The sequence below is a fragment of the Serratia sp. B501 genome, from assembly GCF_051172315.1.
Classification (GTDB): domain Bacteria; phylum Pseudomonadota; class Gammaproteobacteria; order Enterobacterales; family Enterobacteriaceae; genus Serratia; species Serratia ureilytica.
Genome location: NZ_JBPIZB010000001.1, coordinates 1 through 55224, shown reverse-complemented (window position 1 = coordinate 55224; position 55224 = coordinate 1). Strand labels below are relative to the sequence as shown.

General features: G+C 57.7%; 57 protein-coding genes and 2 tRNA genes (1 of these 59 only partly in view). 35 read left to right on the top strand and 24 right to left on the bottom strand.

The genetic code is table 11. From position 1 onward, the window contains the following. From ACSBQV_RS00295 to ACSBQV_RS00275, 5 genes are all read left to right on the top strand, one after another. Positions 1 to 442: the 3' portion of an AraC family transcriptional regulator gene (locus tag ACSBQV_RS00295; RefSeq protein ID WP_099782736.1), read on the top strand. The gene continues 413 nt to the left of window position 1, outside the view; only the last 442 of its 855 coding nucleotides appear in the window; its start codon lies beyond the left edge, outside the window; its stop codon occupies positions 440 to 442. Between the two features lie 207 nt (positions 443 to 649). Then, positions 650 to 1570: a dihydrodipicolinate synthase family protein gene (locus ACSBQV_RS00290; RefSeq protein ID WP_099782738.1), complete on the top strand. Its 921-nt coding sequence runs from the start codon at positions 650 to 652 to the stop codon at positions 1568 to 1570. 54 nt (positions 1571 to 1624) lie between these two features. Beyond that, the gene (locus tag ACSBQV_RS00285) at positions 1625 to 3241 is read left to right on the top strand and encodes an aldehyde dehydrogenase (NADP(+)) (protein ID WP_099782740.1); all 1617 of its coding nucleotides are present in this window, start codon (positions 1625 to 1627) and stop codon (positions 3239 to 3241) included. A 44-nt stretch (positions 3242 to 3285) separates the two neighbouring features. Then, a complete protein-coding gene (locus tag ACSBQV_RS00280) occupies positions 3286 to 4851 on the top strand; it encodes an APC family permease (RefSeq protein ID WP_033642626.1) in 1566 nt (521 codons plus the stop codon). Between the two features lie 18 nt (positions 4852 to 4869). After that, positions 4870 to 5883, top strand: a complete 1014-nt coding sequence (locus tag ACSBQV_RS00275; protein ID WP_099782742.1) for an Ldh family oxidoreductase — start codon at positions 4870 to 4872, stop codon at positions 5881 to 5883. 46 nt (positions 5884 to 5929) lie between these two features. Here ACSBQV_RS00275 and ACSBQV_RS00270 read toward each other — a convergent pair whose 3' ends face one another. The 3 genes from ACSBQV_RS00270 to ACSBQV_RS00260 form a co-directional block, all read right to left on the bottom strand. Then, positions 5930 to 6610 carry a hypothetical protein gene (locus ACSBQV_RS00270; protein ID WP_094141838.1) on the bottom strand — a complete coding sequence of 227 codons (681 nt, stop codon included), beginning with the start codon at positions 6608 to 6610 and terminating at the stop codon, positions 5930 to 5932. 176 nt (positions 6611 to 6786) lie between these two features. Continuing rightward, a complete protein-coding gene (locus ACSBQV_RS00265; protein ID WP_033642623.1) occupies positions 6787 to 7215 on the bottom strand; it encodes a universal stress protein in 429 nt (142 codons plus the stop codon). A gap of 179 nt (positions 7216 to 7394) precedes the next feature. Continuing rightward, the gene (locus ACSBQV_RS00260; protein WP_033642622.1) at positions 7395 to 8111 is read right to left on the bottom strand and encodes an autoinducer binding domain-containing protein; all 717 of its coding nucleotides are present in this window, start codon (positions 8109 to 8111) and stop codon (positions 7395 to 7397) included. A gap of 347 nt (positions 8112 to 8458) precedes the next feature. On the opposite strand from ACSBQV_RS00260, the gene ACSBQV_RS00255 reads away from it, so the two are divergent. The 7 genes from ACSBQV_RS00255 to ACSBQV_RS00225 all read left to right on the top strand — a co-directional run bounded on the left by ACSBQV_RS00255 (position 8459) and on the right by ACSBQV_RS00225 (position 15563). Next, positions 8459 to 9988, top strand: coding sequence for a 3-hydroxyacyl-CoA dehydrogenase NAD-binding domain-containing protein (locus ACSBQV_RS00255; protein ID WP_099782744.1), 1530 nt, complete (start codon positions 8459 to 8461; stop codon positions 9986 to 9988). A gap of 9 nt (positions 9989 to 9997) precedes the next feature. Then, positions 9998 to 11209 (top strand): acetyl-CoA C-acyltransferase, encoded by a 1212-nt coding sequence (locus ACSBQV_RS00250; protein ID WP_099782746.1) that lies wholly within the window; start codon positions 9998 to 10000, stop codon positions 11207 to 11209. Positions 11210 to 11224: 15 nt separating this feature from the next. Then, entirely contained in the window at positions 11225 to 12436 is a 1212-nt protein-coding gene (gene hemA / locus ACSBQV_RS00245; protein WP_094141843.1) for a 5-aminolevulinate synthase, read from the top strand. Beyond that, on the top strand, positions 12433 to 13605 hold the full coding sequence (locus ACSBQV_RS00240; RefSeq protein ID WP_434991384.1) for an MFS transporter: 1173 nt from the start codon (positions 12433 to 12435) through the stop codon (positions 13603 to 13605). Before hemA ends, ACSBQV_RS00240 begins: the two co-directional genes overlap by 4 nt. Beyond that, on the top strand, positions 13598 to 14317 hold the full coding sequence (locus ACSBQV_RS00235) for an enoyl-CoA hydratase-related protein (protein WP_099782750.1): 720 nt from the start codon (positions 13598 to 13600) through the stop codon (positions 14315 to 14317). The genes ACSBQV_RS00240 and ACSBQV_RS00235 overlap by 8 nt, the downstream gene beginning before the upstream one ends. Before the next feature lie 135 nt (positions 14318 to 14452). Beyond that, the gene (locus ACSBQV_RS00230) at positions 14453 to 15019 is read left to right on the top strand and encodes a GNAT family N-acetyltransferase (RefSeq protein WP_089196866.1); all 567 of its coding nucleotides are present in this window, start codon (positions 14453 to 14455) and stop codon (positions 15017 to 15019) included. Beyond that, complete coding sequence (locus tag ACSBQV_RS00225; protein WP_033644247.1) at positions 15003 to 15563, top strand: hypothetical protein; 561 nt, start codon at positions 15003 to 15005, stop codon at positions 15561 to 15563. Before ACSBQV_RS00230 ends, ACSBQV_RS00225 begins: the two co-directional genes overlap by 17 nt. A 111-nt stretch (positions 15564 to 15674) precedes the next feature. Here the strand turns inward: ACSBQV_RS00225 and ACSBQV_RS00220 are convergent, their stop codons facing one another. Beyond that, the gene (locus ACSBQV_RS00220) at positions 15675 to 15977 is read right to left on the bottom strand and encodes a putative quinol monooxygenase (protein ID WP_033633403.1); all 303 of its coding nucleotides are present in this window, start codon (positions 15975 to 15977) and stop codon (positions 15675 to 15677) included. 459 nt (positions 15978 to 16436) lie between these two features. Between ACSBQV_RS00220 and ACSBQV_RS00215 the strand changes: the two genes are divergently transcribed. Next, positions 16437 to 17675: an MFS transporter gene (locus tag ACSBQV_RS00215; protein ID WP_434991428.1), complete on the top strand. Its 1239-nt coding sequence runs from the start codon at positions 16437 to 16439 to the stop codon at positions 17673 to 17675. Between the two features lie 74 nt (positions 17676 to 17749). Then, the gene (locus ACSBQV_RS00210) at positions 17750 to 18253 is read left to right on the top strand and encodes a DedA family protein (protein WP_099782754.1); all 504 of its coding nucleotides are present in this window, start codon (positions 17750 to 17752) and stop codon (positions 18251 to 18253) included. Between the two features lie 220 nt (positions 18254 to 18473). Here the strand turns inward: ACSBQV_RS00210 and ACSBQV_RS00205 are convergent. Then, positions 18474 to 18549 (bottom strand) — tRNA-Arg (locus ACSBQV_RS00205). 350 nt (positions 18550 to 18899) lie between these two features. Here ACSBQV_RS00205 and cycA point away from each other — a divergent pair. Then, positions 18900 to 20300 (top strand): D-serine/D-alanine/glycine transporter, encoded by a 1401-nt coding sequence (cycA, locus tag ACSBQV_RS00200; RefSeq protein ID WP_033642613.1) that lies wholly within the window; start codon positions 18900 to 18902, stop codon positions 20298 to 20300. Between the two features lie 50 nt (positions 20301 to 20350). Here the strand turns inward: cycA and ACSBQV_RS00195 are convergent, their stop codons facing one another. Next, positions 20351 to 21274, bottom strand: coding sequence for a DMT family transporter (locus tag ACSBQV_RS00195; protein ID WP_434991383.1), 924 nt, complete (start codon positions 21272 to 21274; stop codon positions 20351 to 20353). Positions 21275 to 21341: 67 nt separating this feature from the next. On the opposite strand from ACSBQV_RS00195, the gene ACSBQV_RS00190 reads away from it, so the two are divergent. Together ACSBQV_RS00190 and ACSBQV_RS00185 are read left to right on the top strand one after the other, a co-directional pair. Then, positions 21342 to 21917, top strand: coding sequence for a helix-turn-helix domain-containing protein (locus tag ACSBQV_RS00190; protein WP_099782756.1), 576 nt, complete (start codon positions 21342 to 21344; stop codon positions 21915 to 21917). A 117-nt stretch (positions 21918 to 22034) separates the two neighbouring features. Further along, positions 22035 to 22502: a helix-turn-helix domain-containing protein gene (locus tag ACSBQV_RS00185; protein WP_033650701.1), complete on the top strand. Its 468-nt coding sequence runs from the start codon at positions 22035 to 22037 to the stop codon at positions 22500 to 22502. Here ACSBQV_RS00185 and ACSBQV_RS00180 read toward each other — a convergent pair. Next, entirely contained in the window at positions 22486 to 23409 is a 924-nt protein-coding gene (locus ACSBQV_RS00180; RefSeq protein WP_099782758.1) for a LysR family transcriptional regulator, read from the bottom strand. The two genes, ACSBQV_RS00185 and ACSBQV_RS00180, sit on opposite strands and share 17 nt — an antisense overlap. 68 nt (positions 23410 to 23477) lie before the next feature. On the opposite strand from ACSBQV_RS00180, the gene ACSBQV_RS00175 reads away from it, so the two are divergent. The 4 genes from ACSBQV_RS00175 to ACSBQV_RS00160 all read left to right on the top strand — a co-directional run bounded on the left by ACSBQV_RS00175 (position 23478) and on the right by ACSBQV_RS00160 (position 26313). Continuing rightward, entirely contained in the window at positions 23478 to 24095 is a 618-nt protein-coding gene (locus ACSBQV_RS00175) for a LysE family translocator (protein ID WP_099782761.1), read from the top strand. Positions 24096 to 24173: 78 nt separating this feature from the next. Beyond that, positions 24174 to 24773, top strand: a complete 600-nt coding sequence (wrbA, locus tag ACSBQV_RS00170) for an NAD(P)H:quinone oxidoreductase (protein WP_099782763.1) — start codon at positions 24174 to 24176, stop codon at positions 24771 to 24773. Between the two features lie 236 nt (positions 24774 to 25009). Then, positions 25010 to 25324, top strand: coding sequence for a hypothetical protein (locus tag ACSBQV_RS00165; RefSeq protein WP_094141854.1), 315 nt, complete (start codon positions 25010 to 25012; stop codon positions 25322 to 25324). A 188-nt stretch (positions 25325 to 25512) separates the two neighbouring features. Next, positions 25513 to 26313, top strand: a complete 801-nt coding sequence (locus ACSBQV_RS00160) for a DNA/RNA non-specific endonuclease (protein ID WP_099782794.1) — start codon at positions 25513 to 25515, stop codon at positions 26311 to 26313. A 74-nt stretch (positions 26314 to 26387) separates the two neighbouring features. Here ACSBQV_RS00160 and ACSBQV_RS00155 read toward each other — a convergent pair whose 3' ends face one another. From ACSBQV_RS00155 to ACSBQV_RS00120, 8 genes are all read right to left on the bottom strand, one after another. Beyond that, a complete protein-coding gene (locus tag ACSBQV_RS00155; RefSeq protein ID WP_197751833.1) occupies positions 26388 to 26825 on the bottom strand; it encodes a helix-turn-helix transcriptional regulator in 438 nt (145 codons plus the stop codon). Positions 26826 to 26994: 169 nt separating this feature from the next. Further along, positions 26995 to 27519: a hypothetical protein gene (locus ACSBQV_RS00150; protein ID WP_099782765.1), complete on the bottom strand. Its 525-nt coding sequence runs from the start codon at positions 27517 to 27519 to the stop codon at positions 26995 to 26997. A 136-nt stretch (positions 27520 to 27655) separates the two neighbouring features. Further along, positions 27656 to 28720: a fimbrial protein gene (locus tag ACSBQV_RS00145; RefSeq protein ID WP_004928073.1), complete on the bottom strand. Its 1065-nt coding sequence runs from the start codon at positions 28718 to 28720 to the stop codon at positions 27656 to 27658. A gap of 15 nt (positions 28721 to 28735) precedes the next feature. Further along, positions 28736 to 31231: a fimbria/pilus outer membrane usher protein gene (locus tag ACSBQV_RS00140; RefSeq protein WP_099782767.1), complete on the bottom strand. Its 2496-nt coding sequence runs from the start codon at positions 31229 to 31231 to the stop codon at positions 28736 to 28738. Between the two features lie 14 nt (positions 31232 to 31245). Then, positions 31246 to 31941 (bottom strand): fimbrial biogenesis chaperone, encoded by a 696-nt coding sequence (locus ACSBQV_RS00135; RefSeq protein ID WP_099782769.1) that lies wholly within the window; start codon positions 31939 to 31941, stop codon positions 31246 to 31248. A 54-nt stretch (positions 31942 to 31995) separates the two neighbouring features. Beyond that, positions 31996 to 32592 (bottom strand): fimbrial protein, encoded by a 597-nt coding sequence (locus ACSBQV_RS00130; protein ID WP_369795919.1) that lies wholly within the window; start codon positions 32590 to 32592, stop codon positions 31996 to 31998. 819 nt (positions 32593 to 33411) lie between these two features. Continuing rightward, positions 33412 to 33624, bottom strand: a complete 213-nt coding sequence (locus ACSBQV_RS00125) for a hypothetical protein (RefSeq protein WP_004928089.1) — start codon at positions 33622 to 33624, stop codon at positions 33412 to 33414. Positions 33625 to 33851: 227 nt separating this feature from the next. Further along, positions 33852 to 33939, bottom strand: a tRNA-Ser gene (locus ACSBQV_RS00120). Between the two features lie 229 nt (positions 33940 to 34168). On the opposite strand from ACSBQV_RS00120, the gene yccA reads away from it, so the two are divergent. Both yccA and tusE read left to right on the top strand, forming a co-directional pair. Further along, positions 34169 to 34828: an FtsH protease modulator YccA gene (gene yccA / locus ACSBQV_RS00115; protein WP_033642602.1), complete on the top strand. Its 660-nt coding sequence runs from the start codon at positions 34169 to 34171 to the stop codon at positions 34826 to 34828. A 110-nt stretch (positions 34829 to 34938) separates the two neighbouring features. Then, positions 34939 to 35268 (top strand): sulfurtransferase TusE, encoded by a 330-nt coding sequence (gene tusE, locus ACSBQV_RS00110; protein ID WP_033642601.1) that lies wholly within the window; start codon positions 34939 to 34941, stop codon positions 35266 to 35268. A gap of 34 nt (positions 35269 to 35302) precedes the next feature. Here the strand turns inward: tusE and yccX are convergent, their stop codons facing one another. Then, positions 35303 to 35581: an acylphosphatase gene (yccX, locus tag ACSBQV_RS00105; protein ID WP_042784138.1), complete on the bottom strand. Its 279-nt coding sequence runs from the start codon at positions 35579 to 35581 to the stop codon at positions 35303 to 35305. A 93-nt stretch (positions 35582 to 35674) separates the two neighbouring features. Here yccX and rlmI point away from each other — a divergent pair, with 93 nt between their 5' ends. Both rlmI and hspQ read left to right on the top strand, forming a co-directional pair. After that, entirely contained in the window at positions 35675 to 36865 is a 1191-nt protein-coding gene (gene rlmI / locus ACSBQV_RS00100; RefSeq protein ID WP_072627929.1) for a 23S rRNA (cytosine(1962)-C(5))-methyltransferase RlmI, read from the top strand. Positions 36866 to 36925: 60 nt separating this feature from the next. Continuing rightward, on the top strand, positions 36926 to 37243 hold the full coding sequence (gene hspQ, locus ACSBQV_RS00095; protein ID WP_004928104.1) for a heat shock protein HspQ: 318 nt from the start codon (positions 36926 to 36928) through the stop codon (positions 37241 to 37243). A gap of 58 nt (positions 37244 to 37301) precedes the next feature. Here hspQ and ACSBQV_RS00090 read toward each other — a convergent pair whose 3' ends face one another. Then, entirely contained in the window at positions 37302 to 37715 is a 414-nt protein-coding gene (locus tag ACSBQV_RS00090) for a CoA-binding protein (protein ID WP_099782771.1), read from the bottom strand. A 256-nt stretch (positions 37716 to 37971) separates the two neighbouring features. On the opposite strand from ACSBQV_RS00090, the gene ACSBQV_RS00085 reads away from it, so the two are divergent. Together ACSBQV_RS00085 and ACSBQV_RS00080 are read left to right on the top strand one after the other, a co-directional pair. After that, positions 37972 to 38637, top strand: coding sequence for a DUF2057 family protein (locus ACSBQV_RS00085; protein ID WP_099782773.1), 666 nt, complete (start codon positions 37972 to 37974; stop codon positions 38635 to 38637). Between the two features lie 120 nt (positions 38638 to 38757). Beyond that, positions 38758 to 39216, top strand: a complete 459-nt coding sequence (locus ACSBQV_RS00080; RefSeq protein WP_033642596.1) for a methylglyoxal synthase — start codon at positions 38758 to 38760, stop codon at positions 39214 to 39216. A 33-nt stretch (positions 39217 to 39249) separates the two neighbouring features. Here the strand turns inward: ACSBQV_RS00080 and helD are convergent, their stop codons facing one another. After that, a complete protein-coding gene (gene helD / locus ACSBQV_RS00075; RefSeq protein ID WP_033642595.1) occupies positions 39250 to 41304 on the bottom strand; it encodes a DNA helicase IV in 2055 nt (684 codons plus the stop codon). A 166-nt stretch (positions 41305 to 41470) separates the two neighbouring features. On the opposite strand from helD, the gene ACSBQV_RS00070 reads away from it, so the two are divergent. Then, complete coding sequence (locus ACSBQV_RS00070) at positions 41471 to 41923, top strand: YccF domain-containing protein (protein ID WP_025302313.1); 453 nt, start codon at positions 41471 to 41473, stop codon at positions 41921 to 41923. Positions 41924 to 41949: 26 nt separating this feature from the next. Further along, positions 41950 to 44085, top strand: coding sequence for a YccS family putative transporter (gene yccS, locus ACSBQV_RS00065; protein WP_042784133.1), 2136 nt, complete (start codon positions 41950 to 41952; stop codon positions 44083 to 44085). 4 nt (positions 44086 to 44089) lie between these two features. On the opposite strand, the gene ACSBQV_RS00060 is transcribed toward yccS, so the two are convergent. Next, complete coding sequence (locus ACSBQV_RS00060; RefSeq protein WP_033650692.1) at positions 44090 to 44746, bottom strand: TfoX/Sxy family DNA transformation protein; 657 nt, start codon at positions 44744 to 44746, stop codon at positions 44090 to 44092. A gap of 229 nt (positions 44747 to 44975) precedes the next feature. On the opposite strand from ACSBQV_RS00060, the gene sulA reads away from it, so the two are divergent. Both sulA and ompA read left to right on the top strand, forming a co-directional pair. Beyond that, on the top strand, positions 44976 to 45482 hold the full coding sequence (sulA, locus tag ACSBQV_RS00055) for an SOS-induced cell division inhibitor SulA (RefSeq protein ID WP_033642592.1): 507 nt from the start codon (positions 44976 to 44978) through the stop codon (positions 45480 to 45482). 357 nt (positions 45483 to 45839) lie between these two features. Next, complete coding sequence (ompA, locus tag ACSBQV_RS00050; RefSeq protein ID WP_033650775.1) at positions 45840 to 46919, top strand: porin OmpA; 1080 nt, start codon at positions 45840 to 45842, stop codon at positions 46917 to 46919. Positions 46920 to 47020: 101 nt separating this feature from the next. Here the strand turns inward: ompA and matP are convergent, their stop codons facing one another. Next, positions 47021 to 47479 carry a macrodomain Ter protein MatP gene (gene matP / locus ACSBQV_RS00045; RefSeq protein ID WP_033642591.1) on the bottom strand — a complete coding sequence of 153 codons (459 nt, stop codon included), beginning with the start codon at positions 47477 to 47479 and terminating at the stop codon, positions 47021 to 47023. Positions 47480 to 47689: 210 nt separating this feature from the next. Between matP and ACSBQV_RS00040 the strand changes: the two genes are divergently transcribed. From ACSBQV_RS00040 to fabF, 4 genes are all read left to right on the top strand, one after another. Then, positions 47690 to 49438: an AAA family ATPase gene (locus tag ACSBQV_RS00040; RefSeq protein ID WP_071997787.1), complete on the top strand. Its 1749-nt coding sequence runs from the start codon at positions 47690 to 47692 to the stop codon at positions 49436 to 49438. 68 nt (positions 49439 to 49506) lie between these two features. After that, complete coding sequence (fabA, locus tag ACSBQV_RS00035) at positions 49507 to 50025, top strand: bifunctional 3-hydroxydecanoyl-ACP dehydratase/trans-2-decenoyl-ACP isomerase (protein WP_004928144.1); 519 nt, start codon at positions 49507 to 49509, stop codon at positions 50023 to 50025. Positions 50026 to 50491: 466 nt separating this feature from the next. Then, positions 50492 to 51019, top strand: coding sequence for a winged helix-turn-helix transcriptional regulator (locus ACSBQV_RS00030; protein WP_033642590.1), 528 nt, complete (start codon positions 50492 to 50494; stop codon positions 51017 to 51019). After that, positions 51016 to 52293 (top strand): beta-ketoacyl-ACP synthase II, encoded by a 1278-nt coding sequence (gene fabF, locus ACSBQV_RS00025; protein WP_099782779.1) that lies wholly within the window; start codon positions 51016 to 51018, stop codon positions 52291 to 52293. Before ACSBQV_RS00030 ends, fabF begins: the two co-directional genes overlap by 4 nt. A gap of 64 nt (positions 52294 to 52357) precedes the next feature. Here the strand turns inward: fabF and rmf are convergent, their stop codons facing one another. From rmf to ACSBQV_RS00005, 4 genes are all read right to left on the bottom strand, one after another. Then, the gene (rmf, locus tag ACSBQV_RS00020; protein ID WP_004928150.1) at positions 52358 to 52528 is read right to left on the bottom strand and encodes a ribosome modulation factor; all 171 of its coding nucleotides are present in this window, start codon (positions 52526 to 52528) and stop codon (positions 52358 to 52360) included. Between the two features lie 270 nt (positions 52529 to 52798). Beyond that, entirely contained in the window at positions 52799 to 53359 is a 561-nt protein-coding gene (gene pqiC / locus ACSBQV_RS00015) for a membrane integrity-associated transporter subunit PqiC (RefSeq protein WP_099789714.1), read from the bottom strand. Next, complete coding sequence (pqiB, locus tag ACSBQV_RS00010; RefSeq protein WP_434991382.1) at positions 53356 to 55002, bottom strand: intermembrane transport protein PqiB; 1647 nt, start codon at positions 55000 to 55002, stop codon at positions 53356 to 53358. Before pqiB ends, pqiC begins: the two co-directional genes overlap by 4 nt. Beyond that, positions 54989 to 55224, bottom strand: a 236-nt coding sequence (locus ACSBQV_RS00005) for a paraquat-inducible protein A (protein WP_195904478.1), incomplete at its 5' end; no start/stop codon positions are given. The genes ACSBQV_RS00005 and pqiB, both read right to left, overlap by 14 nt.

Here is a 55224-nt window from a genome sequence, read left to right as displayed (position 1 = left end):
CAACGGCCGTGAAACCGGCTGGTGCCTGACGCAAAAGCTGGCGCTGTACGACGCGCAGGGAAAAATCATCGGAATGGCCGGCATTTCACACGATCTGCAAGAGGCCAAAGCCAATCATCCGGCTTACCAACGGCTGGCCGCGATCGACGTATACATCCGCCGCCACTACGCCCGGCCGATCGCGCTCGAGGAGCTGACGGCGTTGACCGGGTTATCGGTGGCGCAGATAGAACGCTACTGCAAACGTATCTTCCACCTCACTCCGCGCCAGATGATCCACAAAGTGCGGCTGGAAAAGGCCACGGAACTGCTGGCGGGCGAGCTGCCGATCACCGACATCGCGCTGCAGTGCGGTTATACCGATCACAGCGCCTTCAGCCGTCAGTTCAAAGCGATGACTGGTTCCACGCCACGCGATTTCCGCCTGACGCTTTCCGCTTAATTTGCTGATTTACCGCATAAAAATCATTCTTTATGGCGCACCGGCGCCCGATTTCTGCATGCCCGCTTTCCGGCGCCATTGTGCCAATTTCGTCGCAGCAATCGGCGAAAAGCGTCAAGCCTCCCTGTGCAATACCGGTCAATCTGTCGGTGAGCCTCACTAAAGATTCACTTTTTATTAACACTTTCGGACGACAGGACAAACACGATGAGCCATAAAACCCTAAGCTGGAGCGGCGTATTCCCGGCGGTGACGACCCAGTTCCGCAACGATTTTTCTCTGGATCTCGACGCCACGCATACGGTGATCAAAAACCTGGTGCGCGACGGCGTCTCCGGCCTGGTCGTCTGCGGCACCGTCGGTGAAAACACCTCGATGACGGTACAGGAAAAGCTGGCGGTGATCGAAGTGGCGAGGGACGCCGCCGACGGCCAAGTGCCGGTGATCGCCGGCATCGCCGAATTCACCACCGCCTTCGCGCAAAACATGGCGCGTGAAGCGCAAAAGGCCGGCGTCGACGGCATTATGGTGATGCCGGCGCTGGTCTACTCCGCCAAGCCGCACGAAACCGCCGCGCACTTTCGCAGCGTCGCCAGTGCTACCGATCTGCCGATCATGGTCTACAACAACCCTCCCATTTACAAAAATGACGTCACGCCCGACATCCTGACCTCACTGGTCGATTGCGAGAACATCGTGTGTTTCAAAGACTCGTCGGGCGACACCCGCCGCTTTATCGATCTGCGCAACGAAGTCGGCGATCGCTTCGTACTGTTCGCCGGGTTGGATGATGTGGTGCTGGAGAGCATTGCCGTCGGCGCGCAAGGCTGGATCTCCGGCATGTCCAACGCTTTCCCGCGCGAAGGGGAAACCCTGTTCCGTCTGGCGAAGGAAAAACGCTATGAGGAAGCGCTGGCGCTGTACAGCTGGTTCATGCCGCTGCTGCATCTCGATGCCCGCCCCGATCTGGTGCAATGCATCAAGCTGTGCGAACAGCGAGTCGGCCGCGGTAGCTCCATCACTCGCCCGCCGCGTCTGGCGCTGCAGGGTGAAACGCTCTCCGAAATCAACGCCGTGATCGATAAAGCGCTGGCCACTCGTCCCGCGCTGCCGAACGTCGGCCTGTAACGCCTTCACCGCCCGGCCACGCCGGGCGTCGCACTTTCTCTACCGGGGGGACCCATGCCCAACGCTCGCGATGCCGCCATCAGCGGCCAACAATTTATCGGCGGCCAGCGCCGTGCTACGGGAGAAGCGGCGCTGCTCAGCCTGCGCGCCGACGACGGTCAGCCGACCGGCTACCGCTTCCACCAGGCTACGGCGGCAGAAACCGCCGCCGCCGCCGAAGCCGCCGCGGCGGCCTTTGATCCCTATTCGCAATGCAGCTCCGAACAACGCGCGAGTTTTCTCGACGCCATCGCCGAGGAGCTGGACGCGTTGGATGAGACCTTCTTCGCCTTCGTCATGCAGGAAACCGCCCTGCCGCCGGCGCGGTTAAGCGGCGAACGCGCCAGAACCAGCGGCCAGATGCGGCTGTTCGCCACGCTGCTGCGACGCGGCGACGTCGAGGGCGTGCGCATCGACTGCGCGTTGCCGCTGCGTTCTCCTCTGCCGCGTCCCGATCTGCGTCAATATCGCACGGCGCTCGGTCCGGTGGCGGTGTTCGGCGCCAGCAACTTTCCGCTGGCGTTTTCCACCGCGGGCGGTGATACCGCCGCCGCGCTCGCCGCCGGCTGCCCGGTCGTGTTCAAGGCACACAGCGGCCATATGATCACCGCCGAGCTGACCGCTCAGGCGATCGAGCGCGCAAGGGAACGTATGGGCATGCCCGCCGGCGTCTTCAACATGATCTTCGGCAACCGTGTGGGAGCCGAGCTGGTGCAGCATCCGGCGATTCAGGCCGTGGGGTTTACCGGCTCACTGCAAGGCGGCCGGGCGCTGTTCGATCTGGCCGCGCAGCGTCCCCAGCCGATCCCGGTCTTCGCCGAGATGTCGAGCATTAACCCGGTCGTGATCCTGCCGCAGGCGTTGGCTCGGCGCGGGCAGCACATCGCGCAGGAACTGGTCTCCTCCTTCACGCTCGGCTGTGGCCAGTTTTGCACCAAGCCCGGCGTGATCGTCGCGCTGCGCGGCGTCGCCTTCGAACGGTTGGCCGCGACGATGAGCGCATTGGTCGACGCCGCCCCCCCACAGCCGATGCTGAATGCCGGCACGCTGGAGCACTACCGGCGCGGGCTGGCCGCGCTCGATGCCCATCCGCACATACGGCATCTGGCGGGGGGGCGCGAGATTCTGCCCCACCGGGCAGCGGCGCAGCTTTATCAGGCGGAGGAAACATTGCTGCTGCAGGCCGATCCGCTGCTGCAAACAGAGGTCTTCGGCCCGGCCAGCGTGCTGGTGGCGGTAGATAACGAAGCGCAGCTGCATGCGGCGCTGGCGGCGTTGCAAGGCCAGCTGACCGTCACGCTGCTGGCGGAAGACGGCGATCTCGATATGGCCGCCGGGCTGACGGCATTGCTGACGCGCAAAGCCGGCCGGGTGCTGTTCAACGGGTATCCAACCGGGGTAGAGGTGTGCGACGCCATGGTGCACGGGGGCCCTTATCCGGCGACCAGCGACGCACGCGGCACCTCGGTAGGCACGCTGGCCATCGAGCGTTTCCTGCGGCCGGTCTGCCTGCAAAACACCCCAGCGGCGCTGCTGCCGCCGCCGCTGCAGGACGCCAACCCGCTCAACCTGCTGCGGCTGGTGAACGGCGTTTACACCCGAGATCCCATAGTTTCACCTGCCCAACATTAGCCCGGCCGCATCTGCCTGCCACTCAATAACAAAAGGGTAATACCATGACAACCCAAGGCAAATTCAAGAAGCAGCTTACGCTCACCGATCTGACGTTCATCGGTCTGGGCGCCATATTCGGCTCAGGCTGGCTGTTCGCCGCCAGCCATGTCTCCTCCATCGCCGGCCCCGCCGGCATCTATTCCTGGCTGATCGGCGGCCTGGCGGTGCTGCTGCTGGGCATCGTCTACTGCGAGCTGGGCGCCGCCCTGCCGCGCGCCGGCGGCATCATTCGCTATCCGGTGTTCTCGCACGGCGAATTGATGGGCTATCTGCTGGGGTTTATCACGCTGATCGCCTTCTCCAGTCTGATCGCTATCGAGGTCGTCGCCGCCCGTCAGTACGCCGCCGCCTGGTTCCCGCTCCTCAGCCAGCCGGGTTCCGGCGATCCGACAGCGCTCGGCTGGCTGGTGCAGTTGGCGCTGCTGTGCTTTTTCTTCGCGCTCAACTACTACAGCGTCAAAACCTTCGCCAAATCCAATAATCTCATCAGCGTGCTGAAGTTTCTGGTGCCGCTGTTGGTGATCGTGGTGCTGTTCAGCTTTTTCAAACCGGAAAACCTGCACAGCCAGGGCTTTGCCCCCTTCGGCTCCGCCGGGGTTGAAGCCGCCATTTCCGCCGGCGGCATCATCTTCGCCTACCTCGGCCTGACGCCGATCATTTCGGTCGCCAGCGAGGTGCAAAAACCACAGCGCACCATTCCCATCGCGCTGATCCTGTCGGTGGTACTGTCCACCATCATCTATGTGCTGCTGCAGATAGCGTTTCTCGGCAGTATCCCCAGCGAGATGCTGAGCGGCGGCTGGGCCGGCATCAGCCAACAGTTTTCCCTGCCGTTCCGCGATATCGCCATCACGCTCGGCATGGGATGGCTGGCGTTTCTGGTGGTCAGCGACGCGATCGTTTCGCCCAGCGGCACCGGCAACATCTACATGAACGCCACGCCTCGCGTGATCTACGGGTGGGCGCGCGCCGGCACCTTCTTCAAACTGTTCACCCGGGTGGATGGTGAATCCGGTATCCCGCGCCCGGCGTTGTGGCTCACCTTCGCCCTCTCGGTCTTCTGGACGCTGCCGTTCCCATCGTGGGAAAAGCTGATCGGCGTGGTGTCCGCCGCGCTGGTGCTGAGTTACGCCATCGCCCCGGTCACCGCCGCCGGGCTGCGGCGCAATGCGCCCGATATGCCGCGTCCGTTCCGGGTGCGCGGTTTCTGCGTGCTCGGCCCGCTGTCATTTATCATTTCGGCGCTGATCGTCTTCTGGTCCGGCTGGGACACCGTCTCCTGGCTGCTCGGCTTACAGATACTGATGTTCTTCATCTACATCCTGTTCAAGAATCAGGTGCCGACCCACGCCGTTAGCCTCAGGCAGCAAATTTGGTCCTCGCTGTGGCTAATCGTCTTCTATGCGCTGACGATCGCGCTTTCCTACCTCAGCAGTTTCGGCGGCATCGGCGCTATTGCTCATCCGTGGGACACCCTCACCATGGCGGTGATTGCGCTGGCGATTTATTACTGGGGCGCCTATACCTGTTTACCCCAGGCCAATTTTATCGGCGATGAAGAAGAATGACCCAGGGAGGACATCGAAATGACAACCATGCACGTTTTGTCGCTGGAACACGCTTATCAACTGGCGCTACGCGCACTGCGCTGCAACGGCTTCAATCAGGCGCATGCCGAGACAGTGGCGCAAAATGTCATTCAGGGCGAGCGCGACGGCTGTGCTTCGCACGGGTTGTACCGGCTGTTGGGCTGCGTCCGCTCATTACGGGCGGGCAAAGTCTCTGCCGATGCGAAACCCAGGCTCTTCGACCAGGCGCCGGCCATCTTGCGCGCCAATGCCGGCGGCGCCTTTTCCCTGCTCGCCTACCGCACCGCTCTACCGGCCTTTATCGATAAGGTGCGCGCCAACGGCATCGCCGCCCTGGCGATCAACCACTGCGTGCATTTCTCCGCGCTGTGGGCCGACATCGAACCGCTGACCGAACAGGGTTTAGTGGCCTTAGCCTGCACGCCCAGCCACGCCTGGGTGACGCCGGCCGGCGGTTCACGCCCGCTATTCGGCACCAACCCCATCGCCTTCGGCTGGCCGCGCCCGGCTCGGCCGCCGTTTTTGTTCGACATGGCCACCAGCGCGGCGGCGCGCGGCGAAATCGAATTGCATCGCCGCGCCGGCACCCCGCTGCCGGAAGGCTGGGGCATTGATAAGGCAGGCAACCCCTCCACCGACGCCGCCAGCGTGTTGGAGGGCGCGATGCTGACTTTCGGCGGCCATAAAGGCTCGGCGCTGGCGGCCATGGTTGAATTGTTGGCTGGGCCGTTGATCGGCGATATGACCAGCAAAGAGTCGCTGGCCTATGACGACGGCACCGGTTCATCGCCCTACGGCGGTGAACTGATCATCGCGTTGGATCCCGAGCGTTTTCTCGGCGCGGATAAGGAGCGGTATTTCGCCAGCGCGGAGGCGATGTTTGCCGACATGCAAGCGCAAGGCGCACGCATTCCCGGCGAGCGGCGCTATCGGCAACGACGCCACAGCGAACAATACGGCGTGGAAATCCCCAGGACGCTGTATAACGAGATAGCGGCGCTGTGCGATTAGCGCCGAATTGATGCCCCCGCGCCGCCAATCCGGCGCGGGGCGAAGTTTAGCCTGCCTGAGCCAAGTCGCTGTGCAGGCGCTTGCGCCATACGGGTTTGCTGTCCCATTGGGCGAAATGTTTCGCCTCTTTACCAGGTTGCACTTTGTGCCACATATCCTCTTGCCACCGGATCGGTTCCTTTCCGCGCAACGTTGGGCGGGTCTGTTTAATCGTTCGTTGCAAGACGCTCGCTTCTTCCGCAGTAATGTTCGGCGCCTGTCTGGCGGCGTCCAGCGCGCGGCTTCCCAGCGGCGCCATCACCTGATACAACACTTTGACCTGCTGCAGCGTCGCTTGCTGATTCGTGCTCATGCCTTTGCCGGACCAGTCGTCGAAATTTTCACCGGGATCGTCACCCTGCGCGCGATATTCGTTACCCGGACCCTCGACGATATTCCAGCCTTGCCAGGTCACCAGGGTATGTAACCCATCGCGATCCTGCAGATTTTCATTCTTGATCTGTTTGAGCACCTCGGCGCGGTTAGGCACACCGATCAGATTCATAAACTCGTCGAGCGCGTTCCAGTGCTCGCCAGCCACCAGACCATTCCAGACATTGCGTAAACAGTTCCAGGGGATGGTGTGATGCCAGGTCAGCGTGATAAGCGGTTTGGTTGGCGTATGTTGCCAATGGCTCGGTTCACTGCCTCGATCGCCTCTGATGATCCCATCGACTTCTAATGGCATGGCTGCCCCTCTTCTGGCTGAAATAAAGAATATGCGCAAGGCCGCTGGCCCGGTCGGCATAAAAAACGTCAGCTAAAATCGTAGCAGCTCAGGCTGAGATGGCAATAAAGCAGCCTGCGTTCTGCGGCCGACCGGCGACCGCAGACGCGCATGAAAACGGCGGGCTTAAAGGAGGATTATCGAACCACCATCACCGATATATTGGCATGGCGAACGATGGCGGCGGCGTTGGAGCCCAACAGATAAGTTTTCACGCTCGGGCGACGCGAACCGATGATGATCAGATCGGCGTCGATCTCTTCCGCCAGTTCCAGCGCCTGATCGCGCGCAGAGCCAAAGCTGACGGTGTAATTGAGGCGATCTAACGGCAGATCGATTTCCGACATGATTTTCTTCAGCTTCTCCACCGCCTTCACTTCCGCCTGATTCTCAAACTCCTTGAGACCGAACGAATAGGCAGTAACAAAAGCCGAGGCATCCGGCAGCGCATGGAAAAAATGCACTTTAGCGCCGGACATCTTCGCCAAATATTCCACATGCTTCAGCGCATGCTCGGTCAACAGATCCTCTTCAATATCTATCGGCACTAAAATAGTCTTGTACATATCACATCCTTTCTATGTAAACCGGGTGCCTACAGAGTACTGCCGCGCACGGGCGCGGTGAACCGCTTTATCACGCTTTTGTGATCGGAGGTAAATACTGATAAGGACAATGCTTAATTTAACAAAATATAAACATCGCGCCGCTAACTGATAGGCGATTAATTATTTATTTCTCGCAATTAAATCAGCTGTAAATAAACGGCTTTGGCGGTGGCTGCGGTCTTATTGGCGACCGAAAGTTTTTTAATCGAGTTACCGATATGGAAATTGATCGTACGTTCACTCACCCCCATCAGCAGCGCGATCTCTTCCGCGGTTTTGCCTTCGCTGCACCAGCGCAAGATATCTTTCTCGCGCAGCGTCAGCACATCTTTTATCGCTTCGTCGTTCACCGATATCAACGCTTCACGCAGCGTTTTGTGGGCGGTTTGCGCCAGCCAAAGGAAAAAGAGTTCATTCACCGCGCCGGCCTGCGGCGTTTGCTGCGGCAGCGTCTTGCCGGCAAAAGTCAGGATCCCCAGGCGGCCATAGCAATCCTTGACCGATTGCGACCACCCGGTGTGCAGACCAAACTGCGACATGCGCTGCCAAAGCGCCGGCCGCTCGTGATAAAAACTTTCGTCCCACTGGAATTGCAGCGTGGAATGGTGGGCTCGCTCGATGACAGGATCCTGCAAATATGCCCGCTGCCGCCGATAATCCTCGAGATAGCGCGCCGGAAACGTTCCTTCAACCCGCATTTTTGGCCGGCTCGCCGGATAACAGGAAAAAACGATGTAGGAGAAATAATCAAAACCCAGCGCCTCGACGCAGCGCCCCAGTTGGGTCAGAAAACGTTCGCGATCGGTCAAACTGCCAATCACCTCCGCCATGAGCCGTTGAGTGCGGGTATCCATAACGCAGGTTCTCCAAATAGCGATGTCGATTTATCGATAGGTCAGACTCACTATAGGATATCGCCGCCCGGCGCCAATAGCCGTTTCATATAATAAAAAATACGAACGCTATAACGAAAAAAGCTATTCCCCGGTTTATTTCCCTCAGAATAAGCCTTTTTATTGGGCTGAGTCGCAAAACTACGCGAATAGCATAACCCCGTCTGCAGGTAAACCTGTCATTTCTACCGTTAGACAGCCAAGACACCGCCAATTACTTTCCTCACAGGCACCCGGTGCCGCCGTAAATCCAAAGAGATAATAAGCATTTGCGAATTTCGCATGGCATACAGTGACGGGGATTTTCTATGGCAGAAAGTAATGCGGCAATTCAATCGGCTGCGATTATCGGCGCGGGAACGATGGGCAGAGGCATCGCTTATCTTTTGGCGCAAAAAAGCATTCGTACGGTGCTTTATAATCGCAACGGCAATACCCTCAATCAAGCTCGCGACGCTATCGTGCAAGACCTGAACAAAAAGGTGGAACAGGGCAAGCTCGCGCTGCAGGACAAAGACGCGGTGCTGGCTAATCTGACGTTCTCCGCGGAATTTGGGGCCATCGCCGACAGCGATCTGGTGATCGAAACCATCGCAGAGCATGAGCAAGCCAAACTCGAAGTGCTGGCGGCCATCGCCGCGACGGTCAAGCCCGACACGCTGATCGCCACCAATACCTCCTCACTGTCGCTTAATAAGCTGGCGACGGCGGTGACGCACAGCGAACGCTTTATCGGTTTGCACTTTTTCAACCCCGCGCCGCTGATGAAGCTGATTGAAATCATTCCGGCCTATTTTACCGCACAGGTCACCACCGAACGTTGCCGTCAACTGGTGGCGGCGTTGGGGAAACGCGATGTCGTCTGCCAGGCCACGCCGGGATTTATCGTCAACCGTATGGCCCGCCCCTACTATCTGGAAGGGTTCCGCCTGTTGGAAGAACACGTGGCGCGTGCGCCGCAGATCGACCGCGCCCTCAAAGCCGGCGGACACTTTCGCATGGGGCCGCTCGAGCTGACCGATTTTATCGGTCAGGACATCAACTATCAGGTCAGCCGGCAAATTTGGCAGGACATGCAGTACGATCCGCGCTATACCCCGGGCCATCTGCAGCGCTCGCTGGTCGATGCCGGTCTGTTGGGCAAAAAGAACGGCCGCTCCTATTTCTCCGCCGAAGAATCTCCCCCGCCGCTTGCGGCCGCCGTCGATGCGGAGGTCGAGACGCTACGCATTTACGGTGAACATCCTCTCTTTACCCTGCTACAGCAGCGGGCCGCCCTGCAATGGCCGCGGCTGCGCGTGGAACAACGGCCGACATTACCGGGCCTGGGCGCCGCCATTCAGGTTAATGACGCTTTCACCGTCAGCGTTACCGATGGCCGCACGGCAAACCAGCTTGCCGAACAGACTGCGGCGGACGCCTTTGTCGTCGATGTCGCCCTGAACTACGGCGATACGGCGTACCTGGTGGCGGCGCATAGCCGCCACGCCTCTGCGGCCAATAAGGCGCTGTTTTTACGCCTGCTGCACACCGCGATCCCGCAGGTGGAATTTATCAAGGATTCCCCGGCCTTGATCGTCGCCCGCGTGCTCAGCAGCCTGATCAACGAGTCGGTGATCATGGTGGAAAGCGGCGTCTGCAGCCGGGAAGACATTGATGTCGCCGCCGTCGCCGGCGTGAACTACGCCGACGGCATTTTCGGCTGGCTCACTCGCCTCGGGGAGGAAAATGTCAGGACGACGCTGAGCAACCTGGCGCAATTGCTGCACGCGGCGCGCTATGCGCCGCATTACACCCTTCTGCACGCCGCCCAACCGGCGCTGACCACCACGCCTTAAGGATCCATGATGAGCATTAAAGATGACGGTGTTTATCTGATCGACGGCACGCGCACGGCGATCGGTGCCTATGGCGGCAGCCTGGCGCATACCCGCCCCGATGATATGGCGGCGACGATTATTCGCAGCCTGCTTCAGCGCCATCCGGCGGCGCAGCAGGATCTGGATGAAGTGGTGCTGGGCTGCGCCAACCAGTCCGGCGAAGACAACCGCAACATCGCCCGCATGGCGACGCTGCTTTCCGGGTTGGATCAGTCGGTGCCGGCCATCACCCTCAACCGCCTTTGCGCCTCCGGGTTGGATGCGGTGATCTACGCCGCGGCGAAAATCCGCAGCGGCCTCAGCGAACTGATTCTGGCCGGCGGCGTGGAAAGCATGAGCCGCGCGCCCTATGTGCTGAGCAAGGGCGAAGCGCCGTTCGACAAGGGGGTAAAGCTGTACGACACCACGCTGGGATGGCGCTTTGTCAACCCGCGCCTGGCGGAACGCTACGGCAGCGATCCGCTGGGCATCACGGCGGAAAACGTGGCCCAACAGCAGGGTATCTCACGCGAGGAACAAGATCTGTTCGCGTTGGGCTCGCAGCAAAAAGCCCGCCGGGCGATCGACAGTGGTCGATTGGCGCGGGAAATCACGCCCGTGGATGTGCCGGCGGATCGTAAAACCACCCGCATATTCGCACAGGACGAATTCCCCCGGCTCAGCACGCTGCAGCAGTTGCAGGCGCTTAAACCGGCCTTCGCCGCCGGCGGTTCGGTCACCGCCGGCAACGCTTCCGGCATCAATGACGGCGCCGCCGCGCTGCTGCTGGCCTCCGGACGCTACGTGAAACGCCAGGGCTGGCAACCGCTGGCGGAGATCGGCGACAGCGCGGCCGCCGGCGTCGCGCCGGCGCTGATGGGGCTGGGGCCGATCGCTTCCACCGAGCGCTTACTGCAGCGCGGCGGGTTCACCTTGAACGACTTCGACATCATTGAGATTAACGAAGCCTTCGCCGCGCAGGTTCTGGCGGCGCTGAAACACTGGCGCATCGACGCCGGCGACGCGCGCGTCAACCCAAACGGCGGCGCCATCGCGCTCGGCCATCCGCTGGGAATGTCCGGCGCGCGCCTGGTGCTGTCGGCGGCGCTGGAATTACGCGATCGGCAGGCCGGCAACGCATTGGTCACAATGTGCGTCGGCGTCGGTCAGGGCCTGTCATTAAACCTTAAAGCCGTTTAACACAAGGAACATGCTATGAGCGTACTGAACATTCTTGAAGAAAAGTTGGCGGAAACCAAAAAACAGGGGCGTTTTCGCGAGTTCCTCAACCTTGAACGCGGCGTGCAGGACAAACCCTGGGCCACCAGCCACGGGCAGCAAGGCGAGCGCCGTCTCAACGTCTGGTGCTCAAACGACTATCTGGCCATGAGCCACCACCCCAAAGTGCTGCTGGCCACCACCGACGCGGTTAACCGAGTCGGGTTAGGCACCTGCGGCGCCCGCAGCATTTCCGGCACCTCGGTCTATCACACTGAACTGGAAACGCTGCTGGCCAGCGCCTACGGCAAAGAGTCGGCGCTGCTGTTCACCACCGGCTTCGGCGCCAACGACGCCACCTTGTCCACCCTGTGCGACGCCATTCCCGATCTGATCGTGTTCTCTGACGAACTGAATCACGCCTCGATGATTTACGGGATTCGCTACAGCAAGGCGGAGAAAAAAATCTTCCGCCATAACGACGTGGCGCACCTCGCCGAGCTGCTGCAGGCCGCCGATCCGGCGCGGCCAAAGCTGATCGCCTTTGAGTCGCTGTATTCCATGGACGGTGACTTTGCTCCTCTGGCGCAGATTGTGGCGCTGGCGGAACAGTATCAGGCGCTGACCTATCTCGACGAAATTCATTCGGCCGGCGTGTATGGCGAACGGGGGCTGGGCTATGCCGAACAGCTGGGCCTGTTGGATAAAATCACCATTATCCAGGGCGGGTTCGGCAAGTCTTACGGTGCGGCGGGCGGCTATATCGCCGCGCCCCGTTCGGTGGTGGAAGCCGTGCGCAGCTGGGCGCCGGCATTCGTCTTCAGCACCTCGTCGCCGGCGCCGGTGGTGGCCGCCGCGTTGGCCAGCTTTAAATACAACCTCGAGCACGACACCCAACGCAAGCACCTGCTGGCGATCGTCGATCACCTGAAGACCGGTCTGCGCGCCGCCGGCATCCCGCTGGTGTCGGCAGACAGCCATATCCTGCCGCTGCTGGTCGGCGATCCCCATCGCAACAAACACATCAGCAAAGTGCTGCTCGATGAGCACGACATTTACGTGCAACCGGTCAATGCCCCGACGGTGCCTGCGGGCAGCGAACGGCTGCGGGTAACGCCGACCTCGGCGCATTCCCATGCCGACGTGGAGACCTTCCTGGCGGCGTTGAGCCGGGTCTGGGCGGTAAACGATCTGCGGAGGGCGGGATGAAGTTAGCGGATTATAACGGCCATCTGGTCACGCTGTGTCTGATGGCGACCGGGACCTTCGCCATCGGCACCGACGCCTTTATCGTCGCCGGCGTGCTCAGCGACATTTCCGAGACCTTTGCCGTCAGCCCCGCGCAAGCGGGGCAGTTGATATCGGTATTCGCGCTGGCCTACATGCTGTTTGCGCCTCTGACCGCCTGGCTGCTGGGCAACGTCAACCGCAAGCACATCCTGCAGTTGGCGCTGGTGCTGTTCATCGCCGGCAACCTGGCCTGCGCCTGGGCCACCAGCTACCTGCAGATATCGTTCGGCCGAGTGTTGGCGGCATTGGGCGCGGCCTGTTACACCCCGCAGGCCGCCGCCGCCGCGGTGGGGCTGGTGACGGAAAAACGCCGCGGCCTGGCTATTTCCATCGTCTATGGTGGCATGACGCTGGCCATCGCGCTCGGTATTCCGTTCGGCACCTTTCTGGCCAAACTGATCGGCTGGCGCGACATCTTTCTGTTCATCGCCCTGCTGGGGGCGGTGGCGCTGCTCGGCCTGTCGCTGGCGCTGCGCGCTATTGCGGCGCCGGGCAAACATTCGTTGAAAGAACGGCTCGCCCCGCTGCGGCAAAAGGCGGTGCTGACCACGCTGCTGATCACCTTTTTCGCCGTGTGCTCGGAGCACATTGTTTACAGCTACGTCAGCGTGCTGTTGAAAGACACCCAGTTCGGCCCGGAAGCCATTCTGCCTTTGGCGCTGCTGGTGTTCGGCATTGGCGCGGTGATCGGCAATTTTGCCTCCGGCGCGCTGACCGACGCCCTAGGCAGCAAATTCGTGCTGCTGTTTTCGGTGGCGATCCAGACGCTGTCCCTGTTCCTGCTGGCCTTTTACGTCACCTCACCGTGGTGGGTGTTGGCCATCTTTCTTATCTGGGGGATCACCGGCTGGATGTATCTGGTGCCGATCCAACATCACCTGTTGTCGCTATCGAAGCGTTTTGGCGCGCTGACCGTGTCGCTCAACAGCTCGGTGCTGTACGCCGGCATCGCGGCGGGCGGCATACTGGGCGGCCTGACGCTCTACGCGTTGCCGGCCCACTATTTGCCGCTGTTCTCGCTGCCGCTCGGCGCCATCGCCCTGCTGCTGACGCTGATCTTTTTCCGCGGGGAGGCCAGCGATGAGTGAATCACCGCCGGTGCTTTACGAACGTTATGGCGCGCAGGTTGCGGTCATCACCCTCAATCGGCCGGAGAAAAAGAACGCCATCAACCTGCAGATGGCCAAGTTGATCCGCAGTTACCTGCGGCAGGCGGATAATGACGATACGATACGCGCGATCGTCCTGGCCGGTCAGCCGGCGGTATTTTCCGCCGGCATGGATGTCACCGCGTTCCGACAGGGCGAACTGCCCATCGTCACGCCGGAGGGATTCGGGGGACTGATCCATGCGCAGATCGCCAAGGTGATCATCGCCGCCGTTGACGGCATCGCTTACGGGGGCGGCTTTGAGCTCGCCCTGGCTTGTGATCTGATCGTCGCCGACCAGAACGCGCGCTTCAGCTTCCCCGAAACCGGGCTCGGCTTGGTCGCCGCGCAAGGCGGATGCGCGCGCTTGCCGGCGCGAGTTTCTCCCTATGTCGCCCTCGACTGGCTGCTGACCGGCAGAACCGTCGGTGCGCGGGAGGCCCTGTCACACGGCGCCATTTCCCGCATCAGCGAGGGCTCGGCTCGGGAAGAAGCGCTGCGCATCGCCGAGCAGATCGCCGGGAAGGATCTCGCCGCCAGCCTGGCCGTGAAGGCCATCGTGCGCCAGGGGCTGACGCAACGCGAGGCGCCATCGTTCGATTTTCAGCAGGCGCCGGTCGAACGCCTGCGTCAGGCGGCCGCTCGTCGTTAACCCCCTTATTGCTTGCCGGCTTGCCTGAGCCGGCATTTCCCGCTGCGCCTCCCCACCACAGCTCATTTTACGCAGCCCGCCTCTCGGCGCTGGGCTACACTGCCGGTAGCCCTAATGCGCTGATAAGGAAAAATAATGCGCCACTTGCCTCTGCTGACCCCCAGACTGATCTTGCGTCCGTTCACCGCCGACGATCTGCCCCACTTTACCGCCTACCGCAACCATCCTGACGTGGCGCGCTACCAGAGCTGGAGCGACTACAGCGCCGCGCAGGCGCAGGCCTTTTTCGCACAGCAACAGCGGCTCGCGTTCAACCGTGATGACACCTGGTTTCAACTGGCGGTCGAGCGCCGCGAGGACGGCGCGTTGCTGGGCGATGTCGCGGTGCATTTTTTCGATGAAGGGCGTCAGGCTGAACTGGGCGTGACCTTCGATCCGGTTCATCAGCGGCAAGGACAGGCGCGCGAGGCGCTAAGCGCCGTCATCGCCCTGCTGTTCGGGCCGCTGGCGAAACACCGCATTACCGCCGTGGTGGACGCGCGTAATCTTCGCGCCGCCGCGTTGTTCAGTAAGCTGGGCTTTCGCCGTGAGGCCTGTTGGCGGCAAAACGTGTTTTTCAAAGGCGCATGGGGTGATGAATTCGGTTTCGCCCTGCTGCATAGCGAATGGCGGGAGCATGAACAACATGACGCTGTTGAATAAATACCTTGGGCAATACCAGTTCTCTGAGCGGCATACGATCGTCATCACCGCGCCGCAATCGCGGGTGTTGGACGCCGTGGCCGCTTACGATCCCAAGCGCGATCGTTTTTTCCGCAGCATGATAGCGCTGCGCGAATTGCCCGCGCGGCTGATGCCACGCGATAAGCCCCGTCCTCCGCCGTTTGGCCTGCATAACTTTTGCCTGCTTGAGCAGGATGAAACCGCGTTGGTCTATGGCCTGATCGGCCGGTTTTGGCAGGCTGAATACGGTTTGGTGAAGGTCGCTGACGGGGCGGACTTTCAGGCCTTCGCTCAGCCCGGCGTCGCCAAACTGGCGCTGGGGTATGCCGCGAGCCCGCTGGAGGGCGGGCGCTGCCGCCTGGTAACGGAAACGCGCATCTTCTGCCCCGACAGCGCCAGCCGGCGGCGGTTTACCCCCTACTGGTATGCGATTCGCCTGGTGAGTGGGTTGATAAGACGCCGCATGCTGCGCGCCATTAAAACCGCCAGCGAAAAGCAGACGGCGAATCATTCACCAGATTGATTAATTTAAGAGCATTCTTAGAGAATGAAAATCATTATCAGCCTACTTTTTAATCACAACAAGATAGTGTTGAGAAGCCATTGACCCCGCCCCCTGCGGGGATTTTTTCGCCTATTTATCGCCTGTTTCAGGGAACGCCTGCATAAACAGGAAGGTACAAGGCTTGCGCTGATACTGATTGATCTGCGGCACCAGCCGGGTGAAATGCTCGGTCTGGCAATGCACTTCGAGAGCCGCGCGATCCGGCCAGCTTTCGATAAAAATAAAGTGCCCGGGATCCTGCTGGTCGATGCACAGTTCATAACTGATGCACAGCGGCTCCTGCCGGGTTTTCTCCACCAGCTCGCGATACCACGGCATAACGGTGTCAATGTGTTCCGGGTGAATGAAATCTTCAGCAATGACCTTCAGCATGTTGCGCTCCTGCGTTCTGTTGTGCCGTGCTTCACCTTATCGCCCTCCCTCGCGAGATGAAAGCGCCACTCTCCAGTGTCGGTCCTCGGGTTCCCAATTCGGTGATAGCGCACACAGATCTCGATCAAAGCGCTTGAACGCCTCCTGGCCCTGTGTGAACTTTCAATTAACAAAAAGGCAACACACCATTCACCATGGTGATATCTGTACCGATATGCCGACGCAATACGCGGCGTTTTTTTCGCCCCTAAAGGCCTGACCATTAGTCCTTTAGACCTTTAAGGCTCACGCAGAAAAGCCATGTCATCGCCGCATGATGGGCCACGGCGCCAGGACGGTCCTTATGACCGACGTTTATCATTCTCAGAAGAGAGGTTACCGCCAGTGAATCACGCCAACTATGCCGCTCCAGCGCTCAACGCCGCCATCCGCAAAACCTGGCGCAGACTGGTGCCATTGATGTTCGCCATGTACTTCATTGCGTTTATCGACAGGGTCAACGTCGGCTTTGCCAAAGACGCGATGGCCATCGATATCGCGCTGTCGCAATCCGCCTTTGCGCTGGGCGCGGGAATATTCTTTGCCGCCTATGCGCTGTTCGGCATTCCGGCCAACCTGTTGATGAATCGCTGGGGCGCCAAACGCTGGCTCAGCGCCACCACCGCGCTGTGGGGGGCATTGTCGGCCTGTACCGGGCTGGTGGCCAACGAGCAGCAATTTATTGTCCTGCGCTTTCTGCTGGGGATCGCCGAAGCCGGCTTTTACCCCGGCATCCTGCTGCTGGCGTCGATCTATTTTCCCAATAAGGTGCGCGCCTCGGTCATTGGCATTTTCGTGCTTGGCGTACCGGCGGCCCTGACGCTCGGCTCACCGCTGTCGGGGGCATTGCTGGAGATGCACGGCGTGTTGGGCAAGCCCGGCTGGTTCTGGATATTCGTGCTGGAAGGGTTGCCGGCCGTCGTCCTCGGCGTCTTCGCCTTTTTCTATCTCGACGATAGCCCAGGGCAGGCCCGCTTTCTGACCGAGGAAGAACGCAATGCGCTGGTCACACAGCTGGCCGCTGAACAGCAGCGCACCGAAACCAGCAGCGTTAAAGCGGCGATGAGAAGCGGCAAAGTTTGGCATCTGGCGTTGATCTACGGCACCCTGCAAATCGGCGTATACGGCCTGATGTTTTTTCTGCCGTCGCAGATCGCCTCGCTGATGGGCACCCATCTCGGCTTCAAGGCCTCGTTGGTGGCCGCCATTCCCTGGGCATGCTCCGCGCTTGGCGTCTATTTCCTGCCGCGCTATGCCGACAGAAAAACCGCCAGAAGATTGCCGATCGCCGTTGGCTGCATGGTCGCGGCAGCGCTGGGGTTGGTCGTCTCTTCCTATGCCGGCCCGTTGCTCGCTATCGTCGCCCTGAGCTGTTGCGCAGTCAGTTTTCTGGCGGTACAACCCATTTTCTGGACGTTTCCCGCTCAGCTGCTCACCGGTCCGGCGCTAGCGGCCGGCATCGGTTTTTGCACCACGCTCGGCGCCGCATTCAGCTTTTTAGCCCCGCTGATCCGCACTGAGGCGGAACAGCGTTTTCACAGCCCGCATGCCGGGCCGCTGGTGCTGGCCGCCTTTTCGCTGCTGTGCGCCGTGCTGTTAGGGGCGCTCAGACATCGGCATGCTGAGGCACGCAAGCAAGACGCAGAGATAACCGGATAGCGACGCGTTATTTAGCCATTATTGAACCTGCGGATGGGACACTGACAGTCAGCCCTCTCGCCCACAGGTGTTAAATGGATGAATTGACGCACATTATCGCCAAATACAGCCCGGAACCGGAGATGTTGCTGCTGCTGATTTTCCTGTTCGCGCTGGGAAAATCCATGATCGTGGTGTCCTCCGTCCTGCCGCCTGCCTCGGTGACGCTGCTGATGGGCATCCTTGCGGGCAAACATGCGCTGCCGATCGGCGCGGTTTGGGCGGCCATCGCCCTTGGCGCGGCGTTGGGCTCAATCCTGTCTTTCCACTGCGGCGCACTGTTCTGCCGTCGCGATCTTGGCCGCCGGCTGCCGGCACGCTTTCACGCCCCACTGCGCAAAGCGCAACGTTCCTTGCAAAAGCGCGGGCTGCCGCTGCTGTTCGCCTCGCGTTTTCTGGCGGTGATGCGTTACACCGTGCCGCTGATGGCCGGCATGCTGCAACTGCCGGCGAGGCGCGTCTATGCCACCGCCGCACTCTCAGCCGCCGTTTGGGCACTGCTCTTGATGTCGGCCGCGCATGTGTTCCCCGTTTCTTGACCTGAAAGATTCTTGGGCAAATGCCCCATCCCTGCGCCGACGTTGCGCCAGCGCACAGCCTCCCTTGCCGTATAAAGTACGGTGCAACATCGCAGTTTGCGCCAGATCACCTTTCTGAACATCAGTCGAAAAATGCGAATTTTTTTGCAGAATACGCGCTTAAAACGGCGCCATGAGGGCACAATCAAAGAAATGTCTGAGCGTAACACGCTGATTTGGTTGGCGGGCTGTACAGGGGGCGAACCTCTGTCTCGTTGATTAGACATCAACGGCTCTACCGCCTGAGCTAACGGCCCAACGAGATAAATCGCCCTTCTTGTCAGCCTCGCTGTCAAACGCTTACACCCATTACTTTTTCTCATGCGAATTTTACAACCCTTTGTTTAATCAACGAGATAAGCCGCATAAGGTCTGTTAATCCCACCGTTTGAAGAGTAATCTTCCGCTCCCTGAACGTCCGATTTGCCTCCTCTCGTGTAAAGATTGATCGACTTTTATCCCGCGTATAAATGTTGTAAACATGTTGCACAAAGGTGGCGTTATTGCACTACCTTACTAAAGCCGGACCAACCGGATAAATGTATAAAAAAGAGCCACTTCAGAGCTCACGACTTCACTAATGACAGGTAAAACAGGACATCATCAGATGGTAGATCACTCTAAAATAGCGACTGACGCGACGCCCGCTTCAGAAGATCATCTACGGCGAAACCTCACTAACCGACATATTCAACTGATCGCCATCGGCGGCGCCATCGGCACCGGTCTGTTTATGGGCTCCGGTAAAACCATCAGCCTGGCAGGCCCTTCGATCATCTTCGTGTACATGATCATCGGCTTTATGCTGTTCTTCGTGATGCGCGCCATGGGCGAGCTGCTGCTGTCCAACCTGGAATACAAATCGTTCAGCGATTTCGCCGCGGATCTGCTCGGCCCGTGGGCCGGCTTCTTCACCGGCTGGACCTACTGGTTCTGCTGGGTGGTCACCGGCATCGCCGACGTCGTGGCGATCACCGCCTATGCCCAGTTCTGGTTCCCTGAACTGTCGCAGTGGATCGCTTCGCTGCTGTGCGTGCTGTTGCTGCTCGGCCTTAATCTGGCGACGGTGAAGATGTTCGGTGAAATGGAGTTTTGGTTTGCGATGATCAAAATCGTCGCCATCGTCGGGCTGATCGTCGCCGGGTTGGTGATGATCGCCATGCAGTTCCAGTCGCCAACCGGTACCGTAGCCTCGTTCACCCATCTGTGGAATGACGGCGGCATGTTCCCGAAAGGCATCAGCGGTTTCTTCGCCGGCTTCCAGATCGCGGTATTCGCCTTCGTCGGCATTGAACTGGTGGGCACCACCGCGGCGGAAACCAAGGATCCGGAGAAGTCACTGCCACGCGCCATCAACTCGATTCCGATCCGCATCATCATGTTCTACGTGTTCGCCCTGATCGTCATCATGTCGGTGACGCCGTGGAGCTCCGTGGTGCCGGACAAGAGCCCGTTCGTTGAATTGTTCGTGCTGATTGGCCTGCCGGCCGCGGCCAGCGTGATCAACTTCGTGGTGCTGACCTCCGCCGCCTCCTCCGCCAACAGTGGGGTATTCTCCACCAGCCGCATGCTGTTCGGGCTGGCGCAGGAAGGCGACGCGCCGAAATCGTTCGCCAACCTGTCCAAGCGCGCGGTGCCGGCCAACGGCCTCACCTTCTCCTGCATCTGCCTGCTGGGCGGCGTGGTGCTGATTTACCTGATCCCGAACGTGATGACGGTCTTCACCCTGGTGACCACCGTGTCGGCGATTCTGTTCATGTTCGTCTGGACCATCATCCTGTGTTCGTATCTGGTCTACCGCAAACGGCGCCCGGCGCTGCACCAGAAATCGATCTACAAAATGCCGGCCGGCAAACTGATGTGCTGGGTGTGCATGGCGTTCTTCGTGTTCGTGTTGGTGCTGTTGTCGCTGCGCGAAGACACCCGCCAGGCGCTGATCGTTACCCCGCTGTGGTTCATCCTGCTCGGCCTGTCTTACGTGTTCCTGCGCAAGAAGAAAACCGCGTGATGCAAAAAGGGGCGGATATCTCCGCCCCTTTGTTCTTTCTTGCCTCTGCGCTAATCCGCTTCCGTCGCCACCGCCGCTTTCCCCTTGCGCCGTACGCGCAGCTCGCTGACCACCACCCCGATCACAATCAACGCGCCCCCCAACAACGCCACGCCCGGCAAACGCTCACCGGCGAGCCGCCCGACGATGCCCGCCCAGACCGGTTCGCCGGCGTAGATCACCGTAGCGCGCGTGGGTGAAACGCTGCGCTGCGCCCAGTTCATGGTCAGCTGAATCAACGCGCTGGCCAGCCCCAGCCCAATGGCGCTGTACAGCAGGTAATCCGAATACGGCGGCGGCGATTCGCCGGTCGGCGCCATCATCAAAAATGAGGCCAGCGAGGCGGTCGCCAGCTGCACAATGGTCACCCGGCGGATATTCACCTTGCCGGCAAAGGCGCCGATCAGAATGATCTCTGCCGCCATGCCCAGCGTGCCGGCCAGCGTCAGAATTTCGCTGAGGCTCAGCGACATGTCCGTGCTGCTCGGCGCCGCCAGCAGCATCAGACCGGTAAAGGCCAGCAGAATACCGATCCACGACATAATGCCGGGGAACCGCCCCAGCACCAGCCATTGCAACAGCGGCACGATCGGCACGTACATGGCGGTGATGAACGCCGATTGGCTGCTGGTAATCGTCTGCAGACCGACGGTTTGCATGCTGTAGCCGAACATGATCGCCAGCCCGATAAGTACGCCCGCCTTCAGTTCATACAGGGTCAGGCCGCGCAGCACGCGCAGCGAAAACAGCGTCAACGCCAGCGTGGCGGTGGCGAAACGCAGACCGACGAAAAAGAACGGCCCGCTGACTTGCATCGCGTGATGCACGGCCAAAAAGGTGCCGCCCCAGATCATGGTGATGAAAATCAACACCGCTTCCGGCAACCTGATTTGCGGAACCACGGCGGAAATAAAGGATTTTTTTGCTGCTGACACCGGCTTGCCCTTCCTGCTGAGTGCAATATAATGCACAGATCCTGCCAGTATGAGATAAAGTCCGGCGATGAGCAATACGGCGCATAACGCGAAAACCGATCCCCCCAAAGTGCTGCAGTACCTGAGCAGCAATCTGCGCGGCTACCGCCAACAGGCGGGCCTGAGCCAGATGGCGCTGGCCGAACTTTCCGGCGTCAGCCGCCGCATGCTGGCGGGCATCGAGGCCGGCGATCGCAACGTCAGTCTGGCGGTGCTCGACAAGATCGCCGCCGCCCTGGCGATTTCGTTCACCGATCTGATTCAGGCGCCGGAAGCGCGCGGCAACCATCTGGTGGGCGAATTGGCCTGGCAAGGCGCGCTGCCGGGCAGCCAGGCGCTGTTTGCCGCCAGCGTGCCGGCACGCCAACGGGCCGAGCTGTGGGAATGGACGCTGATGCCGGGCGAGCGCTACGACTCTGCGCCGGACGCCGAAGGCTGGAGCGAAATCATCTACGTGATTGCCGGCACCCTGACGCTGGAACTGGAACAAGGCACGCTGACGCTCAGCGCCGGCGCCACGCAAACCTTCAACAGCGATCAGCGCTACGCTTACGCCAACCACGGCGATCTCCCGCTGCGCTTTATCCGCAACGTCGCCTTCTGACTGCCCGCCGGCCCACGCCGGCGGCGGATGTCGTGTCGCCGTCGTGCCGCTGTCGTGGCGCCGCTACCCCGCGCCTCCTACACTGGATGACAGTGACAGCGAACTCGGGAGTGCACCATGCAAAAGTACCGCATCAGACCATTACGCCTGGAAAAAGGCTGGTCGCAGGAGCAGTTGGCGGCCATCGCCGGCCTCAGCACCCGCACCGTACAGCGGATTGAAAACGGCGAACAGGCCAGCCTGGAAACCTTGACCGCAATCGCCGCCGCGCTGGGCGTGCAGGTCAGCGATCTCAACGCGCCGCCGCAGGCACCGCAGGAGGAGACGCCTGAGGCGCAGCGCCTTCGTCGCCAGGTTGCGGCAGAGGGTAAACTGCTGAGCATGGCGGTGCGTTTCGCCGTCATCGGCGCGATATTGCTCGCTGTCAACGTCTTTACCCACCCGCACTATCTCTGGGCGCTATGGGCGATCGGCGGCATGAGCCTCGCGCTGATCATGCGGGCGGTGCGTACCCTGCTGCTGCGCAACGTCTTCAGCCGCTGGCAGGAACAGCGGCTGGCGCAAAAACTCAGGCGCCTGCCGTGAGCGTTAGCCACTCGGCCAGCCGGGCCAACGCGCTGCCCGGCACGATAGACTGCGGCGACAGCAGGTAATAGCCGCTGCCGTCGGGCGTAAAACCGAACGGCGCGCTCAACAAGCCGGCGGCCAGATCGTCTCGCACCTGCAGCCATGGGCCGATTGCGATACCAAGGCCGGCTACCGCGGCCTGCAGGCTGAAATAGAAATGGTCAAAGCGCTGTTCCGGATGCCCCGCCAATGTCACCCCCTGCTGATGCGCCCAGTGCCGCCAGGCATCCGGCCGGGTCGCGGCATGCAGCAGTTTGGCGCCCGGCCGCAAAAGCCGCCGTCCGTCCACAGAGGCCGTCAGCCTCGTCAGCGCCTCGGGTTGGCACACCGGCCCGACCTTTTCATTGAACAGCGCCAGGCTATGCGCCTGATTTCCCCAATCGAAGTCATTGCGCCGGATCGCCGCCGTGATGCCGTCATGGAACGAAAACGGACCGCCGCCCGCCACCAGCTGTAAGTTGATGTCCGGGTGCGCCCGCTGAAAAGCCGGCAAACGCGGGATCAGCCAACGCATCAATAAGGTCGGTTCACAGGACAAGATCAGCGGCGCATTGAGCGCCTGCTGGCGCAGCTCCAGCGCGGTATGGTCCAGAATGCCGAAGGCCTGCTGTGTCGCCTGAAACAGCTTGCGGCCCGCCGCCGTGAGCAGTACCCGCCGATGGCGGCGCTCAAACAACGCCACGCCCAATTCCTCTTCCAGCGCCCTCACCGCCCGGCTGATGGCGCCATGCGTCAAATTCAGCCCCTGCGCCGCCTGCGTGAAACTTTCCAGCCGCGCGGCGGCCTCGAAGCAGCGCAGCCCGCCCAACGGCAATGGCCTGGTCCTATTGCGTGAGTTTTTCTCACCGATATCGTCACTATTCATCGTTTGTCACCGAGAAAAATTACTCTTATAAATCAGTCACTCTATTGATAAACATCGCAAGGATAACTATGACTGAACTCATCGCTGTCGTCACTATTACTTTACTCGCTGTAATCAGCCCCGGGCCGGATTTCGCCATGGTCTCGCGCAACAGCCTGCTGCTCTCCCGCCGCGCCGGCATCTTCACCGCCTGCGGCATTGGCGCCGGCGTACTGATCCATGTCAGCTATACGCTGATTGGCGTCGGCGTGTTGATCCAACAGTCGCCCTGGTTGTTTAACCTGCTCAAAGGCATCGGCGCCGCCTACCTGATCTACCTCGGCTTTACGCTGCTGCGCAACGCAACCCATCACGACGCCGCGCCCACCACGACGCCGGCCGCCATCAGCGATCTCGCCGCCCTGAAAACCGGCTTTCTCACCAACGCGTTAAACCCGAAAACCACCATCTTCATCGTCAGTTTGTTCATGCAGGTGGTCTCTCCCCACACCGCGCTCGGCGTACAGATCGGCTATGGCCTCTTTATCGCCGCCGTCCATGTATTCTGGTTCGCCGCCGTCGCGCTGCTGTTTTCCGCGCCGGGTGTCAATGCGCGCTTTTTGCGTTTGCGCCGCGGCATCGATCGCACCTTTGGCGGGCTGCTGATTGTCTTTGGCACCCTGTTGGCGATCGCCGGCATCAGGTAACGCCGCGACGCCAAGTTCGTCATTCGCTTCTATGCTTATCAGGGGTTTTTGTTAATCATCTGAGCGGGAGTACGAAACATGACGAAACTGTTGGTGCTTTATTACTCAATGTACGGCCACATCGAACGCCTGGCGCAGGCGGTGGCCGAAGGGGCGAATCGGGTCGATAACGTGGACGTAACGGTCAAACGCGTGCCGGAAACCATGACGCCGGAAGCCTTCGCCAAGGCCGGGGGCAAACAACACCAGCAGGCGCCGGTCGCCACCCCGCAAGAGCTGGCGGACTATGATGGCATTATCTTCGGTACGCCGACCCGCTTCGGCAACATGGCCGGACAGATGCGCACCTTCCTCGATCAGACCGGCGGCCTGTGGGCTTCCGGCGCGCTGTACGGCAAGGTGGGCAGCGTCTTCTCCTCCACCGGCACCGGCGGCGGCCAGGAGCAAACCATCAGTTCGACCTGGACCACGCTGGCGCACCACGGCTTCATCATCGTGCCGATCGGCTATGCGACGCCGGAGCTGTTTGACGTTTCGCAGGGGCGCGGGGGCACACCGTATGGCGCGACCACCATCGCCGGCGCCGACGGTTCGCGACAGCCGAGCAACGAAGAGCTGACCATTGCCCGCTATCAGGGCGAGCACGTGGCGAAAATCACCGCCAAGCTGAAAAGTTAATCGCCCTCCTGCACCCGTGATTCAAAGGGCCGCGCATTCGCACGGCCCCATCTTGTTGCCGACCCGCCGCAAGGTTAGAATGCCCCTCCCCCGGCCATTCAGCGTCTGAAGGCCAGGCCCGAATTCGTTCTGCCCGTCGCTCATCGGCTTTCAGCCCGAGGACGGGCGTTCTGTTTTTTGCGCACAGCGAAGGGAATAAGTCAGTGTCTAAAGATTTTGATGAACTAATAAGAGACATGGATCTTATTATTGAAAATGTAGACAGCTTCAAAGCTCTGGCTCCGCGCGCGCCCGAGCCGGCTCCGGCCCCGCCGCCGCCGGTTCATCACTACGACTCGTTCTGCGAAAACATCGCGTTGAAAGTGGTATTGAAGGTGCTGCTGTCTTCGGTGGACAAGATAGTTAAAGTGCAGATCGCCAATAAGGTCGAGCAAGAGATCGCCCAAATTGAGCAGCAGGTGGTGCGCGCCGGCGGCGGGCCGGTGTCAGCGGACGATCTGGCGCAGATGACGCACTACGTTCGCCGCACGGTCAACGACCTGCTGGAATAACCCCCTTTTGAAACGGCGTCTGTTGGACGCCGTTTTTATTTCTGCCGACTTTAACGTGCGGTATCGCTGTACCATGACTGACACATTCACAACATGAATGTGTTGCATTGTTGTATTCGTTTCACTGCGATAAGTTTAATTTACTGTAAATACATACAGTATTTTTTTGACTTATTGAGGATATGAATATGCGCTTTAACAACAAGATGTTGGCCCTGGCCGCCCTGCTGTTCGCCGCACAGGCGTCGGCCGAGACGCTCGAATCTATCGACAACTGCGCGGTTGGCTGCCCGACCGGCGGCGGCAGCAATGTGTCGATCGTGCGTCATGCTTATACGTTGAACAATAACAGCACCACCAAATTCGCCAACTGGGTGGCCTATCACATCACCAAAGACACGCCGGCCAGTGGCAAGACGCGCAACTGGAAAACCGACCCGGCGCTCAATCCGGCAGATACCCTGGCCCCTGCCGATTACACCGGCGCCAACGCGGCGCTGAAGGTCGATCGCGGCCATCAGGCGCCGCTGGCCTCGTTGGCCGGCGTTTCCGACTGGGAATCGCTGAACTACCTGTCCAACATCACGCCGCAAAAGTCCGACCTGAACCAGGGCGCCTGGGCGCGGCTGGAAGATCAGGAGCGCAAGCTTATCGATCGCGCGGACATCTCTTCGGTCTATACCGTGACCGGGCCGCTGTATGAACGCGATATGGGCAAACTGCCGGGCACCCAGAAAGCGCACACCATCCCCAGCGCCTACTGGAAGGTGATTTTCATCAACAACAGCCCGGCCGTGAACCACTATGCCGCTTTCCTGTTCGATCAAAACACGCCGAAGGGCGCCGATTTTTGCCAATTCCGCGTGACGGTGGACGAGATCGAGAAACGCACCGGCCTGATCATCTGGGCTGGTCTGCCTGACGACGTACAGGCTTCGCTGAAGAACAAGCCCGGCGTTCTGCCGGAGTTGATGGGCTGCAAAAACTGACGGAAAAACCCGCTTCGGCGGGTTTACTTTTACTCTGGCATCAGACGGCGCTCACTCCGCCAACGGCATCACGCTTACACTCGCTCATCTGCCGCAACAATAAATTGGTGAAAACGTTCGATTTCCAATTTACGCATGGCGTTCATTTTATGCTGGCTGACGGTTTTCTCGGAAATGCCCAACGCCTTAGCGACGCCGGTATTCGGTTTTCCCGCCAGCAGCATGGCCAACACCGAAAGCTCGCGCGGCGACAGGCTCTGCCCTTTGCAGCTCGCGGTGAACATTTTTATTGCCTCAACGAACGTCGTAAGACCGATGTTTTTTTTCAGGCAGTTAAAATTCGCCAGTCGCGGCGTTTCCACGCCGGTTAAGACGATCGTATTGTCAGGCCTGTCGATAATATGCGATAAGAAATTCATAACCCGACAGATAGACGAGAAAGAGACGATGACCACTTCTGCATGACAATACATGGCATGTAATCCACGGCGTGCAGATGAATGCAGACCCATAACTTCAACGCCCTCCAACGACATTAAGATCTGCGATATGCCATAGAATAAATAGTAATCATCAGAAAATATAGCCACTCGCACAGGATCACCCCATTGCTATTTGTCATGGGCGCGTTTTTAACAACGCCCCCATGGCAGTCATGTCAATTAACTTTATTGGCCCGACTTACTTAAGTGAAGAACATAATGAGATCAGCAATGCGGACAGCGATGAAAGATATTTTTCATCCAAACTCATAATGCCATCTTCACTGTATTTCACGTTATTATCTAGAATTTCATGAATACTCTCGACGGCGCATACGGCATCCTTCCAAACTACGCGCCGACCGAAAGGCGAAGCGCCGAGATATTGCGCGCTTTGGCGAAAACCAACGATAAAATCGCGCAATATATCGAGCACAATCAATACTTCCTCCCTGCTGACACACCGCTTCATTTGCACTTTATCCAGGAAAACGCTGAGCGTGCTTTGTAAGGAAAACAGGTTCTTGAACAACCCGCCGGCGATATCCTTCGGTGTTTTCACGCTGGTTGATATGACAAAAGGGAGCTCTCCATGCTGCGAGATATATTGATAAAGCCCATTTATCGCCGTCGTCGGCTTAATATCCAAACCGCGAAGAATGACGTCAACCTCATCTTTTAGCGATTTTTCCACTTTGACACCGATCTGGATTTGTTCCGTCATACAATTCATCCTCAACATAGAGATCCGGATTAAACACCAATATTATTCAAGCAAATAATATTCGCCACCAATTACCATGTTAAGATTTTTCTTATATGTGGCAACCTGTTTTTTATTATTAAAAATAACAAAAGAATTATTTATATATAATGTTAAGCGTAGCCGATGTGTTAATTCCCCCGCTGCTCATTGCGGTGGGGCTGTAAGGATAATAATAGGCCGCCATGCCGATGGAAAATTGCGCATCCAAAGCATTGCCGGTTCCCACGTGAAATAATGAAGTCGCCGCGCCTGGCGTCACGCTGGAAAGCGACAGCGTGACGGGGTTATTCGGTGAAGCCGTCTTGACCAGCCGGATGCCAATGCCTTTTGCCGCCTCAGCGCTTTTATCAATCAAAACCGTATTATCCGAAGACAACAGATTATTGCTGGATAAAAACATATTGATATCCCGATCGGCCGTGCCGCCACTTTGCCGATTCTGGCAGCTGAAATTCAGCGTAAAGGGCGTCAGGCCATTTTGCGCCCCCTGAGTAATCTGCGATATCCCCAGCGTCGGCAACTTCACCGCCAGGCCGGCATTGTCGAAAGTGCAGGTCGTCATCTTGGGCGCATACTTGATGGTCATCGGCTGCCCGTACATGTCGCGCTGATCGTAAGGCCAATTGAAGCCGTTGAGCAGCCAGGTCAAGATCTTCACCAACTGCTTGGCGGGCCACAAAATGATCTCCAGCAAGGACATCCCGCTCAGATCGGTCACGAACATCACGTCCTTAAGGCTAACCGTGTCGCCGGGTATCGATGTGCCCGTCTTGCTGACCAGACTGAAACGAATATTCATCGGCTGATTCAATTCCGAAGCGGAGTGCGATCCCCAACCGCTAAGTTTTTTGTTGGCGATGTCGTTGGTTATCTCCGCGCGTATCCAATATTTACCGTTGTTGAATCCCAGAATGGTCGCCTTTGTGCTGTCGGTTGACAGGATGCGCGTATAGCCGAATTCGCTGCTCGAGGTTGAACAACTGAATGAACCGCTGTATTGCGTATAAAAACTGCCTTCCCAGACCGGGGTTTTATCGCTGAGCTTATCCGACAAATCGACGTAGATAGGCGGCGCATATTGGATGCCGTTGCCGTAGCATGAAGCGTAACTGTAACCGCTGAACAATAGGGACAGGGTCAGTGCGAGTATCCTGAGCATGGTGTAATTATCCTTTTATCGACATGTGTTGGCTGCGCTGTCCATCGAGATTTTCGGGCGTTCAATCTTGCAGACACCGTCATTCAGCCTGACCTCCAGTGACGTTGGCTGCTGCTCCACCCGCAGATACAGGACGCTGGCCTGCCCGACGAAGCCAATGGCATGCCCGCTTTGATCCGCCACCTCCGCACCAAATGGCAGGGGCTTATTGCCGCGCTTAAAGGCGCGCAGCGTATAAGGCCGACGCCGATCGGTTTCGAATCTCAAATAGTTGACGGCGCCGGCATAGGGCACGCTGTTGGCGATATTGCCGACGATCTCGGCGCCGGAACTGTTGCCGGTATCCGACAATGTCACGGAGTTTTGCCGGTAAGGCGTGGCGTAAGGCACCAAAGCCAGCCCTTCGTCGTTAGTGACGATGCTCTCGTCGCCGTTCACCATCAGCCCTTTGGCCTTGGGCGCGTCCACCACCATCATGGTGTTGCCCATTTCGTTGGACGCCAGCAAATGCCAAGGGATCGCCACCAGGCTGCCGCGGGCGCTCATGCCCAACTGTCGATAGTCTGATGATTCACTGTAGGAGCCGCCAACGGTCGTCGCGTTGGCGCGATAGGCGGCATTCACGCTCGCCATGCTGTTGCCGCCGCTTTGATTGCTGCCGGCAAGCGCATAACTCAGACGGTTTGATTCCAGCGCATTGCCGCTCAGGCTCAGCGAGCTTTGCTGATAGTGCGAATCGGTGGCGGATAAGCTGGTGCTGAGATAGGCATTGTTGTCGAACATCGACAACGGCACGCTCAGAGAGAGATAAAACCGCGTCTCTTCTTTGCGATCGGAATTTCTCACGCGACTCGCGGAAATGTTGTAACTGACGCGCGCGAAGGCGTTTGAATACCCGAGCTGGTATTCCCGGCTTTTATTCGTATCCGACCAATAGTCGCGCTGGGTGCCGGAGAAATAGAGCGTGCCCCACCCGTCTGCGAGCCTCTGATTCAGGTTCAAATTGAAGGTATTGCGCGGACGAGCGGCGCGAACGGCATCCCAGGTATTCAAATCCAGCGGGGCAAGCTCATCGTCATCCCGATCGTTCCAATAATCGTGAAAGCGCTTGTCACGCTCGCGGTAGCCTTGATGGGTGTAGATGGCATCGTTGAAACTGTAATAACCTTTGGTCGAATAACGGTATGCCGCCAGCGTGAAGTTGGTTGCGGTAGCGTCCAAAAACTTGCTGTAGGCGATCCGAAAACTTTGCCCATTCTCGTTGCGATTCTGCAAATGCGTCGAGGCCTGAGTCACATCGACGGATACCGCGCCGAACGGCAGATTCCAGCCACTGCCCAGCAGCCAGGCGCGATAGTCCTCGCTGAGGATCGTACCGGCGTAACCGGTGACCAGATTATTGAAGCCGTACTGCAGCGTGCCCTGCACGAAAGCGGGCGCATAGTCGGTATCCGCCTGATTGACCTTACCGGCAACCAGGCCGTATTTGCTGACGCCCTGCTTCAACATGTTGGGAACGGCGGAAAACGGCACGGTAAAGGATTGTTCCCGCCCGTCGGCTTCCCTGACCACGACCAACAGATCCCCCGCAGAACCGGTCGGCAATATATTGTCCAGCGTAAAGGCGCCCGGCGGCACGTTCTCCTGATAGATGAGGTTGCCGTTTTGCAATACTTTCACCAGGGCATTGCTCTGCGCCACGCCCCGTACTATCGGCGAAAAGCCCTGCTGCGAATTGGGCCGCATATTGATATCCGAGGCTAAAGCGCCGCCCCGCACCCGAATCGAGTCGAACAAATCACCCGGCGAATAGAAATCGCCCATCGTCAGGTTCGATTTGATGGCGGCGAAGCCACGCTGCACATAGCGAGTATTATTTTGCCAATCGCTGCCTTGCCGCGAACTGCTGCGGAAATTGCTGCTGTCTCTGAATTGCCAACCCGCCAGATTGACCCCCGATTCCAAACCGGTATAGAAATCGTCGTTTGACGCCTTGTCGCCCTGCAACGACTGCACGTGGTAATAGGTGGCGTTATAGGCCAGCAGCAGCGCAGGCACGCCGCGATCCCAAAATTTGGTGTCAACATAGCCGGCCTCTGCGCGAATCACTCGCGACTGGGGCAGCGTCAGCTTAAGGCTCAACGTCCCCACATCGAAGTCCGCCCTTCCTCCTTGCACCAACGTTTGGACGGGGATCGGCCCCTTGTCCCCCCCGATGGACAAACGACTCATATCGATGCCCAACAGGGCGGCGTCACGATGGGCGATGCGAATATCGCCTTTATGTTCGCCGAACTGCAACGAGAACCGCCCTTTCCAACTCTGGTTGACATACACGTCGACCGTTTGCGTGCCTGCCGGCATGTCATTATTGAGGTAAAAACGCGACAGATCGGATTCGCTGGACGCACCGGCCAATAGAGAAGTGTCGAATTTCATCGCCGATGCTTTATTTAACGGTATGAATACAGATGCGGTCAGTATCGAAAGCAATTTTAGTTTAAGCTTCATGGCCGTTCTTCACGTTAGCGGGCTGTAATGGCTTTAGATTTATAAGCCCCCAGGTCGTCGATATAGAGCAGGGTGTAGGGAATATTCCGGCTCACGCCAACTTTGGTCGGGGCAAAGAGGCTGGAATATGGCCCGACCATCACTGAATCGACCAACAGATTCTTTTTGCCTTTCTGATCAACATTGGCCAACGTAAAATAGTAAGGGCCTTTGTTGATAACCTTAAATCCCTTCCCCGCCGCCTGGAGTTCAATGAAGTCGGTGATGTTATTGACACTGCCGGCTAACCCTGCCGGGCGATAAAATAGCTTGATGCGTGATTTGATGGCTAATTGCAGCGTATTGACGCCCTGCAAATTCTCCGGCGTAGGCGGGATATCCAGCACATTCAAATAAAATACCGACTCACGATCGCCGGGAAGCGCCGCGTTCATTTTTTGTATGCGTAATTGCTGGCCATTATTTCCGGCAACTTTCACAACCGGCGGGGATAACAAGAACGGCACGTTTGCCGTTTCAGGCGTCGAGTTTATATCACCGTCATCAATCCATGCCTGCACCAGTGCCGGATCGTCACCATTGTTGACTAACTGAACGATAACATCCTTGTTTTTTTCCGGATAAATAACGCGCGTTCCATTAATTACAATATTGGCATCGGCGCAAAAGCTGCTGAGAAACAATCCAGCAAAGATTAAGCACTGTTTCATAGTCACCCCAGAAGCCAGGCCTTTGCCTTGGGCGCAGGCCTGGCTTAATTGCAATTACAGGTAAGAAATGGTGTAAGTCACGTTGGAACTCAATTCCCCCACTTTTGCCGCCAACGCATTGGTCTTGTAGTAATAGGCGTCCAGCGTCAGCGTTTCGGCATCTGGCGCCGTTTTATCGCCTTTGATCTTGGTGACATAAGGCACGTTCAACGGAATCGGCGTGGATGAACCCGGCTCAGCCAGAGAAAAACCGACGTTTTTCGCTACGGCGGCGTCGCTTTCATTCACGGAGCTGTTCAGCAGATATTTCCCGTCGGTAGAGATATTATTCGCCGAAGAGAAGTAGATCTTCAGCGGCGTACCGGCCGTTCCCGCCGCCGGCGTGCAGCCGGAGAACGTCAGCGAGAAAGATTTCTTGTTTTTGGTGATGGGGCCGACCACGGTGCCCGCATCAGTCACGGAAATCGGGCTGAGCGCAACGGTAAAATCGGCGCTTTTCCCGCCATTGATGGTACAAGTGGTATCCGTAACGGCACCGCTAAACGAAATAACGCCACCGGCGGAATTATCTGCCGCCGTTGCGCCCACAGATGTTAACGCGGCAGCCAATACCGCCAAAGAGATGCCTTGCTTAATCATAATAAACCCCATTACTTTCTTCGCTGAGAGAGCATATATAAAATGACCTACACCATTAAACCGTTTAGAGGCTAACGAAGCTTAGGCAATAGCAGAGTATTGACAGCATCCTGCCATCTAAAAGTTTATATGCGACGGTATATATTTATATATATCCAAGTGTATTCTAAAAGATATCCGACAATGGGAAAAATCTCATTCACCGCCAGATGCAGGACATATTAATTCCAAAGACAAAAAAATTGCAACATCGAATCAAATAATTTTCATGACAATAAAAAAATGAATCGAGCAATGACCGGAAGGATGTGTGCCTTAAAAGAGTGAGTACGGCAGGCTGCTTACTGCGCGGGTTAAATGAGGGCCGCCATTTCCTCATAAAAGCGCTTGTGGCATAAAAAAACAAAAAGCCATTGATATAAAAAGAAAAAACACACAAAGAAAAATCTTAGATTCCTTAACCCTCCTCATCCCTCCACGTAAGGTTTACTTTTCCCCTACCTTAAAAATTATCCGACCTACCGCTATAGGAGTAGCCCGGAAATGCGATACTCTCTGCACATGAATATTCAGACACACAAGAAACAGCGTCCGAATTTTTCTTTGCTCAGTCGATAAGGATGAATTTTTCAGAGAAAAATATATCTTTCCCTATCAATATAAAACCCACCTTTAAAGTATATTAAAAAATATACTGAAAGATAATTCATTTAAATAATCGCTACAGGGGTCAAACAAGATAGGGGAAAAGGGATGCATCGCGAGTAACGGCGGGAATAAAAAACCCGAGCGCCACAGGCTCGGGTTGATAGCAACACAGACATTCGACGATCAGAGCGGCTTTTCAGTCCGTACGATGCCGTGATTCTTCATCACCTCTTCCATCGTAAGGCTATCGTCATACGGCGTCTCGTCGACCACGACGTCTTTCGGACGCTCATAGGGTTTGGTCGCACGTTTGAACATCCACCACCATACGAACACCAGGAAAGCGCCGGACTTGAGAAAAATCATGGTCCATAGGGCGACTTGATACCAGTTCATCTCTGTCTCCTAAGAGTATTAAGCAAAATCGATAAGGCGGCGTTAATTATCGTGCCGGTCACGCCTGACAGCAGCAGGCATCCGAGCAGCCTGCCTTGATGACCGCATAATCTCACCGATGCGTAGCCCTTATCAATAGCCGTTCGCGTTTCCTGCGGGCGACCGTCAAGTTCTCAGCACGCAAAAGCAAAAAACCCCGCGCTCTAAGAGCGCGGGGTCAGAATGTATGGCGGAGGAGCAGAGATTCGAACTCTGGAACGGTTTCCCGTCGACGGTTTTCAAGACCGTTGCCTTCAGCCACTCGGCCACCCCTCCGCAACGACGCGCACTATAAACAGAGCTTATTCGCTTGTAAAGCCCAGGCGCGTTCAACCGCGCGAAAAATCGACGGAATGATGCAAGCCGGCGAACAAACGCGTGGCCGCTCCCCCCGCTGTTGCAACAATGATAACTAAGGGTAAAGATTGGTAAACAAACTTTAATCAAGCGCTTGCGCTGCCTATCATCGGGATTATTTTGTGATGGCCTGATAAGAGAGATCATTATGGACCGCATTGTCGTCTCGTCTTCCTCGCGCGACTCCCTGCTCAGCACGCATAAAGTCCTGCGCAACACCTATTTCCTGTTATCCCTGACGCTGGCTTTCTCGGCGCTGACCGCAACCGCCAGTACCCTGCTGGGCCTGCCTGCGCCGGGCTTGCTGCTGATGCTGGTTGGCTTCTACGGGCTGATGTTCCTGACGCATAAACTGGCCAACAGCCCGGCAGGCATTCTGGCGGCGTTCGCGCTGACCGGTTTCATGGGGTATGCGCTCGGCCCGATCCTCAGCTCGTTCCTGAACGCCGGCGCGGGCGATCTGATCATGCTGGCGCTGGGCGGCACCGCCGCGGTGTTCTTCTGCTGCTCGGCCTACGTGCTGACCACCCGTAAAGACATGTCGTTCCTGTCCGGCATGATGATGGCCGGTTTTGTGGTGCTGCTGGTGGCGGTGATCGCCAACCTGTTCCTGCAGATCCCTGCTCTGCACCTGGCGATCAGCGCGCTGTTCATTCTGTTCTCCGCCGGCGCGATCCTGTGGGAAACCAGCAACATCATTCACGGCGGCGAGACCAACTACATTCGCGCCACCGTCAGCCTGTACGTGTCGCTGTACAACATGTTCATCAGCCTGTTGAGCATTCTGGGCTTCGCCCGCAGCAACTGATCGCGTGTTACCCCGCCTTCCAGGCCCCGCTCCGGCGGGGCTTTATTTTTTGCGGCTGAAAAAATTTGCTAAACTGGCGGCCGTTCCGAATTATCCGTTATCGAGGCAGTATGTTGGAGTTTGAAGGTCGGGTTATCGACACTGACGCGCAGGGCTATCTGAAAAACAGCGCCGACTGGCATGAAGGCCTGGCGCCGCTGCTGGCCGCGCAGGAAGAGATCGTGCTCACCGAAGCACACTGGGAAGTGGTGCGCTTTGTGCGCGACTTCTATCAGGAATTCAATACCTCACCGGCTATTCGCATGCTGGTCAAAGCCATGGCGCAGAAATACGGCGAAGAAAAAGGCAACAGCCGCTATCTGTACCGCCTGTTCCCGAAAGGGCCGGCCAAACAGGCCACCAAGATCGCCGGGTTGCCCAAACCGGTAAAATGCATCTGACCGCTCCGCCCGCAGCGCCGCTGCAGGCGAGCACTTAATAGCGAATGCCGAACCCGTCGTAGTCGGTCACGCCCTGCGGCTCCACCAGCACGCGTTCGACGCGCGCGCTGCGCGGGCCGCCCTGCTTCAGCCATGCGACCAGCGAGTCCACCTGCGCCTGTGTGCCGCAGGCCACCACCTGAACGCTGCCGTCATCAAGGTTGCGCGCATAGCCCGTCACCCCCAGCGCCTCAGCCTGCCGCTGAGTGGAATAGCGAAACCCTACCCCCTGCACCACGCCATACACATACGCAGCAATGCAAACTTGTGTCATAATCGCCCCCTTAATTCAGTTTTCGTTATGGCATTGCCGTGCCTTTGCACCGCCGTGTCACTCTTTCTATCCTAGCTGGCAGCATTATTAATTATGACCGTACGCCTGTTTCTCGCCAAAGGACGTGAAAAGTCCTTACTCCGTCGTCACCCTTGGGTATTCTCCGGCGCCGTTCAACGCGTCGAGGGCAAAGCGCTCTCCGGTGAAACCATCGATATTCTCGACAGCCAGGGCAAATGGCTGGCTCGCGGCGCCTATTCGCCCGAGTCGCAGATCCGCGCACGCGTCTGGACTTTCCAGCAGGATGAAGAGATTAACATCGATTTCTTCATTCGCCGCCTGCAGCAAGCGCAAAGCTGGCGTGATTGGGTCGCGCAGCGCGACGGCCTGGACGGATACCGCCTGATCGCCGGCGAATCCGACGGCCTGCCGGGCATCACTATCGATCGCTTCCAGAATTTCCTGGTGCTGCAGCTGCTGTCCGCCGGCGCCGAATATCAGCGCCCGGCTCTGCTTTCCGCTCTGCAGCATTGTTACCCGGAATGTTCAATTTACGACCGTTCCGACGTGGCGGTGCGTAAAAAAGAAGGCCTGCCGCTGGCGCAGGGTCCGGTGCTGGGCGATCTGCCGCCGGAGCTGCTGCCGATCACCGAACACGGCATGAAACTGCTGGTGGACATTCAGCAAGGGCACAAGACCGGTTTCTATCTCGATCAGCGCGACAGCCGCCTGGCGGCGCGTAACTACTCTGCCGGCCGCCGGGTGCTGAACTGCTTCTCCTACACCGGCGCCTTCGCCGTTTCCGCTCTGATGGGCGGCTGCGCGCAGGTGATCAGTGTAGATACCTCGCAGGCGGCGCTGGATATCGCCAGACAGAACGTCGAGCTCAACAAGTTGGAGCTGAACAAGGCAGAGTTCGTTCGCGATGACGTGTTCCAACTGCTGCGCAACTACCGCGCCCAGGGCGAGAAATTCGATCTGATCATCATGGATCCGCCGAAGTTCGTCGAGAACAAAAACCAGCTGGCCAGCGCCTGCCGTGGCTACAAAGACATTAATATGCTGGCGCTGCAGCTGCTGAACCCGGGCGGCATTCTGCTCAGCTTCTCTTGCTCCGGGCTGATGCCGACCGATCTGTTCCAGAAAATTTTGGCCGACGCCGCTGTAGATGCCGGACGTGATGTACAATTTATAGAACAGTTCCGCCAGGCTGCCGATCACCCGGTGATCGCCACGTACCCTGAGGGGCTGTATCTGAAAGGCTTCGCTTGTCGGGTGATGTAACTTGAAATGCGCTGCCTTGCCCCCATATATGAGCAAGGCATTGTTTCTCAGGAGGTCATCATGATTGCCAGCAAATTCGGTATCGGACAACAGGTTAGGCATAAACTGCTGGGGTATTTGGGCGTCGTTATCGATATCGACCCTGAATACTCTTTGGAACAACCCAAAGCTGACGAGATAGCGGCGAACGATGAACTGCGTTCCGCTCCTTGGTACCACGTGGTGATGGAAGACGAGGAAGGCCAACCGGTGCATACCTATCTGGCGGAAGCGCAGCTGGATGGCGAGCCCCAGGAAGCGCATCCCGAGCAACCATCGCTGGATGAACTGGCGGAATCCATCCGTCACCAGTTACAGGCGCCACGCTTGCGCAATTGACCGCGCCAAGACCTGAGAAACCCTGAAAGAGCCCGGCATCGCGCCGGGCTCTTTTTATTTAGCGCTCCAGCCCCAAACGCGGGATTTCGATTTTCGGGCAGCGATCCATCACCACCTGCAGCCCGGCCTGTTGCGCCAGCACTGCCGCCTGGTCATTAATCACGCCGATCTGCAACCACAGCGCCTTGGCACCGATCGCTATCACCTCTTGCGCCACGCCGTAGGCTGCCTCCGAATTGCGAAAAACGTCGACCATATCGACCGGCTGCGGGATGGCGGTCAGCGTGGCATAAACCGGCTGCCCCAACAGCGTCTGCCCCGCCAGTTTTGGGCTCACCGGGATCACCTGATATCCCTGCGACAACAGATAAGCCATCACCCCATAGCTGGGCCGCGACGGGTTATCGCTGGCGCCCACCAGCGCGATGGTTTTCACCTGCTGCAATAACTCAACAATCTCTTGATCTTGCATCTTCAACTCCCGTTTATCACTGCGTCACTCTTCCGTTTCGAGTGTAACCGATCGGCATTCGCGCAGCTAAACGCTACGCGCAGGAAACTTCAGCGTAATCTTATGGTCTGAGGCTGTCGCGGTTCAGCCACGCACAGACGTGTCTAATTACAAATAAATATGTAAAAATGTAAATAAAATACCCGATTGAAAAATTTTGACACAACCTATGCCATGTTCAACACTTAGAGCTACGTCACTTTATAAGGAGATAATGATGAAATTTGGTCTGGTGGTTGCGGCGTTGCTCAGCATCAGCATGCCTGCCGCGGCTACGACCCTGAAACTCTCCCCGGACATCGATCTGCTGGTGGTCGACGGCAAGAAAATGACAGGTTCGTTGTTAAAAGGCGCCGACAGCCTTGAACTGGATGGCGGACAGCACCAGCTGCTGTTTAAAGTGACCAAAACCGTACGTTCCGGCCAGCATACGCAGGCCTATGCGTCCCTGCCGCTGGTTGCCACCTTCAATACGCAAAAGATCAGTCAGGTGGCGATCGAACTGCCGCGCATCGAGAACGATCGTGACGCGCAACGCTTCGATAAAACGCTGAACTATCGGGTAGTGGATAAAGAGGGTAATGCCCTGCCGTTCCAGCATGATGTGCTGCATCCCGACAGCGTCACCTTCAATGCCGATTTGGAAAAGGTGATGACGGATTACAACCGCCAAAACCGCCCGGCTTCCGTCCCGCTTTTCGTCCAGCCGAACGCAGGCAACACAACAGCCTCCCTGCCGGCCGGCGCACCGGTGAATGCCCCGACGGTGACGCTGAAAGGTGAAAACGTGTCGGAACAGATGCTGCAATACTGGTTCCAACAGGCGGACAAGGAAACCCAGAAGCGCTTCCTGCACTGGGCCAACAAACAACCGGTTCGCTGATCCCTCCGGCGCCTTAGCCGCAAAGGCGCCTTTTCTTCGCATTTTCAGCTGCAAACGCTAGGCAGTGAAAAACAGTTTCAGTAATCTGTCGCACATCCCCGATTAGCGAAGGACACTGAGATGGAATTGACCACCCGCACTATCGCCGAGCGCAAACACATTGCGCTGGTGGCGCACGATCACCGCAAACAGGCCCTGCTGGAATGGGTTGAAAGCCACAAGACCATTCTGGCGCAGCACCAGTTGTACGCCACCGGCACCACCGGCAACCTGATCCAGCGTGCCAGCGGCATTCCCGTCACCAGCATGCTGAGCGGCCCAATGGGTGGCGATCAGCAAGTCGGCGCACTGATTGCGGAAGGCAAGATAGACATGCTGATCTTCTTCTGGGATCCGCTGAACGCGGTTCCTCACGATCCGGACGTGAAGGCGCTGCTGCGGCTGGCGACCGTCTGGAATATTCCGGTAGCGACCAACCGTTCGACCGCTGATTTTTTGATTGACTCTCCGCTGTTCAAAAGCGAGGTGGCGATCGCCATCCCCGACTATCAGCGTTACCTGCAAGACCGCCTGAAATAGTCCTTTCGGCCTGGCTACCGCCAGGCCAGCTGCTTACGGTTTTTTCTGCACCGGAACGCCAAGCTCACGCAGGTGGTCGACGAACACCGAAGGACGTTCACGATCCTGCAACAGCCATACCTGATGTTTGGCGCGAGTCAACGCGACATACAGCAGACGGCGCTCTTCAGCATCCGGAAAGTCCTCCGGCTGCGGCAGTAACACCTCTTCCAACACCGACTCGCGCGCCACGGCGGGGAAGCCGTCACGCCCCTCATGCAAACCGGCGATGATGACGTATTCCGCCTGCTGCCCCTTGCTGGCGTGGATGGTCATAAACTCCAGATCCAGCTTTGGCCAGCGGGTGGCCGCTTTCGCCAGCGCTTCCGGTTTCAGATGGTGGTAACGCGCCAGCACCAGGATGCGCTCATCCGGCTTGGCGTAGCCGCTCAGCTTGTCCAGTAGCGGCTCCAACTGCTCGTGCGGCAGGATCGTCACCGACTTTTTATTGCCCTTGCTCAGGCTATTGAGCGGTTTTTTCAGCTGGTGCGGGTTCTGCTGCACGAACCGGTTGGCCACCTCGCCGATGCGTTCATTGAAACGATAGGTGGTATCCAGTGCGCACTGCGCGCCTTCGCCGAAGTTCGTGGCGAAGGCCGTGGTTAACGTCAGTTCTGCGCCGCTGAAGCGATAAATCGCCTGCCAGTCATCCCCTACAGCAAACAGGCAGGTCTGCTTGTTCTGTCGGCGCAATGCCGCCAGCAAGAGCGCACGCTGCGGTGAGATATCCTGAAACTCGTCGACCAGAATATGTTTCCACGGGCTGACGAAGCGCCCCTTGTCGAGAATGTTGACCGCCTGATGGATAAGGCCGGAGAAGTCCACCGCCCCTTCCTCTTTCAAGGCGCTTTTCCAGGCTTTCAGCAGCGGCGCCATCAGCCTGATGCGTTTTGAAAACAGATCGCGGATTTCTTCATCCGCCTGCTCGATCATTTCCGCCTGGCTGCCGCCATGCATGCGCATCAGCCCCAACCAGCGTTCCAACCGGCTTGCCAGGCGATCCGCCAGGCGCTTATCCTGCCAGAAGTCGCCTTCCGGCACTTCCCATTCCAGCTCTTCGGTCAACCATTGACGCCACCCCTTGGCCTGCGCTTTCTTCTCCGCGCACTGTTGGCGCCAATGGGTAATCAGCAGCTCTTTGCGCGCTTTGGCATCGGTTTCCAACCGGCTGATGGCCGGCGCTTTGCGGCTGCCTTGTTGAATGATTTGCAGCGCCAAGGCATGGAAGGTCTTGGCCTGAATACCGACATCACCCAAACGTTCTTTGATGCGGTCGTTCATCTCGCCGGCGGCCTGACGGCCGAACGCCAACAGCAAGATTTGACCCGGCTCAGCCTCCTGACGACGCAGCAGCCAGCCGGCGCGCGCCACCAGCACCGACGTTTTGCCGCTGCCGGCGCCGGCCAACACCAGCACGGAATCCTCGCCATTGACCACCGCCCGGCTCTGGGCGTCGTTGAGCGGCGAACTCTCGACGGTCTGGAAGAAATCATGGTGTTGATCCAGCATGCGCTCGGTCCACTGCCGGTTGCGTTGCTCGATACTGCGCTCCCCCTGCTGCAACCATTGCAAACACAGATGGTAATCAGCCCGGCAGTTATCGAATTCCTCCAGGCGCGCCACCGGCATCGGTAGCGCGGAGAAAGCCTCGCGAATTTGCTGCTGCAGCTTGCCCAGCTCAGACTTTTTGAACCATTTATCTTGTTGTTCAATGCGCTTAATCTGCGCCACCTGCTGTTGCAACACGCCGGCGCTGACGTCGCTCATCTCGGCGCTCCACTGCTGCCACGCCTGCTGCAGAAAGTGATAAAAACGCTGCGTTTCCTGCCATTCGGTGCCGTGCAACCGCACCACTTTTTCGTCCGGTAATTCAAATTCCAGCTCGCCCCAGACGATGCCACGCTTGCACCTGACCTGAATCAGTTGATTGAAGGGGATCAGGTATTCATGTTTTTCCCCGCTCACCTCAACGCCGGCGTGCAGCAACCGCACGCGGTTATAAGGGTGCTGAGCCAGGTGTTTCCCCAGCGATGTCGCTTTAAGTTCCATATCGTCGCGCCATGACTATGTTGAGATTAAATAACGGATATCTGCCAGTTTACCTGCGATAAGCAGTGGCACTCTAGCGCTAAAAAAAGGGTAGAATAGATTTTGCGTTTTTATCGTGAATACGCCCGCATCGCGGTTTGGCTATCATTAGAGCAGAATGACGTCTATGCGTACTGTACTGAATATTCTTAATTTTGTGTTGGGCGGTTTCTTCACCACGCTAGGCTGGCTTATTGCTACAGTGTTCAGCGTGCTGCTTGTCATCACACTGCCGCTTACCCGCTCCTGTTGGGAAATCACCAAGCTGTCGCTGGTGCCGTTCGGCAACGAAGCGATACACGTCGATGAACTGTATCCGGAAAAAAGCAATGCGCTGCTCTCCGCCGGCGGCTCACTGCTCAACATTATCTGGCTGGTGCTGTTCGGCTGGTGGCTGTGTCTGTCACACATCGCCGCCGGTATCGTGCAATGCGTTTCAATCATCGGCATTCCGGTCGGCATCGCCAATTTCAAAATAGCCGCCATCGCGCTGTGGCCGGTGGGACGCCGCGTCGTCTCGGTAGAAATGGCTCAGCAAGCCCGTATTGAGAATGCTCGCCGCCACTATCAACAGCGTTAATTTTTTCTCCGTTTGAGGAGTTTTTCGTGCTCTCTTTTGCACCCGCAGTTCGTCGTTATACTTACAACAGCAACCTGCTGTATCACTTGCGCATCCTCATTGCGCTGATCGGCACCACCGCCGTTCCCTGGTGGCTCGGCATTCCCAAGCTGACTATCCCGTTAACGCTGGGCGTGGTGGCAGCCGCCCTGACTGATTTGGACGACCGCCTGGCCGGCAGATTACGCAATCTGCTGATCACGTTGGTATGCTTCTTTATTGCTTCCGCCTCGATTGAGCTGCTGTTTCCCTACCCTTGGTTGTTCGCGCTTGGCTTAACCACCTCGACCTGCGGTTTTATCCTGCTGGGCGCCTTGGGGCAACGTTACGCCACCATCGCCTTCGGTGCGCTGCTGATCGCGGTTTACACCATGCTCGGCACTTCCATGTACGATGCCTGGTATCAGCAACCGCTGCTGCTGGTGATCGGTGCATTGTGGTACAACCTGCTGACGCTGGCGGGCCACCTGCTGTTCCCGATCCGACCGCTGCAAGAAAACCTGGCGCGCTGTTACGATCAACTGGCCAATTATCTGGACGCCAAAGCCAACCTGTTCGATCCCGACGCCGAACGCGACGCCGATCTGCCATGGATGGACGTCGCAATGGCCAACAGCGCGTTGGTCGCGTTACTCAACCAGACCAAAGCCTCGTTATTGACACGCCTGAAAGGCGATCGCGGCCAGCGCGGCACCCGTCGCACCTTGCACTACTATTTTGTCGCGCAGGATATCCACGAGCGCGCCAGTTCTTCTCACGTTCAATACCCTGCGCTCAGCCGGCAATTCCGTCACAGCGACATTTTGTTCCGCTTCCAGCGTTTGCTGAGTATGCAGGCGCGCGCCTGCCGCCAGTTGGCGCAATCTATCCTGCTGCGGCAAAAGTACCAGCACAATCCGCGTTTTGAGCCAGCTTTCAGCCGCATTCAGGAAGCGTTGGCGCGCATCGCCGAAACCCAGGGCAATAGCGAACAGACCAAGGCGCTGGCGCATCTGCTGAAAAACCTGCATGCGATAGATGCTCAGTTGGCCAATATCGAGTCCGAGCAAACGCTGGCGAGCGGACAAGCGGAAGAGAACAGCTTGGCCGACGATCGCTTGACCGGTTGGAGCGACATCCGGCTGCGCATCAGCCGCCATTTAACGCCGCAGTCGGCCCTGTTCCGCCATGCGATCCGTATGTCGGCGGTGCTGTGCGTCGGTTACGCCTTTATCCAGTTCACCGGTATGCAGCACGGTTACTGGATCCTGCTGACCAGCCTGTTCGTCTGCCAACCGAACTACAACGCCACCCGCCGGCGCCTGGCATTGCGCATCATCGGCACTCTGGCAGGTATCCTGATCGGCTTGCCAATCCTCTATTTCGTGCCTTCCGTAGAAGGGCAACTGGTGTTGATCGTCATCACCGGCGTCCTGTTCTTCGCGTTCCGCACCGTGCAATATGCCCACGCGACGATGTTCATCACGCTACTGGTGTTGCTGTGCTTTAACCTGTTGGGTGAAGGATTCGAAGTGGCCGCCCCGCGCGTTTACGATACCTTGCTGGGATGCGCCATCGCCTGGGCGGCTGTCAGCTTCATCTGGCCAGACTGGAAGTTCCGCCAACTGCCGGCGGTGGTGGATAAAACGCTGAATGCCAACTGCCGCTATCTGGACGCCATTTTGGTGCAATATCATCAAGGTAAGGATAACGGCCTCGCTTACCGCATTGCACGACGAGATGCCCATAACAGCGATGCGGAACTGGCTTCGGTCATCTCCAACATGTCAGCCGATCCCAAGGCCGACAAAGCGCTGCAGGAAGCCGCCTTCCGCTTGCTCTGTCTGAACCACACGCTCCTGAGCTATATCTCCGCATTGGGGGCGCACCGCGAGCGGCTGAACACCCCGGCCACGCTCGATCTGCTCAATGACGCCGTGTGTTACGTGGACGGCGCCCTGCATCAGGAAGAACGGAACAGCCAGCGCATTGCGCAGGCGTTGGAACAGCTGGCGGAGCGCATCAGCAAAGCCGTTCCGGAACCTGAAAGCAAAGAGCAATTGGTCTTGCAGCAGGTGGGATTGGTGCTCGAACTGCTGCCGGAGCTCACCGCGCTGCATGCCCAAATCAATAAGGCAGCCTAACTATTCAGGGCCCGTTCGATGGGCCCTGAATAACCGGCTCATGCCCATGGCGGCGCATCGCCATCGTATGATCGAACCAACGCACTAACTCGCTGCGTAATTCGGCCGGCAACGCCGCCTGATGATAACCGGCTATCGCCCCGCCCAGCGACAGCAGCACTCGTAGCCCCAAATTAGTCTGCTGTTTCAATAAACGGAGATAGCTGCGTTTGGCGCCATGCAGCCTCAGGTCATAAGCGTTGCGAATGCCCGCTCGCCACAGCAGACGTTCCATATTGACGTCAATATTCGGCAATGCCTTCAGTCGGCCGTGATCGCCAGCCTTAAGCCGCTGCTCCCGGCGCGCCTCCCTGACAGCTTGCCAGGCCAGCCCCACCAGCTCGTTGCGTTCCCGCCACAGCGACTCGTCAACCCAGTAATAGCGCAAGGTAATGGGCACACCGCGTTTGGAATAGACCATATTGACCATTCCGCGGGCGCGAAAGGCGGGTTCCATGCTTGCCGTAGCCCGCAAATACAGCTCCCCCTCCGCTATCACCGCAAACATGACGCCCTCAGCCAGCAGACCGTAACCGCCGAACTGCGACCGAGTCGTGATGGCCCCCAATGCCGCAAAGCAATTTTTAGCCTGCGCGATTCTTCTCGTCGACATCCTTTTCATAGCGTTCCTCCTTTTTAGGTTCTGGCCGTATTATTTCTCTCATCAATGAAAAAAGTAACGTGAACAACTAATTAGAAAAATACGCACTATCCGCCCGCCTGCCAATCACAAAAACCATCGGTACAAAAAATGATCGCAATTATGCGAGCCGCTACGAAAATTTGGGTTGATCTTATCCTAAATCAGGGATACTGTATAAACATACAGTAACACGACGGGCGGGAACTTTATGCGTACTCAATCACTCTACCAACCTCATTTCGGCCATGGCTCTTATACAACGCGCAATGTTGCGAAGAACACGGATGTCGGCAAAGAGAATGGCTTGATCAGTGAACTTGTTTACAACGAACGCCAGCCCGCAGTGGCTCAACTGCTGTTGCCCCTGCTGCAGCAACTGGGCAAGCAGTCTCGCTGGCTTCTGTGGCTCACGCCGCAGCAAAAATTAAGCAAACAGTGGCTGCAGCAATCCGGCCTGCCGGTGGATAAAGTGGTGCAATTGAGCCAGATCAGCCCGGTGAATACGGTTGAGGCAATGGAAAAAGCGCTGCAAACGGGGAATTACAGCGTGGTTCTCGGCTGGTTGCCCGAGCTAACGGAGGAGGATCGTCTAAAATTAAGACGTGCGGCAGAATTGGGTAACGCATACGGGTTTATCATGCGTCCACAACGTGACATTAGCCCGACTCACGGACAGTGTTCTACCCTAAAAATTCACTCTTCTTTGTATCATTAAGTAAATTTAGGATTTTTCCCATCATTTTCGCACCCCGTAAAGGGAACCTTTGCGGGATAAGGCAAAAAGCTAGTCCAGCCGCGGTTTGGCAAGGGAAAATGCCCTGTTGATCGCCGTTTTTTTGAGCTGAGAATGTTAGCAAATATGTACGATTCTGCGTTTTTTTTTAGAGCCTTATCACATCACACTTGTAACTTTCGCGCCACGTTGTAGACTTTACATCGCCAAGGTTGCTCTATAACGTCAGAAAAACTGGCGAGTAACAAACGAGGGCTTAAACCTTGGCGAAGGAATTTAACCAAGGGCTTAAAACAGCTTTAAAGCTCATTGCCTATTTGGATGATAACGAGGCGCAAAATGAAAAAGACAGCTATCGCATTAGCAGTGGCACTGGCAGGTTTCGCTACCGTAGCGCAAGCCGCTCCAAAAGATAACACCTGGTACACCGGTGCTAAACTGGGCTGGTCCCAGTACCATGACGTTGGCTTCTACGGCAACGGTTACCAGAACGGTATCGGCAACGGTCCAACCCACAAAGATCAGCTGGGTGCAGGCGCGTTCCTGGGCTACCAGGCAAACCAATACCTGGGCTTCGAACTGGGCTATGACTGGCTTGGCCGCATGCCTTACAAAGGCAGCGTGAACAACGGTGCTTTCAAAGCGCAGGGCGTTCAACTGGCCGCTAAACTGAGCTACCCAATTGCTGACGATCTGGACATCTACACTCGTCTGGGTGGTATGGTATGGCGCGCAGACTCCAAAGCTAACTACGGCAACGGCACTCGCCTGAGCGACCACGACACCGGCGTTTCTCCGCTGGCTGCTGTTGGTGTTGAATATGCACTGACCAAAAACTGGGCTACCCGCCTGGACTACCAGTTCGTAAGCAACATCGGTGATGCAGGTACCGTTGGCGCGCGTCCAGACAACACCATGCTGAGCCTGGGCGTTTCTTACCGCTTCGGTCAGGATGACGTAGTTGCTCCAGTTGCTCCAGCTCCAGCTCCGGCTCCAGTTGTTGAAACCAAGCGTTTCACTCTGAAGTCTGACGTGCTGTTCAACTTCAACAAGTCTACTCTGAAAGCAGAAGGCCAGCAGGCTCTGGATCAGCTGTACACCCAACTGAGCTCCATGGATCCTAAAGACGGTTCCGTAGTGGTTCTGGGTTACACCGACGCCGTTGGTTCTGACCAGTACAACCAGAAACTGTCTGAAAAACGCGCACAGAGCGTTGTTGACTACCTGGTATCCAAAGGCATCCCGTCAGACAAAATCTCTGCACGTGGTATGGGTGAAGCAGAGCCAGTTACAGGCAACACCTGTGGCTACAAATCTGGCCGCGCTACCAAAGCTCAGATCGCTTGCCTGGCACCAGATCGTCGCGTAGAGATCGAAGTTAAAGGTATCAAAGACGTTGTAACTCAGCCTCAGGGCTAAGTTTACTCGCCTAATAAAAAACCCCGCAATGCGGGGTTTTTTTTCGTCCTGTTTTTGTCAGAGCATTCAAGGCCTGGTGCAACGAAGGCGCTCTGCCCCGTTTATTTAGGTTCTTTGCCGAGAATCGCCTTCAGGTCTTCTTTCAACGACGACATCTGATTCGCATACTTCTCTTTGCGCTCAGCATCTTCGATAAGCTGCACGACGGTTTCCGACAGCGTCACGCCGCGACGACGCGCCAGGGCAGCCAAGCGTTGCCAAACCAAAAACTCCAGATCGATAGATTTTTTACGCGTATGCTGGTGTTCTGCGTTAAAATGACGTTTGCGGCGGGCGCGGATCGTTTGTTTCATCCGGTTATCCAGGTCCGGATTCATATGAGCGGCAATCCATGCAAGTACCTTTACCGGCTCATTTTCCAGCTTCAGCAGCTCGTTAACCGCTTCCTGAGCAGCGCTGTTTTCAATGTAGCGGGTAATGAGTTCCCCTTCCCGGTGCTTCTTCACCAGGTACTTCCATTTCCAACCGCTCTCCAGATTTTCCAGTTGCTGATATTTCATCTTGAGCTCTTCAGTGACCGCGTAACTTCAAATAAGCATAACAGCTTTACGCCGAATTTCCCCGGCAATTAAGCCGTCTTTTAGACTGTTTTTTGCACAGTCATCGCGCGATGTCAAACTCCCTGATGCCAACTGGCACTCCACATGTATCAAGCTGCCGTTATTCTTGTATAATCGCCCTTTCCCTTTTTAACGATTGCATCTAACACTTTGACCAATAACCGACTTGAATGGCAATCTTTATTGCCGGACGTAACGCCTTATCAGGCGATATTTGATACCGCCGCTCAGTTGGCACCCGTGCCCTTTTCCGCCATTCAGCCTCGGCTGGAAAATGCCCTGACGCTATTTTGTCACCCCCAATCGCCGCCGCGATTCATGCTGTTGAAAGCGCAAGAAACGCGAGAATACCTGGAACTGATCGCTAACGCCGTCAAACCGCTGCTGCCGCAAAACACGGCATGCCGCGGCAGCCACTATGTCATTCAGGATGGCAAGGTCAGCGTAGAGCCTGCCAGCCATGGCGATGAACCTTTCGCTGCCGGCGGTGCCTGCGTGTTCCAAGAGTGGATTGAACCGGAGCAGCTGTTTGGTTGCGTGCGGATCCACAATGGCGACATAACTCTGCAGCCCGGTCTGGTGCACCAGGCCAACGGCGGTATTCTGATCCTGTCAGCCCGGGCGCTGCTGGCCCAGCCGTTGCTATGGCTGCGGTTGAAGCAAATGATCGGCCAGCGTCAGTTCCATTGGGTTTCGCCTGACGAAACCCGCCCGCTGCCGGTCGCCATTCCGCCGATGCCGCTGGACCTGCGGCTGATTGTGGTCGGCGACCGCCACGGCCTGGCCGATTTCCACGATATCGAGCCAGAACTGAGTGAACAAGCGGTCTATGGCGAATATGAAGACGATCTGCAACTGACTGAAGTTGATGATATGGCGCAGTGGTGCGGCTACGTCAACGGTGTGATCGCCGAGCGGCAGTTACCGATGTTGGCGGCCGATGCCTGGCTGCCGCTGATCGTTCAGGCGGTGCGTTATAGTGGCGATCAGGGCATCCTGCCACTCTCGCCGGTTTGGCTTGGGCAGCAGTTGTCCGAAGCGGCACTGTATGCCGAAGAAGACCGCATTACGGCCAAAGCGTTTGAAGCGGCATTGAATGCCCGCGAATGGCGTGAAAGCTATCTCGCCGAGCGTATGCAGGATGAGATCGAACTGGGTCAGATCCTGATCGAGACCGAGGGTGAAGTGGTTGGGCAAATCAACGGCCTGTCAGTCCTGGATTATCCCGGCCACCCACGCAGCTTCGGCGAACCGTCGCGCATCAGTTGCGTTGTGCATCTCGGCGACGGCGAATTTACCGACGTCGAACGCAAGGCCGAGCTGGGCGGCAACCTGCACGCTAAAGGTATGATGATCATGCAAGCGTTCGTGATCGCCGAACTGGACCTGGATCAGCAGCTGCCCTTCTCCGCCTCGATCGTCTTTGAGCAATCTTACGGTGAAGTGGACGGCGACAGCGCCTCGCTGGCTGAACTGTGCGCCCTGATCAGCGCCCTGTCACAGCAGCCGATCACACAACAGATCGCCGTCACCGGCTCCGTTGACCAATTCGGCAACGTACAGCCGATAGGGGGCGTTAACGAAAAGGTCGAAGGTTTCTTCGAGGTTTGTTTACGCCGCGGCCTGACGGGCAAACAGGGCGTCATACTGCCCGTGACCAACGTGCGCCACCTGTGCCTGCGTCAGGATGTCGTTGACGCAGTGCGCGAGGGGCAATTCCACCTGTGGGCGGTAGAGAGCGCGGCGGAAGCCTTGCCTTTGCTCACCGGTTGCCTCTACTCTGACGAACAACAGCCGAATTTGTTGGCGGCCATTCAGGAACGGATTGCGCAGGTGAGCCTGCAGGAACGCCGTCGTCCATGGCCGCTACGCTGGCTCAACTGGTTCAACCACGGCTGATCGGACTTGTTCAGCGTACACGTGTTAGCTAACCTGCGTCCTTCATTAAAATAAGGCTTACTGAGAACATGGTAGATAAACGCGATTCCTATACGAAAGAAGACCTCGAAGCATCCGGCCGCGGCGAGCTGTTCGGCGCCGGTGGCCCACCGTTGCCGGCGGGTAACATGTTGATGATGGACCGCGTGGTCAAAATGACCGAAGACGGCGGGACTCACAACAAAGGTTATGTGGAAGCGGAGCTGGATATTAATCCGGACCTATGGTTCTTCGGTTGCCACTTTATCGGCGATCCGGTCATGCCGGGCTGCCTGGGCCTGGATGCGATGTGGCAGTTGGTCGGTTTCTACCTCGGTTGGCTCGGTGGCGAAGGCAAAGGCCGCGCGCTGGGCGTCGGTGAAGTCAAGTTCACCGGCCAGGTGCTGCCGACCGCGAAAAAGGTAACCTATCGTATTAACTTCAAACGCGTCATCACCCGCAAGCTGATCATGGGCGTCGCCGATGGCGAAGTGCTGGTTGACGGTGAAGTGATCTATACCGCCACCGATCTGAAAGTGGGCCTGTTCAAAGATACCACCGCGTTCTAATCACGCTGACGAGAAGGCGGCCACTGCCTTCTCTCTAACGTTCTTCGCATGCCGTCACGTTCGACGTGATGGCATTTCTTTCTTTTATCCTTTCCCGGCTTTTCAAAGACTCCCGCCCCTCTTTTTAACCGCCGTTAGCATCATCTTATTATTCAGTTCTCATCAAAGAGGGTTAGGGCCGATAGCAAAGATGCGCTATCGGGCGATATGAAATATCGCATCACGCTGGCATTGACGCTGGGTGCTCCTTATTTCATCGCCCGAAACCGAAATGTCTTCCCCCACCGCTCTCTGCCCTATGCTTACCCGAAGCGGCCAAAGCAACAGGCAGCCTGAAAGGCGGCCTCCCTCAATACCCGCATCAGTGCGATAGCGGTTTTTTTGCATCCGGTTATTCTCTTGCCCCTCAAGATCCTCTAACATGACTAGCATAGTAACTACAATTATTGTACTTAGTGAGGAAGGTATGCAAAAAACCCGCTTTAGCGACGCGCCTTGCCCCGTAGCGCGTGCATTGGATCGCGTGGGGGAATGGTGGAGCATCCTGATCCTTCGCGATGCTTTTCAGGGGCTGTCCCGGTTCGACGAATTCCAACAAAGTCTGGGGATGTCACCCACGCTACTGGCGCGTCGCCTGAAGGATTTGGTGGCCCACGGCATTCTGTATAAAGAACGTTATCAAACGCGGCCGGTGCGCTATCACTACCTGCTTACTGAGCGCGGCAACGATTTTCTCCCGGTGTTGGCGGCGCTCTCACAATGGGGCAACAATCATCTGACCGACGGGGACGTCAGCGCCCTGTTGGTCGACGGACGCAACGATCGGCCGATCCAAGTCCAGTTGGTCAATCGTGATACCCAACAGCCGGTGCCGCCGCAGTTCATTACGCTGGCGCCAGGGCCGGCGGCAAGCGACGGCATACATCAACGCGCCGAACTGATGCGGCAGCGGCGCCTCGCCGATTTACCCGAATTTACCAAGGAGCCATCATGAGCAATCGTCGTATCGTCATTACCGGCATGGGCGCCGTTTCACCGCTAGGGTGCGGTGTTGAAGCCATCTGGCAACGTTTGTTAAAAGGAGAATCCGGCATTCGAGCGTTGCCTGACGAGATCGTTGCAGATTTACCGGTCAAGGTCGGAGGACAAGTCCCGGCGCTGGCGCAAGATGCTGAAGCGGGCTTCAACCCCGACGCCTCCGTCGCCCCCAAGGACCAAAAGAAAATGGACCGCTTTATCCTGTTTGCTATGGCGGCGGCGGACGAAGCCATTCGTCAGGCCGGCTGGATAGCCGATACGGACGAAAAACAAGAGCGCACAGCCACCGTCATTGCCTCGGGTATTGGCGGTTTCCCGGCGATTGCCCAGGCGGTGCGCACAACCGACAGCCGCGGCGCCAAGCGGCTGTCGCCGTTCACCATCCCCTCATTCCTGGTCAATCTGGCGGCCGGCCACGTTTCAATCAAACACCACTTCAAGGGGCCGATTGGCGCGCCGGTCACCGCCTGTGCCGCCGGCGTGCAAGCCATTGGCGACGCAGTGCGTATGATCCGCAATGATGAAGCCGATATCGCCGTGTGCGGCGGTACCGAAGCCGCTATAGATACCGTCAGCCTGGGCGGGTTCGCCGCCGCGCGCGCCATGTCCACCGCTCCGGCCGAATTGGCGCAACAGGCCTCTCGGCCCTTCGACAGCGCCCGGGACGGATTTGTCATGGGGGAAGGCGCCGGCATGCTGGTCATTGAAACGCTGGAACACGCGCTGGCGCGCGGCGCCACCCCGCTCGCGGAAATCGTCGGCTATGGCACCAGCGCCGACGCCTACCATATGACATCCGGCGCTGAAGACGGCAACGGCGCCTATCGGGCGATGAAAATCGCGTTGAAGCAGGCGAACGTCGTTCCCGAGGAGGTACAGCATTTAAATGCGCACGCGACGTCGACACCCGTAGGAGATTTGGGCGAAATCAACGCCATCAAACACCTGTTTGGCACGGCCGGGACTGTCGCCGTGACCTCAACAAAATCAGCGACGGGGCACCTGCTGGGCGCCGCCGGCGGGCTGGAAACCATCTTTACCGCCTTGGCTCTGCGCGATCAGATAGCCCCTGCCACGCTAAATCTGGATAACCCCGACCCGGCGGCGGCAGGTTTGCATCTGGTCGCGAGACAGGCGGAATCGATGAACATGACCTACGCCTTATCAAACGGCTTCGGCTTTGGCGGCGTGAATGCGAGTATTTTGTTGAAACGCTGGCGGGATGAATAAGCGCCTGAAACAAAAACCTCCGCCAGGGGGCGGAGGTTATTCCTTTTATTTGACAGGGAGCCGCTTAAGCGGTCACAGCCCTGTCTTCCATGGCTTCTCGCCAACCTCCCAGCCATTGAGACCGGGCGTCCACTGATGATTGGTAGGGACAATGTTCCCTGGAACGCCCTAAAATACCTGCCTGATACCCTCTCGAATGCGCCCTTTCCAGACGATCGCGTTTCTGTCTCTTCATGCCTCGTTTCCCTCATTTTGGTCTGGTGGAAAGAAAACAATGGCTGCTTTTCGCGCAGCCACGAGTAATCAATAGCGCTAAAAGAAGAGAAGATCAATGCGCAAAATTCACGCCAATGTCATATTTGTGAGCTACGCCCGAGGAAAATGCTAAGTGGCTGATCTGCAGAGGAAGGAGTTAACCAATTGAAATAAAATAGAAATCCCTGCCAGCGAGAAAAAACGACTTTTCACGCCGACAGGGATTAGACGATTTTAGACCAAATTATGACTAAATGCCGCCCATCTGTGCTGCGATAGCTTGGGCTTCCTGCTGCCACCCCTGCGCCAGCGTGCGCACCAGGGCATCATAGCCGTCTTCACCCTGTTTCAGCTCCAGGCTGAAAGGCCTTTTGATCAAACGTCCCTGGCGGTTCAGCACCCACTCGCCGCGAATGATCGCTTTCCCGTCAAAGCGGCCGTGGAAGCCGCTGATGGTCACGTTCAGCACATCCTGATCGCTGCTCATCGGCTGCGAAGAGACCACCCACCCCGGCAGCACGCTGCTCAGGTTGGTGACCAGCGTTTGCTGCAGCTGCTGATCGAGCGGGCTGGCCCACAGGTTGTTCTGGGCTATCACATACTGCACGTCGTTGGTCTGATACACCACGCCGCTCTGCGCCAGATAATCCGCCACGCTCACGTGCTCCAGCCACAGCTGGCGCGTGGAGGCGCCGCTGCTGCCGGCCGCGGCCGGCGCGCCCAGCGCCGGCAACTGATAGTAAGTCTTCTGAGGCGAACTGCTGCAGGCGCTGAGCAACAGCGCCAGGGCTACCGGGATCCATTTCATCATTTCGTGGCCTTCTTCGGCTGAGGGTCATTGCTGCCGGCGGCTTCAAACACCAGCGCGTTGCTCTTCTCATTCAGGGTGCGCAACACCGGTTGCAGCTCACGCAACACCTGATCGAGGCGCTGCATGTCGCCCACCATCTTGTTGTAAGCCGGTGAACCAGGCTGGAACCCTTTCATGCTGCGGTTCAGCTCCAGCAGCGTTTTCTGCATGTCCTGCGGCAGCGCCTGCATCTCTTTACTGGCGATGATGTCGTTCAACGACTTCATGGTCTGCTGCGTCGACTTCATGGTTTTCTGGCTTTCTGCCAGCGTCTTGGTCGCTTCGCTGATCATCGGATTGATCGGCATCGAATTAATCTTATCCAACGTCTGCATCAGCTTCTGCTGGATCTGCGCCAGACCGCCGCTGGTGGTCGGCATCAGCGGATAACCGAACAGCTCGCGCGGCCCTTTCCACGGTTTTTCCTGCGGATAGAAGTCGAGATCGATGTACAGCGAACCGGTCAGCAGGTTGGCGGACTTCATCGAGGCGCGCATGCCGCGGGATTCCGCATCTTTCAAGTGCCCTTCAATATCGAAGTTGCCGCCCAGCTGTTTCTGGAAGCGATCCGGCTCGATGCGGATCAGCACCGGAATGCGGTAGTCGTTATCCAGACGCTGCGCCATGCCGTCTTTATAGAACGGCACCTGCGCCACCGTCCCCAGACGGATGCCGCGGAACTCGACCGGCGCGCCCGGCTGCAGGCCGCGTACCGAATCGGAGAAGAACAGCAGGTAGTCTTTATGCACGGTATACAGCGAATCCTGCGTGCTGCGCTGGTTGTCGAACAGCCGGTACTCCGCTTTCTCTTTCGCCTGTTCACCGCGATCCCAGCCGTCCGGCACATCGAAGCTGACGCCGCCGCTAAACAGCGTGGTCAACGAGCCCATCTCCACCCGCATGCCCTGTGCCGACATGTCAAACGCCACGCCGCTGTCTTTCCAGAAGCGCACGTTGGTGGTGACCAACTGATCGTAAGGCGCAGTGATGAACAGCTGATAGCGCATGGCGCGCGCTTTAGGATCGAAGTAGCTGGTTTCCACCGACCCGACGCGATAGCCGCGGAACAGCACCGGATCGCCGGCATTGAGCTGGCCTGACTTCTCGCTGTCCAGCACGATGCGCAACCCTTTGGCGTCCGGAGAGGCCAGCGGCGGCGCATCGAGCAGCTGATAGTGGTCTTTGCCGTCTTTGCCTTTGTTGCCCGGCTGCAGTTCGATATAGGCGCCGGAGAGCAGCGTCCCCAGCCCGGAAACGCCTTCACGGCCGATCTGCGGCTTCACCACCCAGAAGGCGGAATCCTGGCGCAGCAATTTCTCCATGCCGGCATTGAGACGCGCCTGCACCATCACCTTGCTCAGGTCATCGCTCAACGTGACGGTTTCCACCACGCCGACGTCCACGCTGCGGCTTTTGATTTTGGTTTTACCCGCTTCCAGCCCTTCCGCCGTCGTGGTCACCAGCGTCACCACCGGCCCCTGATGGCTAAAGTGGTAAAACAGGATCCAGGCGCCGATCAGCGCGGTCACGATGGGAATGATCCACACCGGCGACCAGCGTTTGATCTTCTCGACGTCCGCGACGCTATGATTATTTTCCGTCACCTTGCGGCTCCTTGTTGATTGTTTCACTTGCGCGATCCCAGGTCAGCCGGGGATCAAATGTCATGGCGGCGAACATGGTGAGGATCACCACCAGTGCGAACAGCACGGCGCCCGTCGCGGGATAAATGCTCATCAACTGCCCCATTCGCACCAACGCCGACAACACGGCGATCACAAACACGTCGATCATTGACCAACGACCAACGAATTCGACCACTTCAT

What these genes read in the sequence shown, in the direction of transcription:
- fabF (WP_099782779.1), top strand. Translation starts at nt 51,016, where the DNA reads ATGAGCAATCGTCGTATCGTCATTACCGGCATGGGCGCCGTTTCACCG.
- ACSBQV_RS00145 (WP_004928073.1), bottom strand. Translation starts at nt 28,720, where the DNA reads ATGCTCAGGATACTCGCACTGACCCTGTCCCTATTGTTCAGCGGTTAC.
- wrbA (WP_099782763.1), top strand. Translation starts at nt 24,174, where the DNA reads ATGACGAAACTGTTGGTGCTTTATTACTCAATGTACGGCCACATCGAA.
- ACSBQV_RS00155 (WP_197751833.1), bottom strand. Translation starts at nt 26,825, where the DNA reads ATGGGTCTGCATTCATCTGCACGCCGTGGATTACATGCCATGTATTGT.
- ACSBQV_RS00080 (WP_033642596.1), top strand. Translation starts at nt 38,758, where the DNA reads ATGGAATTGACCACCCGCACTATCGCCGAGCGCAAACACATTGCGCTG.
- ACSBQV_RS00285 (WP_099782740.1), top strand. Translation starts at nt 1,625, where the DNA reads ATGCCCAACGCTCGCGATGCCGCCATCAGCGGCCAACAATTTATCGGC.
- cycA (WP_033642613.1), top strand. Translation starts at nt 18,900, where the DNA reads ATGGTAGATCACTCTAAAATAGCGACTGACGCGACGCCCGCTTCAGAA.
- rmf (WP_004928150.1), bottom strand. Translation starts at nt 52,528, where the DNA reads ATGAAGAGACAGAAACGCGATCGTCTGGAAAGGGCGCATTCGAGAGGG.
- ACSBQV_RS00185 (WP_033650701.1), top strand. Translation starts at nt 22,035, where the DNA reads ATGCAAAAGTACCGCATCAGACCATTACGCCTGGAAAAAGGCTGGTCG.
- ACSBQV_RS00070 (WP_025302313.1), top strand. Translation starts at nt 41,471, where the DNA reads ATGCGTACTGTACTGAATATTCTTAATTTTGTGTTGGGCGGTTTCTTC.
- ACSBQV_RS00290 (WP_099782738.1), top strand. Translation starts at nt 650, where the DNA reads ATGAGCCATAAAACCCTAAGCTGGAGCGGCGTATTCCCGGCGGTGACG.
- ACSBQV_RS00235 (WP_099782750.1), top strand. Translation starts at nt 13,598, where the DNA reads ATGAGTGAATCACCGCCGGTGCTTTACGAACGTTATGGCGCGCAGGTT.
- sulA (WP_033642592.1), top strand. Translation starts at nt 44,976, where the DNA reads ATGCGTACTCAATCACTCTACCAACCTCATTTCGGCCATGGCTCTTAT.
- fabA (WP_004928144.1), top strand. Translation starts at nt 49,507, where the DNA reads ATGGTAGATAAACGCGATTCCTATACGAAAGAAGACCTCGAAGCATCC.
- helD (WP_033642595.1), bottom strand. Translation starts at nt 41,304, where the DNA reads ATGGAACTTAAAGCGACATCGCTGGGGAAACACCTGGCTCAGCACCCT.
- rlmI (WP_072627929.1), top strand. Translation starts at nt 35,675, where the DNA reads ATGACCGTACGCCTGTTTCTCGCCAAAGGACGTGAAAAGTCCTTACTC.
- tusE (WP_033642601.1), top strand. Translation starts at nt 34,939, where the DNA reads ATGTTGGAGTTTGAAGGTCGGGTTATCGACACTGACGCGCAGGGCTAT.
- ACSBQV_RS00140 (WP_099782767.1), bottom strand. Translation starts at nt 31,231, where the DNA reads ATGAAGCTTAAACTAAAATTGCTTTCGATACTGACCGCATCTGTATTC.
- ACSBQV_RS00085 (WP_099782773.1), top strand. Translation starts at nt 37,972, where the DNA reads ATGAAATTTGGTCTGGTGGTTGCGGCGTTGCTCAGCATCAGCATGCCT.
- ACSBQV_RS00255 (WP_099782744.1), top strand. Translation starts at nt 8,459, where the DNA reads ATGGCAGAAAGTAATGCGGCAATTCAATCGGCTGCGATTATCGGCGCG.
- ACSBQV_RS00160 (WP_099782794.1), top strand. Translation starts at nt 25,513, where the DNA reads ATGCGCTTTAACAACAAGATGTTGGCCCTGGCCGCCCTGCTGTTCGCC.
- ompA (WP_033650775.1), top strand. Translation starts at nt 45,840, where the DNA reads ATGAAAAAGACAGCTATCGCATTAGCAGTGGCACTGGCAGGTTTCGCT.
- yccX (WP_042784138.1), bottom strand. Translation starts at nt 35,581, where the DNA reads ATGACACAAGTTTGCATTGCTGCGTATGTGTATGGCGTGGTGCAGGGG.
- ACSBQV_RS00260 (WP_033642622.1), bottom strand. Translation starts at nt 8,111, where the DNA reads ATGGATACCCGCACTCAACGGCTCATGGCGGAGGTGATTGGCAGTTTG.
- ACSBQV_RS00240 (WP_434991384.1), top strand. Translation starts at nt 12,433, where the DNA reads ATGAAGTTAGCGGATTATAACGGCCATCTGGTCACGCTGTGTCTGATG.
- ACSBQV_RS00030 (WP_033642590.1), top strand. Translation starts at nt 50,492, where the DNA reads ATGCAAAAAACCCGCTTTAGCGACGCGCCTTGCCCCGTAGCGCGTGCA.
- ACSBQV_RS00265 (WP_033642623.1), bottom strand. Translation starts at nt 7,215, where the DNA reads ATGTACAAGACTATTTTAGTGCCGATAGATATTGAAGAGGATCTGTTG.
- matP (WP_033642591.1), bottom strand. Translation starts at nt 47,479, where the DNA reads ATGAAATATCAGCAACTGGAAAATCTGGAGAGCGGTTGGAAATGGAAG.
- ACSBQV_RS00275 (WP_099782742.1), top strand. Translation starts at nt 4,870, where the DNA reads ATGACAACCATGCACGTTTTGTCGCTGGAACACGCTTATCAACTGGCG.
- ACSBQV_RS00130 (WP_369795919.1), bottom strand. Translation starts at nt 32,592, where the DNA reads ATGGGGTTTATTATGATTAAGCAAGGCATCTCTTTGGCGGTATTGGCT.
- ACSBQV_RS00135 (WP_099782769.1), bottom strand. Translation starts at nt 31,941, where the DNA reads ATGAAACAGTGCTTAATCTTTGCTGGATTGTTTCTCAGCAGCTTTTGC.
- ACSBQV_RS00165 (WP_094141854.1), top strand. Translation starts at nt 25,010, where the DNA reads ATGGATCTTATTATTGAAAATGTAGACAGCTTCAAAGCTCTGGCTCCG.
- ACSBQV_RS00150 (WP_099782765.1), bottom strand. Translation starts at nt 27,519, where the DNA reads ATGACGGAACAAATCCAGATCGGTGTCAAAGTGGAAAAATCGCTAAAA.
- hemA (WP_094141843.1), top strand. Translation starts at nt 11,225, where the DNA reads ATGAGCGTACTGAACATTCTTGAAGAAAAGTTGGCGGAAACCAAAAAA.
- ACSBQV_RS00190 (WP_099782756.1), top strand. Translation starts at nt 21,342, where the DNA reads ATGAGCAATACGGCGCATAACGCGAAAACCGATCCCCCCAAAGTGCTG.
- hspQ (WP_004928104.1), top strand. Translation starts at nt 36,926, where the DNA reads ATGATTGCCAGCAAATTCGGTATCGGACAACAGGTTAGGCATAAACTG.
- ACSBQV_RS00180 (WP_099782758.1), bottom strand. Translation starts at nt 23,409, where the DNA reads ATGAATAGTGACGATATCGGTGAGAAAAACTCACGCAATAGGACCAGG.
- ACSBQV_RS00125 (WP_004928089.1), bottom strand. Translation starts at nt 33,624, where the DNA reads ATGAACTGGTATCAAGTCGCCCTATGGACCATGATTTTTCTCAAGTCC.
- ACSBQV_RS00215 (WP_434991428.1), top strand. Translation starts at nt 16,437, where the DNA reads ATGTTCGCCATGTACTTCATTGCGTTTATCGACAGGGTCAACGTCGGC.
- ACSBQV_RS00225 (WP_033644247.1), top strand. Translation starts at nt 15,003, where the DNA reads ATGACGCTGTTGAATAAATACCTTGGGCAATACCAGTTCTCTGAGCGG.
- ACSBQV_RS00175 (WP_099782761.1), top strand. Translation starts at nt 23,478, where the DNA reads ATGACTGAACTCATCGCTGTCGTCACTATTACTTTACTCGCTGTAATC.
- ACSBQV_RS00250 (WP_099782746.1), top strand. Translation starts at nt 9,998, where the DNA reads ATGAGCATTAAAGATGACGGTGTTTATCTGATCGACGGCACGCGCACG.
- ACSBQV_RS00280 (WP_033642626.1), top strand. Translation starts at nt 3,286, where the DNA reads ATGACAACCCAAGGCAAATTCAAGAAGCAGCTTACGCTCACCGATCTG.
- ACSBQV_RS00220 (WP_033633403.1), bottom strand. Translation starts at nt 15,977, where the DNA reads ATGCTGAAGGTCATTGCTGAAGATTTCATTCACCCGGAACACATTGAC.
- ACSBQV_RS00210 (WP_099782754.1), top strand. Translation starts at nt 17,750, where the DNA reads ATGGATGAATTGACGCACATTATCGCCAAATACAGCCCGGAACCGGAG.
- pqiC (WP_099789714.1), bottom strand. Translation starts at nt 53,359, where the DNA reads ATGATGAAATGGATCCCGGTAGCCCTGGCGCTGTTGCTCAGCGCCTGC.
- ACSBQV_RS00060 (WP_033650692.1), bottom strand. Translation starts at nt 44,746, where the DNA reads ATGAAAAGGATGTCGACGAGAAGAATCGCGCAGGCTAAAAATTGCTTT.
- yccA (WP_033642602.1), top strand. Translation starts at nt 34,169, where the DNA reads ATGGACCGCATTGTCGTCTCGTCTTCCTCGCGCGACTCCCTGCTCAGC.
- ACSBQV_RS00270 (WP_094141838.1), bottom strand. Translation starts at nt 6,610, where the DNA reads ATGCCATTAGAAGTCGATGGGATCATCAGAGGCGATCGAGGCAGTGAA.
- ACSBQV_RS00090 (WP_099782771.1), bottom strand. Translation starts at nt 37,715, where the DNA reads ATGCAAGATCAAGAGATTGTTGAGTTATTGCAGCAGGTGAAAACCATC.
- ACSBQV_RS00230 (WP_089196866.1), top strand. Translation starts at nt 14,453, where the DNA reads ATGCGCCACTTGCCTCTGCTGACCCCCAGACTGATCTTGCGTCCGTTC.